The organism is Rhodococcus sp. M8 (assembly GCF_015654185.1).
GTDB lineage: Bacteria > Actinomycetota > Actinomycetes > Mycobacteriales > Mycobacteriaceae > Rhodococcus > Rhodococcus aetherivorans.
The window spans coordinates 1,952,341-2,009,243 of the sequence record NZ_CP064065.1 but is presented as its reverse complement, the minus strand read 5'-3'; the positions used below and the strand labels follow the sequence as shown (position 1 = coordinate 2,009,243).

The 56,903-nt window shown below is 69.9% G+C and carries 56 protein-coding genes and 4 tRNA genes (2 of these 60 only partly in view); 45 read left to right on the top strand and 15 right to left on the bottom strand.

Annotation, left to right across the window (positions count from 1 at the left end; genetic code table 11):
• Positions 1 to 302, top strand: the 3' portion of a protein-coding gene (locus ISO16_RS08885; RefSeq protein ID WP_006935897.1) for a phage holin family protein. It extends 82 nt beyond the left edge of the window; only the last 302 of its 384 coding nucleotides appear in the window; its start codon lies beyond the left edge, outside the window; the stop codon is at positions 300 to 302.
• A gap of 20 nt (positions 303 to 322) precedes the next feature.
• On the opposite strand, the gene ISO16_RS08880 is transcribed toward ISO16_RS08885, so the two are convergent.
• The 6 genes from ISO16_RS08880 to ISO16_RS08855 all read right to left on the bottom strand — a co-directional run bounded on the left by ISO16_RS08880 (position 323) and on the right by ISO16_RS08855 (position 4,588).
• The gene (locus tag ISO16_RS08880) at positions 323 to 1,192 is read right to left on the bottom strand and encodes a 1,4-dihydroxy-2-naphthoate polyprenyltransferase (protein WP_029545112.1); all 870 of its coding nucleotides are present in this window, start codon (positions 1,190 to 1,192) and stop codon (positions 323 to 325) included.
• Positions 1,193 to 1,277: 85 nt separating this feature from the next.
• A complete protein-coding gene (gene menE, locus ISO16_RS08875) occupies positions 1,278 to 2,420 on the bottom strand; it encodes an o-succinylbenzoate--CoA ligase (protein WP_072635818.1) in 1,143 nt (380 codons plus the stop codon).
• A complete protein-coding gene (locus tag ISO16_RS08870) occupies positions 2,417 to 2,716 on the bottom strand; it encodes a DUF3349 domain-containing protein (RefSeq protein WP_006935891.1) in 300 nt (99 codons plus the stop codon). Before ISO16_RS08870 ends, menE begins: the two co-directional genes overlap by 4 nt.
• 12 nt (positions 2,717 to 2,728) lie before the next feature.
• Positions 2,729 to 3,067, bottom strand: a complete 339-nt coding sequence (locus ISO16_RS08865; protein WP_006935887.1) for a DUF3349 domain-containing protein — start codon at positions 3,065 to 3,067, stop codon at positions 2,729 to 2,731.
• Between the two features lie 40 nt (positions 3,068 to 3,107).
• Complete coding sequence (locus ISO16_RS08860) at positions 3,108 to 3,371, bottom strand: hypothetical protein (RefSeq protein WP_006935886.1); 264 nt, start codon at positions 3,369 to 3,371, stop codon at positions 3,108 to 3,110.
• Positions 3,368 to 4,588, bottom strand: coding sequence for an inorganic phosphate transporter (locus tag ISO16_RS08855; protein ID WP_072635745.1), 1,221 nt, complete (start codon positions 4,586 to 4,588; stop codon positions 3,368 to 3,370). The genes ISO16_RS08860 and ISO16_RS08855 overlap by 4 nt, the downstream gene beginning before the upstream one ends.
• 275 nt (positions 4,589 to 4,863) lie before the next feature.
• Between ISO16_RS08855 and ISO16_RS08850 the strand changes: the two genes are divergently transcribed.
• The 5 genes from ISO16_RS08850 to ISO16_RS08830 all read left to right on the top strand — a co-directional run bounded on the left by ISO16_RS08850 (position 4,864) and on the right by ISO16_RS08830 (position 10,482).
• Positions 4,864 to 6,282 carry an ABC transporter substrate-binding protein gene (locus ISO16_RS08850; protein WP_006935884.1) on the top strand — a complete coding sequence of 473 codons (1,419 nt, stop codon included), beginning with the start codon at positions 4,864 to 4,866 and terminating at the stop codon, positions 6,280 to 6,282.
• A gap of 85 nt (positions 6,283 to 6,367) precedes the next feature.
• On the top strand, positions 6,368 to 8,653 hold the full coding sequence (locus tag ISO16_RS08845; protein WP_072635744.1) for a branched-chain amino acid ABC transporter permease: 2,286 nt from the start codon (positions 6,368 to 6,370) through the stop codon (positions 8,651 to 8,653).
• On the top strand, positions 8,646 to 9,383 hold the full coding sequence (locus ISO16_RS08840) for an ABC transporter ATP-binding protein (RefSeq protein ID WP_006935881.1): 738 nt from the start codon (positions 8,646 to 8,648) through the stop codon (positions 9,381 to 9,383). The genes ISO16_RS08845 and ISO16_RS08840 overlap by 8 nt, the downstream gene beginning before the upstream one ends.
• Positions 9,380 to 10,123 carry an ABC transporter ATP-binding protein gene (locus tag ISO16_RS08835; protein WP_072635743.1) on the top strand — a complete coding sequence of 248 codons (744 nt, stop codon included), beginning with the start codon at positions 9,380 to 9,382 and terminating at the stop codon, positions 10,121 to 10,123. Before ISO16_RS08840 ends, ISO16_RS08835 begins: the two co-directional genes overlap by 4 nt.
• A 2-nt stretch (positions 10,124 to 10,125) precedes the next feature.
• The gene (locus tag ISO16_RS08830; RefSeq protein ID WP_006935878.1) at positions 10,126 to 10,482 is read left to right on the top strand and encodes a hypothetical protein; all 357 of its coding nucleotides are present in this window, start codon (positions 10,126 to 10,128) and stop codon (positions 10,480 to 10,482) included.
• Positions 10,483 to 10,533: 51 nt separating this feature from the next.
• Here ISO16_RS08830 and ISO16_RS08825 read toward each other — a convergent pair whose 3' ends face one another.
• The 3 genes from ISO16_RS08825 to ISO16_RS08815 all read right to left on the bottom strand — a co-directional run bounded on the left by ISO16_RS08825 (position 10,534) and on the right by ISO16_RS08815 (position 12,376).
• Entirely contained in the window at positions 10,534 to 10,914 is a 381-nt protein-coding gene (locus ISO16_RS08825) for a VOC family protein (RefSeq protein ID WP_006935877.1), read from the bottom strand.
• 1 nt (position 10,915) lies between these two features.
• Positions 10,916 to 11,365 carry a hypothetical protein gene (locus tag ISO16_RS08820; RefSeq protein WP_102800518.1) on the bottom strand — a complete coding sequence of 150 codons (450 nt, stop codon included), beginning with the start codon at positions 11,363 to 11,365 and terminating at the stop codon, positions 10,916 to 10,918.
• 117 nt (positions 11,366 to 11,482) lie between these two features.
• Complete coding sequence (locus ISO16_RS08815; RefSeq protein WP_029545095.1) at positions 11,483 to 12,376, bottom strand: 1,4-dihydroxy-2-naphthoyl-CoA synthase; 894 nt, start codon at positions 12,374 to 12,376, stop codon at positions 11,483 to 11,485.
• A 71-nt stretch (positions 12,377 to 12,447) separates the two neighbouring features.
• On the opposite strand from ISO16_RS08815, the gene ISO16_RS08810 reads away from it, so the two are divergent.
• The 3 genes from ISO16_RS08810 (at position 12,448) to ISO16_RS08800 (ending at position 14,577) form a co-directional block, all read left to right on the top strand.
• On the top strand, positions 12,448 to 13,086 hold the full coding sequence (locus ISO16_RS08810; RefSeq protein WP_050035607.1) for a PaaI family thioesterase: 639 nt from the start codon (positions 12,448 to 12,450) through the stop codon (positions 13,084 to 13,086).
• Positions 13,083 to 14,066 (top strand): o-succinylbenzoate synthase, encoded by a 984-nt coding sequence (locus tag ISO16_RS08805; RefSeq protein WP_050035605.1) that lies wholly within the window; start codon positions 13,083 to 13,085, stop codon positions 14,064 to 14,066. Before ISO16_RS08810 ends, ISO16_RS08805 begins: the two co-directional genes overlap by 4 nt.
• A gap of 70 nt (positions 14,067 to 14,136) precedes the next feature.
• Positions 14,137 to 14,577, top strand: coding sequence for a DUF6918 family protein (locus ISO16_RS08800; RefSeq protein ID WP_006940846.1), 441 nt, complete (start codon positions 14,137 to 14,139; stop codon positions 14,575 to 14,577).
• Positions 14,578 to 14,626: 49 nt separating this feature from the next.
• Here ISO16_RS08800 and ISO16_RS08795 read toward each other — a convergent pair whose 3' ends face one another.
• Positions 14,627 to 15,475, bottom strand: a complete 849-nt coding sequence (locus ISO16_RS08795; protein WP_072635742.1) for a siderophore-interacting protein — start codon at positions 15,473 to 15,475, stop codon at positions 14,627 to 14,629.
• A 35-nt stretch (positions 15,476 to 15,510) separates the two neighbouring features.
• Positions 15,511 to 16,098 carry a flavin reductase family protein gene (locus ISO16_RS08790; RefSeq protein WP_072635741.1) on the bottom strand — a complete coding sequence of 196 codons (588 nt, stop codon included), beginning with the start codon at positions 16,096 to 16,098 and terminating at the stop codon, positions 15,511 to 15,513.
• Between the two features lie 128 nt (positions 16,099 to 16,226).
• Here ISO16_RS08790 and menD point away from each other — a divergent pair, with 128 nt between their 5' ends.
• The 4 genes from menD (at position 16,227) to ISO16_RS08770 (ending at position 20,200) form a co-directional block, all read left to right on the top strand.
• Complete coding sequence (menD, locus tag ISO16_RS08785) at positions 16,227 to 17,846, top strand: 2-succinyl-5-enolpyruvyl-6-hydroxy-3-cyclohexene-1-carboxylic-acid synthase (RefSeq protein ID WP_072635740.1); 1,620 nt, start codon at positions 16,227 to 16,229, stop codon at positions 17,844 to 17,846.
• 7 nt (positions 17,847 to 17,853) lie between these two features.
• Positions 17,854 to 18,267, top strand: a complete 414-nt coding sequence (locus tag ISO16_RS08780) for a DUF3592 domain-containing protein (protein ID WP_043802286.1) — start codon at positions 17,854 to 17,856, stop codon at positions 18,265 to 18,267.
• Between the two features lie 75 nt (positions 18,268 to 18,342).
• On the top strand, positions 18,343 to 19,485 hold the full coding sequence (locus tag ISO16_RS08775) for a glycosyltransferase family 4 protein (RefSeq protein ID WP_072635739.1): 1,143 nt from the start codon (positions 18,343 to 18,345) through the stop codon (positions 19,483 to 19,485).
• Between the two features lie 16 nt (positions 19,486 to 19,501).
• Positions 19,502 to 20,200 (top strand): demethylmenaquinone methyltransferase, encoded by a 699-nt coding sequence (locus ISO16_RS08770; RefSeq protein WP_006940858.1) that lies wholly within the window; start codon positions 19,502 to 19,504, stop codon positions 20,198 to 20,200.
• Between the two features lie 22 nt (positions 20,201 to 20,222).
• Here ISO16_RS08770 and ISO16_RS08765 read toward each other — a convergent pair whose 3' ends face one another.
• Positions 20,223 to 21,494, bottom strand: a complete 1,272-nt coding sequence (locus ISO16_RS08765; protein WP_050035601.1) for a geranylgeranyl reductase family protein — start codon at positions 21,492 to 21,494, stop codon at positions 20,223 to 20,225.
• A 137-nt stretch (positions 21,495 to 21,631) separates the two neighbouring features.
• Here ISO16_RS08765 and ISO16_RS08760 point away from each other — a divergent pair, with 137 nt between their 5' ends.
• Both ISO16_RS08760 and htpX read left to right on the top strand, forming a co-directional pair.
• Entirely contained in the window at positions 21,632 to 22,678 is a 1,047-nt protein-coding gene (locus ISO16_RS08760) for a polyprenyl synthetase family protein (RefSeq protein WP_072635738.1), read from the top strand.
• Between the two features lie 108 nt (positions 22,679 to 22,786).
• Positions 22,787 to 23,647, top strand: coding sequence for a zinc metalloprotease HtpX (gene htpX / locus ISO16_RS08755; RefSeq protein ID WP_006940863.1), 861 nt, complete (start codon positions 22,787 to 22,789; stop codon positions 23,645 to 23,647).
• 12 nt (positions 23,648 to 23,659) lie between these two features.
• On the opposite strand, the gene ISO16_RS08750 is transcribed toward htpX, so the two are convergent.
• A complete protein-coding gene (locus ISO16_RS08750; protein ID WP_072635817.1) occupies positions 23,660 to 24,151 on the bottom strand; it encodes a YajQ family cyclic di-GMP-binding protein in 492 nt (163 codons plus the stop codon).
• Positions 24,152 to 24,298: 147 nt separating this feature from the next.
• Here ISO16_RS08750 and ISO16_RS08745 point away from each other — a divergent pair.
• From ISO16_RS08745 to ISO16_RS08615, 27 genes are all read left to right on the top strand, one after another.
• A tRNA-Tyr gene (locus ISO16_RS08745) sits at positions 24,299 to 24,384 on the top strand.
• 258 nt (positions 24,385 to 24,642) lie between these two features.
• Positions 24,643 to 24,715, top strand: a tRNA-Thr gene (locus tag ISO16_RS08740).
• A gap of 44 nt (positions 24,716 to 24,759) precedes the next feature.
• Positions 24,760 to 24,835 (top strand) — tRNA-Met (locus tag ISO16_RS08735).
• A 58-nt stretch (positions 24,836 to 24,893) separates the two neighbouring features.
• Positions 24,894 to 25,061: a 50S ribosomal protein L33 gene (gene rpmG, locus ISO16_RS08730; protein ID WP_003937613.1), complete on the top strand. Its 168-nt coding sequence runs from the start codon at positions 24,894 to 24,896 to the stop codon at positions 25,059 to 25,061.
• Between the two features lie 87 nt (positions 25,062 to 25,148).
• A complete protein-coding gene (gene hadA / locus ISO16_RS08725; protein ID WP_006940869.1) occupies positions 25,149 to 25,724 on the top strand; it encodes a (3R)-hydroxyacyl-ACP dehydratase subunit HadA in 576 nt (191 codons plus the stop codon).
• Positions 25,711 to 26,136, top strand: a complete 426-nt coding sequence (gene hadB, locus ISO16_RS08720) for a (3R)-hydroxyacyl-ACP dehydratase subunit HadB (protein WP_006940870.1) — start codon at positions 25,711 to 25,713, stop codon at positions 26,134 to 26,136. The genes hadA and hadB overlap by 14 nt, the downstream gene beginning before the upstream one ends.
• Positions 26,137 to 26,310: 174 nt before the next feature.
• Positions 26,311 to 26,383: transfer RNA gene (locus ISO16_RS08715), tRNA-Trp, on the top strand.
• Between the two features lie 32 nt (positions 26,384 to 26,415).
• A complete protein-coding gene (secE, locus tag ISO16_RS08710; protein WP_050035600.1) occupies positions 26,416 to 26,841 on the top strand; it encodes a preprotein translocase subunit SecE in 426 nt (141 codons plus the stop codon).
• A gap of 46 nt (positions 26,842 to 26,887) precedes the next feature.
• On the top strand, positions 26,888 to 27,742 hold the full coding sequence (nusG, locus tag ISO16_RS08705; RefSeq protein ID WP_072635736.1) for a transcription termination/antitermination protein NusG: 855 nt from the start codon (positions 26,888 to 26,890) through the stop codon (positions 27,740 to 27,742).
• A 70-nt stretch (positions 27,743 to 27,812) separates the two neighbouring features.
• The gene (rplK, locus tag ISO16_RS08700) at positions 27,813 to 28,247 is read left to right on the top strand and encodes a 50S ribosomal protein L11 (protein WP_003937618.1); all 435 of its coding nucleotides are present in this window, start codon (positions 27,813 to 27,815) and stop codon (positions 28,245 to 28,247) included.
• A 127-nt stretch (positions 28,248 to 28,374) separates the two neighbouring features.
• The gene (rplA, locus tag ISO16_RS08695) at positions 28,375 to 29,088 is read left to right on the top strand and encodes a 50S ribosomal protein L1 (RefSeq protein ID WP_006940876.1); all 714 of its coding nucleotides are present in this window, start codon (positions 28,375 to 28,377) and stop codon (positions 29,086 to 29,088) included.
• A 386-nt stretch (positions 29,089 to 29,474) separates the two neighbouring features.
• Positions 29,475 to 30,008 carry a 50S ribosomal protein L10 gene (rplJ, locus tag ISO16_RS08690; protein ID WP_006940886.1) on the top strand — a complete coding sequence of 178 codons (534 nt, stop codon included), beginning with the start codon at positions 29,475 to 29,477 and terminating at the stop codon, positions 30,006 to 30,008.
• Between the two features lie 105 nt (positions 30,009 to 30,113).
• Positions 30,114 to 30,500, top strand: coding sequence for a 50S ribosomal protein L7/L12 (gene rplL / locus ISO16_RS08685; RefSeq protein ID WP_006940888.1), 387 nt, complete (start codon positions 30,114 to 30,116; stop codon positions 30,498 to 30,500).
• Between the two features lie 318 nt (positions 30,501 to 30,818).
• The gene (locus ISO16_RS08680; protein ID WP_029545069.1) at positions 30,819 to 31,916 is read left to right on the top strand and encodes an ABC transporter ATP-binding protein; all 1,098 of its coding nucleotides are present in this window, start codon (positions 30,819 to 30,821) and stop codon (positions 31,914 to 31,916) included.
• Positions 31,917 to 31,924: 8 nt separating this feature from the next.
• A complete protein-coding gene (locus ISO16_RS08675) occupies positions 31,925 to 32,725 on the top strand; it encodes an MlaE family ABC transporter permease (protein ID WP_006931311.1) in 801 nt (266 codons plus the stop codon).
• Positions 32,726 to 32,729: 4 nt separating this feature from the next.
• A complete protein-coding gene (locus ISO16_RS08670) occupies positions 32,730 to 33,590 on the top strand; it encodes an MlaE family ABC transporter permease (RefSeq protein WP_029545068.1) in 861 nt (286 codons plus the stop codon).
• Positions 33,587 to 34,954 (top strand): MCE family protein, encoded by a 1,368-nt coding sequence (locus ISO16_RS08665; protein WP_006931309.1) that lies wholly within the window; start codon positions 33,587 to 33,589, stop codon positions 34,952 to 34,954. Before ISO16_RS08670 ends, ISO16_RS08665 begins: the two co-directional genes overlap by 4 nt.
• Positions 34,951 to 36,030, top strand: a complete 1,080-nt coding sequence (locus ISO16_RS08660) for an MCE family protein (protein WP_006931307.1) — start codon at positions 34,951 to 34,953, stop codon at positions 36,028 to 36,030. Before ISO16_RS08665 ends, ISO16_RS08660 begins: the two co-directional genes overlap by 4 nt.
• On the top strand, positions 36,027 to 37,022 hold the full coding sequence (locus ISO16_RS08655) for an MCE family protein (RefSeq protein ID WP_003937627.1): 996 nt from the start codon (positions 36,027 to 36,029) through the stop codon (positions 37,020 to 37,022). Before ISO16_RS08660 ends, ISO16_RS08655 begins: the two co-directional genes overlap by 4 nt.
• Complete coding sequence (locus tag ISO16_RS08650) at positions 37,022 to 38,272, top strand: MCE family protein (protein ID WP_006931305.1); 1,251 nt, start codon at positions 37,022 to 37,024, stop codon at positions 38,270 to 38,272. The genes ISO16_RS08655 and ISO16_RS08650 overlap by 1 nt, the downstream gene beginning before the upstream one ends.
• Entirely contained in the window at positions 38,269 to 39,549 is a 1,281-nt protein-coding gene (locus ISO16_RS08645; protein ID WP_006931303.1) for an MCE family protein, read from the top strand. The genes ISO16_RS08650 and ISO16_RS08645 overlap by 4 nt, the downstream gene beginning before the upstream one ends.
• Positions 39,549 to 40,796, top strand: coding sequence for an MCE family protein (locus tag ISO16_RS08640; protein WP_029545063.1), 1,248 nt, complete (start codon positions 39,549 to 39,551; stop codon positions 40,794 to 40,796). The genes ISO16_RS08645 and ISO16_RS08640 overlap by 1 nt, the downstream gene beginning before the upstream one ends.
• A gap of 95 nt (positions 40,797 to 40,891) precedes the next feature.
• The gene (locus tag ISO16_RS08635; RefSeq protein WP_043800607.1) at positions 40,892 to 41,485 is read left to right on the top strand and encodes a hypothetical protein; all 594 of its coding nucleotides are present in this window, start codon (positions 40,892 to 40,894) and stop codon (positions 41,483 to 41,485) included.
• 20 nt (positions 41,486 to 41,505) lie between these two features.
• Complete coding sequence (locus ISO16_RS08630; RefSeq protein WP_072635735.1) at positions 41,506 to 42,438, top strand: hypothetical protein; 933 nt, start codon at positions 41,506 to 41,508, stop codon at positions 42,436 to 42,438.
• A 341-nt stretch (positions 42,439 to 42,779) separates the two neighbouring features.
• Positions 42,780 to 46,286, top strand: coding sequence for a DNA-directed RNA polymerase subunit beta (gene rpoB / locus ISO16_RS08625; protein ID WP_029545057.1), 3,507 nt, complete (start codon positions 42,780 to 42,782; stop codon positions 46,284 to 46,286).
• Positions 46,287 to 46,397: 111 nt separating this feature from the next.
• Entirely contained in the window at positions 46,398 to 50,369 is a 3,972-nt protein-coding gene (locus ISO16_RS08620) for a DNA-directed RNA polymerase subunit beta' (RefSeq protein ID WP_006931290.1), read from the top strand.
• 175 nt (positions 50,370 to 50,544) lie between these two features.
• Positions 50,545 to 51,558, top strand: coding sequence for an iron-siderophore ABC transporter substrate-binding protein (locus ISO16_RS08615; protein ID WP_230304503.1), 1,014 nt, complete (start codon positions 50,545 to 50,547; stop codon positions 51,556 to 51,558).
• Positions 51,559 to 51,582: 24 nt separating this feature from the next.
• On the opposite strand, the gene ISO16_RS08610 is transcribed toward ISO16_RS08615, so the two are convergent.
• Together ISO16_RS08610 and ISO16_RS08605 are read right to left on the bottom strand one after the other, a co-directional pair.
• Complete coding sequence (locus ISO16_RS08610; RefSeq protein WP_006931286.1) at positions 51,583 to 52,074, bottom strand: SixA phosphatase family protein; 492 nt, start codon at positions 52,072 to 52,074, stop codon at positions 51,583 to 51,585.
• 23 nt (positions 52,075 to 52,097) lie between these two features.
• Positions 52,098 to 52,898, bottom strand: a complete 801-nt coding sequence (locus tag ISO16_RS08605) for an acyl-[acyl-carrier-protein] thioesterase (RefSeq protein WP_006931283.1) — start codon at positions 52,896 to 52,898, stop codon at positions 52,098 to 52,100.
• A 155-nt stretch (positions 52,899 to 53,053) separates the two neighbouring features.
• On the opposite strand from ISO16_RS08605, the gene ISO16_RS08600 reads away from it, so the two are divergent.
• The 3 genes from ISO16_RS08600 to ISO16_RS08590 all read left to right on the top strand — a co-directional run.
• A complete protein-coding gene (locus ISO16_RS08600; RefSeq protein ID WP_072635734.1) occupies positions 53,054 to 54,748 on the top strand; it encodes an FAD-dependent oxidoreductase in 1,695 nt (564 codons plus the stop codon).
• Positions 54,749 to 55,008: 260 nt separating this feature from the next.
• Positions 55,009 to 56,538, top strand: a complete 1,530-nt coding sequence (locus ISO16_RS08595; RefSeq protein ID WP_072635733.1) for a DHA2 family efflux MFS transporter permease subunit — start codon at positions 55,009 to 55,011, stop codon at positions 56,536 to 56,538.
• Between the two features lie 101 nt (positions 56,539 to 56,639).
• Positions 56,640 to 56,903 carry the 5' portion of a QcrA and Rieske domain-containing protein gene (locus tag ISO16_RS08590; protein ID WP_006931276.1) on the top strand. It continues 225 nt past the right edge of the window, so only the first 264 of its 489 coding nucleotides appear in the window; its start codon is at positions 56,640 to 56,642; its stop codon lies off the right edge, out of view.

Below are 56,903 nucleotides of genomic sequence, written 5' to 3'. Positions count from 1 at the left end.
CCGGCTCCGGTACCGGCGCCGCCAACGAGATCATCTCCCTGCTGGTGATCGCCCTCGTCTTCACCGTCGTCAACGCCTTCGTCAAGCCGCTCGTGCAGCTGCTGTCGCTGCCTCTGCTGATCCTGACGCTGGGGCTGTTCACCCTCGTCGTGAACGCCCTGATGCTCCTGCTCACCGCGTGGCTGAGCGAGTTCACCGACTACGGCCTGACCGTCGAGGGCTTCTGGACCGCGTTCTGGGGCGCGCTGATCATCTCGATCGTCAACTGGGTGCTCGGCGTGCTGGTGCCCGACCGGGACTGAGGTTCCGGGCGCGGGACGCCTCAGGCCAGGAACAGGGCGGCTGCGGTCGCAACGGCCCACACCAGCATCGCCAGGCCCGAATCCCGCAGCGCGGGGATCAGACTCAACCCCAGGCTGCCGGACCGCACGGGTGCGTGGGCGCGCACCGCGAACGGCAGCGCCAGCAGGCCCGCCAGCGCCCACGGCGTGCGCGCCACCAGTGCCAGCGACGCCGCGAACGGCACGGCCAGCAGCATCAGATGCAGCGTCCGGGTCCGCGGGTCGCCCAGCCGCACCGCGAGCGTGCGCTTGCCCGAGACGGTGTCGGTGGGGATGTCGCGCAGGTTGTTCGCCACCAGCACCGCGCTCGAGAACGAGCCCACCGCCACCGCACACGCCAGCCCGACCCAGTCGGCCCGGCCGGCCTGCACGAACTGCGTGCCCAGCACGGCGACGAGCCCGAAGAACACGAACACGGCGATCTCGCCGAACCCGCTGTAGCCGTAGGGGTTGCGGCCACCCGTGTAGTACCAGGCGCCGGCGATGCACACCGCGCCCACCAGGAGCAGCCACCACGCGCTCGTGATCGCCAGGGCGATCCCGGCCACCGCGCCCACTCCGAAACACGCGAACGCGGCCCGCTTGACCGACGCCGGCGACGCCGCCCCGGATCCCACCAGCCGCAGCGGCCCGACGCGGTCGTCGTCGGTCCCGCGGATGCCGTCGGAGTAGTCGTTGGCGAGGTTGACCCCGATGATCAGCGCCAGGGCGACCACCAACGCCAGGAGAGCCTTCCCCCACACCACGCCGTCGAGCGCGGCCGCCGCCCCCGTGCCGGCGACGACGGGCGCGATCGCGTTGGGAAGGGTGCGCGGACGGGCGCCTTCGAGCCATTGACCAGCGGTTGCCATGCGTCGATCCTGCCATCGAGCGAATGTGCCATGCCGTCGGCCCGAGGAGATGAGCGATACATTCGCTCGCCCGAACCCGGTCGGCCTACGAGAACCGAGCGACCAGTGCCCGCCGGTCCACCTTGCCGGGGCCGCGTAACGGCAGGGCCGGCACGACGTGCAGCGCCCGCGGCGCCGCCGTGACGTCCAGCGACGCGCTGGTCCAGGCTCGCAGGTCGTCGAGGGTGGGGGAAGCGCCGCCCTCCGGGACGACGACGGCCGCTACCCGTTGACCGAGCCGGGGGTCGGGCAGCCCGATCACGGCGCATTCGCGTACCGCGGGGTGCTCGAGCAGGACGGCCTCGACGACCTGCGGCACGACGGTGAGGCCGCCCGTCGAGATGGCCTCGTCCAGGCGCCCCAGGATGCGGAGGACGCCGTCGGCGAGCTCGCCCGCGTCGTCGGTGCGGAACCAGCCGGGTTCGGCGAACGCCGGATGATCGGGCAGACCGCGATAGCCGCGCGCGAGTGTGGCCCCGCCGAGCCACACCCGCGACTGCGCGTCGACCCGGACCGTGGTCCCGGCCAGTGGGACCCCGTCGTACACGCACCCGCCGCACGTCTCGCTCATCCCGTAGGTGCGGACGACGGTGATCCCGGCGTCCTGCGCACGGCGCAGGATCGGGGCGGGCGTGGCGGCCCCGCCCAGCAGGACCGCGTCCAGGTCGGCGAGGGCCGCGACGGCACCCGGGTGGTCCAGGGCCTTGATCAGCTGCGTGGGCACCAGCGACGTGTAGCGCCGCCCACCGGGCATGGCGGCGACCGCCGCCGGCAGCCGAGCCGGATCGAAGCCGCCGGCGACGTCGATCACGACGGGCCCGGCTCCCGCGAGCAGGCCCCGCAGCAGCACCTGCATCCCGGCGATGTGGTGGGCCGGCAGCGCCAGCAGCCACGAGCCGGGTCCGCCGAGGCGCTCGTGGGTGGCGTCACCGCTGGCCCGCAGCGCCCCGGCGGTCAGCTGGGCGCCCTTCGGGGTGCCCGTGGTGCCCGAGGTGGCGACGACCAGGCCGATGCCGTCGTCGACGGGTTCGCCCGGGCGCAGCGCTTCGGTCAGTCTCCGGATTTCCCGGTCGTCGGCGACCGGCACGGGGAGCAGGGCCGGTCCGTCGCCGTCGAGCATGCGCCGTAGTGCGGGCAGCACCTCCCGCACGGCGTCGCCGGGGGGGACGGGCAGCACCTCGAGATTCATGTGGCGGGGCCGGTGAGCGGCCACCCTCCGGTCTCGAGGTGCCGGCGCACCCGATCGATGTCCTGTTCGAGCGGCATCTCGTTGGTGATCTTCGTGATCAGCACGGCGATGTCCGTCTTCGAGATGGGCAGGTCCCCGTCGTCGACGAGGGTGTGCGCCACCTGGTCGACCTCGTCCTCCGACAACCGCCGGCTGAGCAGCGCGAACAGGGGCACGTAGTCCTGTTCCGGCACGCCCTCCGGGTAGCCGGCCCGCAGCCACTCGATGATCGAGGTGAGGAACGGCGGAAGCGTCACGGGGGCACCTCCTCAGTCCGTCCCGTCGTCGCCGGTCACCACGGTCCCGTCCTCGGCGACCACCGGCCAGCCTCCCGCGGCGAGGCGCCCGGCGACCCGTTCGAGGTCCTCCTCCGCCGGTTCCTCGTTCAGCACCCCGGCGATGATCTGCTCGAGCGTGTCGTAGTCGACACAGCGCTCCGGGTGCTCGTGCGCCGTGGCGATCGACATCTCGCACACCTCGGCGATCTCCTCGTCCGTCAGGCGCCGCCGCAGCACGGCAAGCAGCGCGAAGTGATCCTTGGCCGGGATGCCTTCCGGATAACCGGCGCGCAGCCAGTCGAGGACCGAACGGAGCGAGTACTTGGGCAATGCGGTTCTTTCGTGGGTCGGACGGCGGGACGGTGGTGGCTCAGAAGACGTCGATGCCGAAGGTGCTCGACAGGAAGTCCGAAGCCAGCAACAGTATCCCCGCGACGATTGCGATCAGCACGACGGCGAAGCAGACGACGGCGCCGGCGATGCCGAGCGGGTTCGGCCGGGCCTGCTCTCCGGCGCGCCCCGCGACGAGCGATCGCATGCCGAGCGCGAAGACGGCCGGCAGGCCCGCTCCGAAGAAGAGGCCGACGAGGACGACCTGCCACAGCGAGCTCAGGGTGTTCGTCAACAGGTTCACGGGCGTCCCTCCGTGGGAGTGGTCGGTGCGGCCGGCACGTCCTCGGGGGCCGGCGCCGGGGTCGGGGCCGGGGCCGGGGCCGGAGCCAGCTTGCCGTCCCATTCCGCGGTGACGTTGGAGGCGTCGATCGGCTGCCGGCGTGACCGCAGGTACATCAGCAGCGACAGCGCGCACAGCACCGCGAACACCACGATCACGCCCGACAGGCCGCCGATCAGGTGGGCCAGACCCCAGCACACCGCGCCGACGAGCGCCGCGGACGGCAGCGTGATCAGCCAGGCGACGGCCATGCGGCCGGCGACACCCCAGCGCACGTTCGCGGAGCGGGTGCCGAGTCCGGACCCCAGGATCGAACCGGTCGCCACGTGGGTGGTCGACAGGGGCAGACCGAAGTGGCTCGAGGTGAGGATGATCGCGGCCGACGACGACTCCGCCGCCATGCCCTGCGGCGGTGCGATCTCCACCAGTCCCTTGCCGAGGGTGCGGATGATGCGCCAGCCACCGAGGTAGGTGCCCAGGGCGATCGCGACGGCGCAGGAGAGCTTCACCCAGAACGGCATCTCCGCGTCGGCGGTGAGGCTGCCGTGCGCGACGAGCGCCAGGAAGATCACGCCCATCGTCTTCTGCGCGTCGTTGGTGCCGTGCGCCAGCGACACCAGGGAGGCGGAACCGATCTGGCCGATGCGGAAGCCGTGACCGCGGGTCTCGTCGGGCACCGTGCGGGTGATGCGGTGCACCGACCAGGTGCCGACCGTGGCGACGAGTGCCGCCACCACCGGCGCCAGCAGCGCCGGGATGATCACCTTGCCGATCACTCCGTCCCACACCACGCCGTCGATCCCGAGGGAGGCGAGGGCGGCGCCGATGAGGCCGCCGAACAGTGCGTGCGACGAGCTCGACGGCAGGCCGAACAGCCACGTCGCCAGGTTCCACAGGATGCCGCCGACGAGACCGGCGAACACGATGAGCAGCAGTGCCTCGCCGCCGGTGCTGCCCAGGTTGACCACCCCCTTGGCGACCGTCGCGGCGACCTCGACGGACAGGAACGCGCCGACGAGGTTGAGCGAGGCGGAGAGGGCGACCGCCACCTTCGGTTTCAGGGCACCGGTGGCGATCGATGTCGCCATCGCGTTCCCGGTGTCGTGGAAGCCGTTGGTGAAGTCGAATGCGAGGGCAGTGACTACCACCACCAGGAGGACGACAAGCTCTGCGGTCACATCTGCCGATTGTGAGGTAGCCGGTGGGTAAAAGTACAGCGACGGCGAGGTGAACGCGGACACCCCGGCTCCTTCCGGTGGTGGCAGCCCGCGTGCGCCGGTTCCCCGCTGTGTGGAGTTTCACTCGGCGCGGAGCGTGTGACCGGCTTCACGGCAGGTCTCACTGAACGGGAATCTCTCGTCCCGCCCTTCCCGGCCCTGGCTAGCTTTCGCCGCAGTACACCGCCCCGGAGCTTCCGCCGGACGGAGCCCCGCGACGAAGGAGACACCCGACCTTGAACAAGCACACACTCGCCAGGACCGTGCTGGCGCTGACGGCGTCCGCGGCGCTGCTCTCGGCCTGTGCCGGCGAACGCGGCGCCGACCCGTCGGGCGGGGCCGGCGCGACCGGGACCGGGGCCGCCGCGGCCGATACCGTCGCGGTGGACAAATTCGGCACCCTGGACTCACCGTGCGGGGAGGGGGACGCCGCGGGCGCCACCGACCAGGGCGTGACCGACACCGAGATCCGCATCGGCTACGGCGACGACCGCGGCTACGCCAAGAGCCCGGGCCTGAACAAGGAGATGTCGGACGCCGTCTCCGCGATGATCGACTGGTGCAACGCCCAGGGCGGCATCAATGGGCGCACGATCGTCGGCACCGACTACGACGCAGCGATGACCCAGGCCAACTCCGTCATGCAGGACGCGTGCCGCTCCGAGTTCATGATGGTCGGTCACGGCTTCGCGATGGACCAGACCGCCGAGCAGACCCGCGTGGCCTGCAACCTCGCCGCGGTGCCCGGCTTCACGGTGTCGCCGGAGGCGGCCAACGGCCCCATGACCTATCAGGGGGTGCCGTTCCCGGTGGACTACGCCAACGGCTCGGCATGGTTCCAGATGGCGCAGCTGCGGCCGGACCTGAAGGACAAGTTCGACCTGGTCGGCAGCACGATGCCGACCATCATCACGTCGCTGACCAAGGTGCGCTCGATCGCCGAGGCCGCCGGGTTCGAGCTGAAGAACTGCGGCGTCACCATCAACTACGACGGCGAGGCCAGCTACGTCCCGTTCGCCGAGAAGTTCAAGGAGTGCGGCGTCGAGGGCCTGTGGACCTCCCGGTCGCCCGTGCCGAACGAGCTGAACTTCTTCAAGGCGCTCGACCAGGTGGGCATCGATCCCGTCCTGATGGGTGAGGCGACCTGGTACGGCCAGACCGTCGAGGAGGCGAACGCCGGCGGTCTGCTCGACAACCTGCACGCGGGCATGACCTTCCAGATGCTCGAGAACGCGGACAAGGTGCCGGCGGTGCAGCAGTACCTCGACCTCGTCGGGGAGAAGGGCGGCAAGACCGCGCTGCTCGGCATGCAGGCCACCTCGTCGTTCCTGCTGTGGGCGACCGCGGCGAAGGAGTGCGGCTCCGACCTGACCCGGCAGTGCATGATCGACGAGCTGTCGCAGATCCACGAGTGGGACGGCGGCGGACTGCACGCCGTGACCGACCCGGGTGCCAACATGCCGGCCAGCTGCGGTCTGACGGTCACGCTGACGGGCGAGACGTACACGCAGGCGTTCCCGCAGACCGCCGCCGAGTTCGAGTGCAACGACGCGTACCTCGTCAAGACCGCCCCGGAGACGTGGGGCACCGAACTCGGACCCGACCGGATCGCCACCAAGTTCATGAACCCGAACGTGATCAAGCCGCAGGACTGACCGGCCTGCACCGACCGGCGGGGCGGTGCCCGCACGGCACTGCCCCGCCTCCCCACGACCGGTTCTCTACCGACAGGGCTTCACCATGGACACATTCGTGACGTTCACGATCCTGGGCCTCGTGCTCGGGTCCGTGTACGCGATCGCGGCCTCCGGGCTCGTTCTGACCTACAACACCTCCGGAATCTTCAACTTCGCGCACGGCGCCCAGGCCATGCTCGGTGCGTTCCTCTACTGGCAGCTCACGGCCGGCTGGGGACTGCCCGTCCCGCTGGCCCTGCTCGTGGTGCTGTTCCTCGCGGGGCCGCTCATGGGCCTGGCGCTGTACGTCGTGATCATGCGGGGCCTGCGGGACACCGCCGAGGTCACCAAGATCGTCGTGACCGTCTCGGTCATGCTGGGGATGCTGTTCCTGTCCCAATGGTTCTGGCATCCCGAGAAGCCCCGCTCGCTCGGCATGTTCTTCGGCGACGACGCCGGGATCAGCGTGCTCGGCGCGTTCGTCCGCGTCCACGAGATCCTGTGCGTGGTCGCGGCCATCGGGATCGCGGTCGGGCTGCGCATGCTCTTCCAGCGCACCCGGATGGGCGCCACCATGCGCGGCGTCGTCGACGACCCCGACCTGCTGCGGCTCAACGGCCACAACCCCGAACGGATCGCCGCGTTCTCGTGGGCGCTCGGCTCCACCCTCGCCGTCCTCGCCGGGGTGCTGATCACCCCGATCAGTGGCGGCAGCCTCGAGGCGAACATGCTCACCCTGCTCGTCATCGACGCGTTCGCGGCCGCGATGTTCGGCCGGCTCAGCTCGATCCCGCGCACGTTCGTCGGCGCCCTCGTGCTCGGCCTCGCCGGCGCCTACCTGATCGGCTACGCACCCTCGTCCTGGGCCTGGACGTCGAACCTGCGGGTCTCGCTGCCGATGGTGGCGCTGTTCGTGGTGCTGATCGTCCTGCCCCAGGACCGGCTGCGCGGCGCGGCGATGCGTACCCGCGAGCGCTACCACGTGCCGAGCGTGCGCAAGGCCGTCGTGTGGGCGGTTGCGCTCGTCGCCGTCGTCTCTCTCGTCCGCCTGCTCATGGTGGAATCCGCGATCACCACGTTCACGCTGGGCATGACCTTCGCGATCGTCGCGCTGTCGCTGACCCTGCTCACCGGGTACGCGGGCGAGATGAACCTCGCACCCCTGTCGTTCGGGGCCATCGCCACGATCGTCGTGTTCCACTTCGGGATCACCGGCACCGGTCTCGACCAGCGTCTGACCGTGTGGGGGGTGCTGCTGGCCGTGGCCGTCACCGCGCTCGTCGGCGGGCTCGTCGCGCTTCCGGCCCTGCGGCTGCGCGGTCTCTACCTCGCGCTCGCCACCATGGCGTTCGGCGTCTTCGTTTCCAACATGGTGCTGCGCGACACCACCGAGCACGAACTGTTCGGCGTGAAGTTCTCGATCTTCACCGGGGGCTCACTCGTGATCCCGCCGCTGCGGATCGGGCCGCTGGACCTGCAGGACGAGACGACGTTCCTCATGACCGCGACGGTCCTGTTCGCGCTGCTCGGTGTCGGCGTCGTCGCCCTGCGCAACGGCGGCTACGGACGTCGCCTGGCGGCGATGAAGGACAGCCCCGCCGCGTCGGCCATGCTCGGACAGAACCTGGTGACCCTGAAGCTGAGCGTCTTCATGCTCTCGGCCGCCATCGCCGGTCTCGGCGGCGTCCTCATGTCCAGTGCCACCGGCGCGGTCGCGGGCGAGAACTTCAGCATCATCGTGGGCCTCACCCTGCTCATGCTCACCGTGGTGGCCGGCATCGGCTACGTCAGCGGGGCCTTGTTCGGCGGCCTCATGGCCGGCGTCGGGTTCGCGGTCATCATGGTCTCGTTCAACAACCTCGCGAAGACGCAGCCCGAGCTCGAGGGCCTGTACCTGCTGCTCGGCAACATCGCCGCGGTCAGCCCCGCGCTCATCGGCATCGGCGTGGGTCACAACCCGTCGGGCAGCGTGCACCAGATGGTGGAGGGCTACCGCCGTCTGCTGTCCGCCCGGCCGGTCCTCTACGGCGGCGGCGCCGTGATCGCGGTGCTCTACGTCCTGGCCCTGACGGGCGTCCTGGGCAACTGGTGGTTCGCGGCGCTGACCATCACGATCGTGTTCCTGCTCCCGGTGATCGGCGAATGGCTGATGCCCGGCGCGGTCCTGGACCCCGACGAGCTGGCCCGCCGGCGAACCACCCCGCCGGAACTCGTCGGCATCGACGAGCCGTACACCGCCGAGGGCCGCTACCGCCTCGACCGCGAACTGGGGCTGCCCGCGGCACGGCCCACCCATCCGGCGGCCGAACCGCCCGCGACCGTCGCGAAGGAGCTGAGCGCGCATGTCTGACACCCTGCTCGAGACCCGGGGCGTCACCGTCCGGTTCGGTGGTCACACCGCCGTCGACGACGTGAGCATCGCCGTCACCGCGGGCGCCGTGACCGGCCTGATCGGGCCCAACGGCGCCGGCAAGACCACCCTGTTCAACACCGTCACCGGGCTGCAGAAACCGACCTCCGGGCAGGTGTTCCTCGACGGTGTCGACGTCACCCGCGCGGCGCCCTACAAGCGTGCCCGGCGTGGGCTGGCCCGCACCTTCCAGCGGCTCGAGCTGTTCCTGTCGCTGTCGGTCCGCGACAACCTCCGAGTCGCGGGCGACATGCACCGCACCGCGACCCGCGCCCGCCACGACATCGACGCCGAGACCGACCGGCTGCTCGAGCTGACCGGGCTCACGGACGTCGCCGACCGGGACGTCTCCGACATTCCCACCGGCCGCGCCCGCGTCGTCGAGGTCGCGCGGGCGCTGATGACCCGGCCGCGCGTGCTGTTGCTCGACGAACCCGCGTCCGGGCAGACGGAGCGGGAGACCGACGATTTCGCGGACCTGCTGTGCCGGCTCGCGGGCGACGGTCTCGGGATCTGCCTCGTCGAGCACGACCTGCCGCTCGTGATGCGGGTGTGCTCGCGCATCCACGTCCTCGACTACGGCGCCCTCATCGCCTCGGGCAGCCCCGAGCAGATCCGCAACGACCCAGCGGTGATCGCCGCGTACATCGGAACCGAGGAGGTCGCATGAACGCACCGGTCACCGATCTCGTCGACGTCCCCGGCGACGAACCGGCCCCGCTGCTCGAACTGGTCGACGTGCGGGCGAGCTACGGACCCATCGAGGTGCTGCACGGGGTGAACCTGACTCTGCAGCCGGGCTCGGTGGTCGCCCTGCTCGGGCCCAACGGCGGCGGCAAGACCACGACGCTGCGGGTGTGCTCGGGCGTGCTGCCCGTCGAGCACGGCGAGCTGCGCGTTGCCGGCCGCGTCGTCAACGGTGTCGATGCCGCGGCGCTCGCCCGGCTCGGCGTCTGCACCATTCCGGAGGGGCGGGGCATCTTCCCCAACCTCACCGTCCGGGAGAACCTGTGGGTCGCCACCGGAACCGGCGTGTCGCTGAAGGATCTCGAGGCCGTCGCCTACGAGCGCTTCCCGATCCTCGGGAAGCGACGGGGTCAGCTCGCAGGCTCGATGTCGGGCGGCGAGCAGCAGATGCTCGCCCTGTCCCGGGCCCTCGGCACCGACCCCACGGTGCTGTTGCTCGACGAACTGTCCATGGGGCTCGCCCCCCGGATCGTCACCGAGATGTACGACATCGTCGGCCGGCTCGTCGACGACGGGCTGTCGATCCTCGTCGCCGAGCAGTTCGCGCGGGCGGTGCTGCCCATCGCGACGTCGGCCGCGCTGATGCTGCAGGGCCGCGTCGTGCGGGTCGGGGACCCCGCAGACATCGAACACGAACTCTCGACCAGCTACCTAGGAGGATGACCATGACCGCACTCACCGAGGAGCGGCGCGCCAAGTTCCGGCAGGACGCGGCAGACCTGAAGCTCGACACCGGAGCGGCGAAGGGCGACGGTCCCGCGCGCATCGGCGGGCTCGTGCTGATGATCGGCGGTGCCGTCGCGGCGTTCGTCGTCTACTTCGCCTCGCTCACCCAGGCGGACCTGCGCAACATCGCGTCGTACCAGATCCTCGCCACGGCGTTGCTGATCGTCGCGATCCTCGGCGCCGCGCTGTTTCTGGCGGGCGCGATCGCGCGGGTGCTGCGGCTGTGGCTGCTGCGCCAGCTCTACGAGTCGCAGGCGCACACCGAGCAGATCGCGGCCGCGCTGACGGGCCGCTGACGCGGCCGGTGCGTCCTTTGGGCTGTCCCAGCAGCCCGAAGGACGCACCGGTCAGCGGGTGTCGCGGCGCAGCGGATGGTCCGGCGGGATCTGCACCAGCACGATGGGGATGCCGTCGGGATCGGCGATCCACAGCTCGTGCAGGCCCCACGGCTCCTGCCGGGCGCCCCGCACGATCGGGACGCCCCTCGTCACCAGCTCGGCCTCGACGTCGTAGACGTCGCGCACCTGCAGCCACAGCGCACCCTCGAAGTGCTGGGGCCGCCCGGTGTTGCCGTGCGCGGCCACCTCGATCAGCGACTGCCCGGCGAAGAACACCGTCCCGCCGGGATATTCGCGGTAGATCGCCAGGCCCAGGACGTCACCGTAGAACCGCAGGGCGGCGTCGTAGTCGCCCGGCCGCAGGATCGTCCGGCTGCCGAGGATCTCCATCTCAGCCCTCCTCGGCCGGGCGCGCCTCGTGCCCCCGTCGCCCGTGGGTGCGGCGCTGCTCCTTCATCTCGGCCTCGAACAGATGCCGGCGACCGCGGACCAGTTCGTCGCGCACCTGTCGCTCGAGCTCACGGAACTCCGTCCAGTACCCGTCGTCGAAGTCCTCCACGATCTGGAACGTCCACCGCCCTTCGAGGACGTTGCGTCCGACGATCTCCGTCTGCACCCGGTCGGCGAGTTCGCGGTGACCGGCCTCGGCGAGCTTGTCCACAGCGTCGCCGAGCAGCAGGTCGGCGCGGCCCATCAGCTGGTGGAAGGCGTACAGGTTCCCGCGGGCCTGCTCCACCGTTTCGAGCGCTTCGGAGAGTTTGCCGGCCGCCGCCACCGTCTCGTCGGACACGCCGTCGGGCCGGATGTGGTCGGGAAGTGGTTGCTCGCGATCCGTCATGATCAGGAGTGTGCCCGATTCGGGCCGTTTCAATCGGGAGGTTGTGGCGCCGAGGGGGAGGTTGTCGCGGGAGCTACTCGCGCGATGTCGCGACAACCTCCTCCTCGCCGCGAGAAGGCCCTAGTAGTACCAGGGGTAGGGCGACCAGTCCGGGTCCCGCTTCTGCAGGAACGCGTCGCGGCCCTCGACCGCCTCGTCGGTCATGTACGCGAGCCGCGTCGCCTCGCCCGCGAACAGCTGCTGGCCGACGAGCCCGTCGTCGGCGAGGTTGAAGGCGTACTTGAGCATCCGCTGGGCCTGCGGCGACTTGCCGTTGATCTTCGCGGCCCACTCCAGCGCGACGTTCTCGAGCTCGGCGTGGTCGACGACGCGGTTGACCGCACCCATGTGGTGCATCTCCTCGGCGGTGTAGGTGTCGCCGAGGAAGAAGATCTCGCGGGCGAACTTCTGGCCCACCATCTTCGCCAGGTAGGCGCTGCCGTAGCCGCCGTCGAAGCTGCCCACGTCGGCGTCGGTCTGCTTGAACCGGGCGTGCTCGCGGGAGGCGAGGGTCAGATCGCACGTGACGTGCAGGCTGTGCCCGCCGCCGGCGGCCCAGCCGTTGACGAGGGCGATCACGACCTTCGGCATGAACCGGATCAGCCGCTGCACCTCGAGGATGTGCAGCCGGCCCGCGCGGGCCCTGTCCACCGTGTCGGCGGTTTCGCCGCTCGCGTACTGGTAGCCGCTGCGCCCACGAATCCGCTGGTCGCCGCCCGAGCAGAAGGCCCAGCCGCCGTCCTTCGGACTGGGGCCGTTGCCGGTGAGGAGCACCGCGCCGACGTCGGACGTCATGCGGGCGTGGTCCAGCGCGCGGTACAACTCGTCGACGGTGTGCGGCCGGAACGCGTTGCGCACCTCCGGCCGGTCGAACGCCACGCGGACGGTGCCCTGCGTGACGTGCCGGTGGTAGGTGATGTCGGTGAGGTTCTCGAACCCGGGTACGGGCCGCCACAGCTCAGGATTGAAAGTCACCCGTCGACCATAGAACTCCGGTCGCGGCCCTCTGCGCCGACGCGACGGTCGCCGGGCGATACCGTGCAGCTATGAGCGAGCAGACAGACCGTACGGTCGACGCGGACTACGAGCACCACGGCGGGTTTCCGGTGTACACGCCGGTGAAGGCGGGACCGAACTACGGTCGCTTCGTCGAGGCGCTGCGGCGGCTGCAGGATCTCGCCGTCTCCACCCACATCCCCGACGACGTCGTCGACCGGGCCATCGAGCAGGCCGAGGCCCTCGGGGACCTGCTCGAGCCGCACGTCGTGCCCGAGGGCAGGTCGCCGGCCGGCTTCAACATCGACCTGCCCGGTCGCGGCAGCCTGCTGATGCCGCCGTGGATGATCGAGAAGTTCGACGCGGAGTCGGTCCGCTCGCGCGGCACGTTCCGGCTCTACCACCGCGGCGGCAACAGCGCGGCGCACGGTGGCACCCTGCCACTGCTGTTCGACGACCTGTTCGGCATGGTGGTCCACGCGGCCGGCCATCCCATCGCCCGCACCGGCTACCTGCATGTGAACTACCGCAAGATCACCCCGCTCGAGACCGAGCTCGTCGTGGAGGGGCGGGTCGACCGGGTCGAGGGGCGCAAGCTCTTCTGCTCGGCCGAGCTGCACGACCTCGACGGCACGCTGCTCGCCGACTGCGAGGCCCTGATGATCCAGCTGCTGCCCGGCCAGCCGTGACTGCCGCGGCCCTGCCTGCCGTCGACGAGATCCTCGCCGCGGCCGTCGTGGTGTCGCTGCCCATGCGGGTGCGGTTCCGCGGCATCACCGAACGTGAACTCGTGCTCGTGCGCGGTCCCGCCGGGTGGGGAGAATTCGGGCCGTTCCCCGAGTACGCCGACGACGAGGCGGCGCACTGGCTGCGTTCGGCCCTCGAATCCGCGTGGCTCGGGCACCCGGCGCCGCGCCGGGACACCGTGCCCGTCAACGCCACCGTCCCGGCCGTCGGCCCCGGCGACGTGCCGGCCGTCCTCGCCCGGTTCCCGGGGGCCCGCACCGCCAAGGTCAAGGTCGCCGAACCCGGGCAGGACCTGGCGCAGGACGTCGCGCGGGTGCGGGCGGTGCGCGAACTCGTCCCGCACGTGCGGATCGACGCGAACGGCGGGTGGAGCGCGGACGAGGCCGTCGCTGCGCTGACGGCGCTCGTCGCCGACGGCCCGCTCGAGTACGCCGAGCAGCCCTGCGCGACGGTGCCGGAACTGGTCGAGGTGCGCCGCCGGATGCCCGACGTGCCGGTGGCGGCGGACGAGAGCATCCGGCGCGCCGAGGATCCCTTGCGGGTGGTGCGGGCCGGCGGCGCCGACGTGGCGGTGGTCAAGGTGGCCCCGCTCGGCGGGGTGCGACGGCTGCTGGCGCTGGCCGACGAGTTGGCCGGCCACGGCGTGCCGGTGGTGGTGTCGAGCGCGCTCGACTCGGCCGTGGGCATGGGTGCCGGACTGGCCGCGGCGGCCGCGCTGCCCGAGTTGCCGTACGCGTGCGGACTGGGCACGGGCGGGTTCTTCACCGTCGACGTGGCGGCGCCGCGGACGATGGCCGGCGGGGCGCTCCCGGTGGGGGAGGTGACGCCGGATCCGGCGCTCCTCGAGGCCGTGCGGGCCGACCCGGAACGGGTGCGCTGGTGGTTCGACCGGGTCCGGCGCTGCCGCGCCGCGCTCGACTAGGTGCGGCTCGGGTCGTCGTATATCGTTCCGGGCGTTCGTACTCACGAGTCACATTACGGAGGCAGTGGAAGTGGTTGCAGCTCTGGATGATGCCCTGCTCGGCGCCGACAAGGTCCCGGCGGTTGTCGCCGATGTCGAGGCGCTGATCGACGCCGAGGTGTCGGACAAGAAGGGCGCGTCGGGTCTCGCGCTCAAGGCCGGCTACGCGGCGGTGACGAAGCTCGGCCCGTCGATCGTGCCCAGCGCCGTCGAGGGGCTGCTGCCGGAGTTCGTCGCCAAGATCCAGCCGTTCTGGCAGGACTACGCGGGCAACGGTGCGTTCGCCGACTACCTCACCGCCCGCGGTGAGACGGTGGCGGACGCGCTGCTCGGTGTGACGGACGCGCGCATCGAGGCCTCGTCGCGCACGGCGATCAAGAAGGTCTACGAGAAGCTGCGCCCGTCGGCGCAGAAGCACGTCGTCGAGGCCCTGCCGCGCGTGGGCGCGCTGGTGCAGAAGCACGCCGGCTGAGACACCCGGTGTCTTTCCGGACCGGTCGCGGTCCGGAAAGACACCACCCTCAATAACTGGCGGCGCCGAACTTCCAGTAGCCGGTGAAGGTCACGGCGGACTTCGCGAGGCCCCGCTCCCGCACCAGGTGCCGGCGCAGCGACGTCACGAGTCCCGATTCGCCCGCCAGGAACGCGTATCCCGGCCCGTCGGGCAGCGCGCCGGCCCGCACGGCCTCGAGCACGTGCGGCCCGGGCGGCGCGTGCCGCCCGGGCCGCACCACCGTGTGCAGCCGGACGCCCGGACCGGGGACGATCTCCTGGGCGGCGACGTCGCCGGCATCGTCCACCTCCACGAACACCTCGGTGGGCGCCGCGTGGTGCCGCCCGGCGGACGACGCGAGGATCCCCGCGATCGCGGGCAGCGCGCTCTCGTCGGCGACGAGGATCTGCCAGCGCGCCTCGGTGGGGCGGTGGTACATGATGCCCTCGTCCAGCAGCGCCAGTTCGGCGCCCGGCTGCGCGGTGCGCGCCCACTGCGATGCCGGTCCCGTGTCGCCGTGGGTGGCGAAGTCGATGTCCAGTTCGGCCGTGTCGCCGTACCGGCCCGCGCCCGCCTCCCGGTAGCGACGGATCGTGTAGTTGCGCAGGATCGGCTGGACGGCCTCGGGCATGGCTCGCATCTCGGGCCACCACTGCGGGCCCGCCGTGGCCGGCAGTTTCAGCGACCGTTGGCCGGGGGCCGGGAAGAACAGCCGGAACCACTGGTCGAACCCCATGGGTGCGATCCGCCCGACGTTCGCGCCGCCCACGGTCACCCGCACGAAGCTCGGCCCGATTCGTTCGGTGGCGAGCACCCGGCCGGTGACGATCTCGCGGCTCGCCGGGGCGATGCGGGTGGTCTTGGTGCGCACGGCCATACGAACCTCCGTTGGAATTAGCGGAGGCTAACCTATCATTCGGGTCGGTCGAGGTGTCGCACCGCGGGGGTGAGGCCCCATTCGTTGCGACCCAGCCGGCTCGCCGGCGCCAGGGCCACGAAGTCCGGCATCCCGTCCTCGGCCAGCACGTCGGTCCGGACCGACACGGCCACCACGTCGCCCATCACCACGAAGCAGTCCCCGACTTCGATCACCCGGTGCAGGGTGCACTCGATCGCCGCCGGCGCTTCCGCGACCCGGGGCGGATGGACCCGTTCGCTGCGCTCGGGCCGCAAGCCCACCGCCGCGAACTCGTCCACGTCGTGCGCGAAGCCCGCCGACGTCGCGTTGACCCGTTCCATCAGCGGCACGGTTGCGACGTTGATCACGAACTCGCCGGTCTCCTCGATGTTGCGGAGGCTGTCCTTGCGCCCGACCGAGGTGAACTGCACCACCGGCGGCGTGACCGCGGCGACGGTGAAGAAGCTGTACGGCGCGACGTTGGGCACTCCGTCCGCCGACACGGTGGACACCCATGCGATCGGCCGCGGCACGATCGTGGCGGTCATCAGTCGGTAGAAGCGGCCGGTGCCCAGCTCGGTGGGATCGAAGACGGTGCGCATCGCCCCATTCTTGCTGTGACCCTCGTCCCGCACCGCCCGGGGCATCGGGGGCGTGCCGCCCGGGGCATCGGGGGCGTACCGCCCGGGGCATCGGGGGCGTACCGCCCGGCCGCACTACTCTGGGTGCCGTGAACCCGTCCACCGCCCAGGCGACCGCCGTCGTCGACGAACTCGCCCGAGGCGGCGTCCGCGACGTCGTGCTGTGCCCCGGCTCGCGCAACGCGCCGCTGGCCTTCGCGCTGCAGGCCGCCGACAATGCGGGCCGGCTGCGGCTGCACATGCGCATCGACGAACGCACCGCCGGCTTCCTCGCGATCGGGCTGTCCGTCGCCTCCGGCCGGCCGGTGCCCGTCGTGATGACCTCCGGCACCGCCGTCGCCAACCTCGCGCCGGCCGTGCTCGAAGCCAACTACGCTCGGGTGCCGCTCGTGGTGCTCAGCGCCAACCGCCCCTACGAGCTCCTCGGCACCGGCGCCAACCAGACCGTCGAACAGCTCGGCATGTTCGGCACCCAGGTCCGCGCCACCATCAGCCTCGGCCTGGCCGAAGGGATCGAGCAGAACAGCGAGTGGCGCTCCGCGGTCAGCCGCGTCCTCGCCGCCGCCCGCGGCACCCGCTCCGGCAACGCCGGGCCCGTCCACTTCGACATCCCGCTGCGAGAGCCGCTCGTCCCGGACGTCCACCCCCAGGGCCCGGTCCCCGAGGGCCGCCCCGACGGCAGCGCCTGGACCACCACCGTGCACGCCACCCTCGACGTGCCGATGGAGCTCGACATCACCGCCGACACCGTGGTGATCTCCGGCCACGGCTCCGCCTACCGGCCCGAGCTGTCGGAACTGCCCACCGTGGCCGAACCCACCGCGCCGCTCCACGGTGTCCCCCTGCACCCGATGGCGCTGCCGCAGCTGAAGCCGCGGCAGGCGATCATCACCGGCCGGCCAACCCTGCACCGGCCGGTGTCCAAGCTGCTCGCCGACCCGTCGGTGGCCGTATACGCGCTCACCACCGGCCCCCGCTGGCCCGACGTGTCCGGCAACGTCCTCGCCACCGGCACGCGCGCCGTCGTCACCGGCAGTCCCGACCCGGCCTGGCTGGACCGCTGCCGGAACCTGTCCGCCCACACCGACAAGGCGGTGCGCGCCCAGCTCGACGCCCACCCGAAGCCGACCGGACTGCACGTCGCGGCGGCGGTCACCGACGCGCTGCGCGACGGGGACCAGCTGCTGCTCGGCGCCTCCAACCCGGTGCGCGACGCGGCGCTGGTGAGCTACCCCCGCGACGGGGTGAAGGTGCTCTCCAACCGCGGCGTCGCCGGCATCGACGGCACCGTGTCGACCGCCGTCGGCGCCGCCCTGGCCTACCCGCAGGGCCGCACCGTCGCCCTGATGGGCGACCTGACGTTCCTGCACGACGCGTCCGGCCTGCTGATCGGCACCGCCGAACCGCGCCCGCAGAACCTGACCGTCGTCGTCGCCAACGACGACGGCGGTGGCATCTTCGAGCTGCTCGAGCAGGGCGACCCGCAGTACGCCGGCGTGTTCGAGCGCGTGTTCGGCACTCCGCACGGCATGGATCTCGCCGCGCTGTGCGCCGCCTACCGGGTGCCGCACGAGCGGGTGGACCTGTCCGCGCTGACGGCCGCGCTGGCCGACCGGACCGCGCCCACCGGCGGCATCCGGGTGCTCGAGGTGATCACCGACCGCTCCGGCCTGCGGGAACTGCACGCGGCCGTGCGTGCCCAGCTGTGACGGACGCATGAGCGGGATCGACAAGGCACGTCGTGCGGTACTCGCCGTCGCCGTCGGCATCTCGGTGCTCACCGCGATCCTAGTGCTCGGCGCGTGGCGCAACGATCACCTCATCGGCTCCGACATGGGCACCGCCACTGCCGAGGTGCTCTCCGCGGGCTCGCTGCGCTCGGCGATCAGCTTCGTCACCCCCGACGGCGTCACCCACAACCCCGAACTCGGCGTGCTGTACCCCACGGGTCTGACCGCGGGCCAGCGGATCGCCGTCGAATACTCCCGCGCCGACCCGGACCTCGTGCGGGTCACCGGCCGTGACGTGCGCGTCGCACTCGTACCCGCGGCCTCGGTGATCGTGGTGACCTGGCTGATCGCGACCCCCGTGCTGACCTACCTCCGCCGGCGCAGCGCCGCCGCGGCCTAGAAGATTCGCCGGAACTTCGCCCGGCGGACACCTCGGCCACTTCCCACCGACCGGCCGCGCCGCGATGCTGGACCGGTGCGAGTAGCCATCGTCGCGGAATCCTTCCTCCCGAACGTCAACGGCGTCACCAACTCGGTGTTGCGCGTGCTCGAGCACCTCGACCGCCACGGCCACGAGGCCCTGGTCGTCGCTCCCGACACCGTCGCCGGACAGCCCCCGGCCCCCACCCAGCACGACGGGATCCCGGTGCACCGCGTGCCGGCGGTGCACGTCCCGAGGGTCAGCTCCCTGCCCGTGGGCCTGCCGCAGCCGGCGCTCACCGGCCTCCTGCGCGGCTTCGCCCCCGACGTCGTGCACCTGGCGTCGCCGTTCCTGCTCGGCGCCGGCGGCCTCGGCGCCGCTCGCCGGCTCGACCTGCCCACCGTCGCGGTCTACCAGACCGACGTCGCCGGATTCGCGTCCAGCTACGGGCTCGGGCTCGCGGCCCGCGCCGCCTGGCAGTGGACGCGCCGAATCCACCGCGCGTGCGACCGCACCCTCGCACCCTCGACGGCGGCCGCCGCGGACCTCGCCGCACACGGCGTCCCGCGGGTACACCGCTGGGCGCGGGGCGTCGACACCGCGCGTTTCACCCCGGCCCGGCGCAGCGCCGCCCTGCGCCGGACATGGTCGCCCGACGGCCGGCTCGTGGTGGGCTTCGTGGGGCGGCTCGCCCCGGAGAAGCACGTCGAACGACTCGCGGGCCTGGCAGCCGACCCCCGCTACCGGCTCGTCGTCGTCGGCGACGGCCCCGAGCGCGCCCGTCTCGAACCGCTCCTGCCCGGGGTGGTGTTCACCGGTCACCTCGGCGGCGACGCGCTGGCCGACGCCTACGCGAGCCTCGACGTGTTCGTCCACCCGGGCGAGCACGAGACGTTCTGCCAGGCCGTGCAGGAGGCGCTCGCCAGCGGCGTCCCGGTGATCGCACCCGACGCGGGCGGCCCGCGCGATCTCGTCGCCCACTGCCGCAACGGATACCGGCTGCCGGTCGACGGGTTCGCCGAGCTGCTGCCGGGCGCGGTGGGCGCGCTCGCCGATCCGATGCTGCGGGACCGGTTCGGCGCGGCCGCGCGACGCAGCGTCCTCGGCCGCACCTGGCCCGCGGTGTGCCACGAACTGCTCGGGCACTACGAACAGGTCTGCTCGGTCCGGCCGGGCACGCTGCGGCGCAGCGCGTAGCGGTAACGTTTCGACCGTGGCAACTACTCACGGGTCGCGGGCCTCGCTCGCGAAGGATCCGCGCGAGGTCGCGTCGATGTTCGACGGCGTCGCCCAGCGATACGACATCACCAACACCGTGCTGTCCTTCGGGCAGGACCGCAGCTGGCGGCGCGCCACCCGGGCGGCACTGGACCTGCAGCCGGGGGAGCGGGTCCTCGACCTCGCCGCCGGCACCGGGGTGTCGACGGTGGAGCTCGGCCGGTCCGGCGCCTGGGTGGTGGCCACCGACTTCTCCAAGGGCATGCTGCAGGCGGGCGCGTTCCGGCAGGTGCCGATGGTCGCGGGCGACGCGATGCGCCTGCCCTTCGCCGACGCGGTGTTCGACGCCGCCACGATCTCGTTCGGCCTGCGCAATGTCTCCGACTTCGACGCCGGCCTGCGGGAGATCGCGCGGGTGACCAAGCCCGGAGGCCGCCTCGTGGTGTGCGAGTTCGCCACGCCCGTCTCGGCCCCGCTGCGCGTGCTCTATCTCGAGTACCTGATGCGGGCACTGCCGCGGGTCGCGCGGACCGTCAGCAGCAACCCCGACGCCTACGTCTACCTCGCCGAGTCGATCCGCGCGTGGCCCACGCAGGCCGAGCTCGCCGAGCGGATCCAGACCGCCGGCTGGCGGTCGGTGCAATGGCGCAACCTCACCGGCGGGATCGTGGCCCTGCACCGGGCGGTGCGCTGACCGCACCGTTCGGCCGGCGGGGTCAGGCGAAGAGCGGCCGGCGGTCCCACCGCAGCGACGCGCCGCCCCCGGCCCGCCACGCGCGCGCGACGAGATCCTCGTCGCGCTCGGTGACCAGGTTGCCCATGACCCGGACGGCCACCGTCATCAGCGCCGTCGAGCCCATCCCGACGGGCCCGGTGGCCGGCAGGAACCGCGGCAGCGTCAGCAGGCCGGCCAGCCGCCGGGCCGCGGAGAACGCCCGGCCATAGCGTTCGCGCAGCAGAGCCGGCCACAGCTGCGTGAGGTCGTCCGCGCCGAGGACGCCGGCGACGAGCCGCCCACCCTCGAGGCCGTAATCGATGCCCTCGCCGTTGAGCGGGTTCACGCACGCCGCGGCATCACCGATCAGGGCCCAGTTCCGGCCCGCCACCCCGGACACCGCACCGCCCATCGGCAGCAGCGCCGACGCCACGCGGGTGGTCTCGCCGAGGCCCCACTCGCCGCGGCGCCGCGACGCGTACAGCTCGATCAGCGGCCGCAGCGATCCGGCGGCCGGTCGCTTCGCGGTCGCGAGGGTGCCCACGCCGATGTTGACCTCGCCGGTACCCAGTGGGAACACCCAGCCGTAGCCCGGGTGCAGCGCGCCTGCGTCGTCGCGTAACTCCAGGTGCGACGTGATCCACGGGTCGTCGCTGCGGGGGGAGGTGGCGTAGGCGCGGGCCGCGACCCCGTACGCCGTGTCGCGGTGCCACTGCCGGCCGAGCAGCTTGCCCAGCGGGGACCGGACCCCGTCCGCCACGACGAGCCGCTCGCACGCGACGGTGCGCCGACCGCCCGCGGTCGCGAAGGTCACACCGGTCACCCGCGACTCGTCGCGCTCGACGGCGACGGCCTTGGCGCCCTCGGCCATACCGGCGCCCGACTCGACGGCGGCCCGGCGGATCCGGTCGTCGAGTTCGGTGCGCGGCACGGCGCTGCCCTGCGCCGGGAAGGAACCCGACGGCCACGGCAGCTCGAGGCTGCGGCCGAAACCCTCGAGCCGCAGGCCGCGGTTGACGGTGCGCGTGCGCACCCAGTCGCCGAGGCCGAGCCGGTCGAGCTCGGCCACCGCCCGCGGCGTCAGGCCGTCGCCGCACGTCTTGTCCCGGGGGAAGGTCGCGGCGTCGACGAGCAGCACGTCGCGCCCGGCGCGGGCCGCCCAGGCGGCGGCTGCCGACCCTGCGGGACCTGCGCCGACGACGAGCACGTCGGTACGGTCGGGGATCTCGGAAAGGTTGTGCCGCGGTTCGGACGCAGCGTGTTCTGCCACCACGGCTCCATCTTTCCAGGCACGGCTTCGGTGCCTCGGGGAGGTAGCCGCCCGGCGGAGCGGCTAGGTTCACTACCGTGGAGCCGATTCGACAGCGGACAGCAACAGCCGGGTCGACAGAACAGGATGGGTATCTCATCGTGAGCACTGAAGGGGCGGCGCAGTCCGCCGGTCCGTCCGGCGCGACGTCGGACACGGTGGTGGCCGGGGTGGACCTCGGCGATCCGGTCCTGGCGGCCGCCGTCCGGGACGGCCTCGCCCGGGTCGAGGAACTGCTGATCTCGGAGCTGTCCGACGGCGAGGACTTCCTGACCGAGGTCGCGCTGCATCTCGCCAAGGCCGGCGGCAAGCGGTTCCGTCCGCTGTTCACGCTCCTCACCGCCCAGCTCGGGCCGGAGCCCGACGATGCGGCGGTCGTCACGGCGGCGACCGCGGTCGAACTGGTGCACCTGGCCACGCTGTACCACGACGACGTGATGGACGAGGCCACCATGCGCCGGGGGGCGCCCAGCGCCAACGCGCGGTGGAGCAACAGCGTCGCCATCCTCGCCGGGGACTTCCTGTTCGCCCACGCGTCGCGGCTGGTGTCGACCCTCGGCCCCGACGCCGTGCGGACCATCGCCGAGACGTTCGCCGAACTCGTGACCGGGCAGATGCGAGAGACCATCGGCACCGGGAAGGAACGCGACCCGGTCGAGCACTACCTCAAGGTGGTGTGGGAGAAGACCGGCTCGCTGATCGCGACGAGCGGGCGGTTCGGCGGGACGTTCTCCGGCGCGGATGCGAAACAGATCGCACAACTGGAACGGCTCGGCGACGCCGTCGGCACCGCGTTCCAGATCGCCGACGACATCATCGACATCTCGTCGGCCTCGGTGGAGTCCGGCAAGACTCCGGGAACGGACCTGCGTGAGGGGGTCCACACCCTTCCGGTGCTCTACGCCTTCCGCGAGTCCGGACCCGAGGCCGACCGGCTGCGGGAACTGCTGGCCGGGCCGGTGGAGGACGAGGCCGCCGTCGACGAGGCCCTGATGCTGCTGGCACGGTCGCCGGGGATGGCCGCCGCGAAGCGGACGCTGGGCGAGTACGCGGACAAGGCCCGCGCGGAGCTGGCGTCGCTGCCGCCGGGACCGGCGAACGAGGCCCTGCGACGGCTCGTCGACTACACGATTGCGCGCGTGGGGTAGACCCGGAAGCCGGGACGGCCGTTGCGGGGAGTGACGGTGGGGAACCCGCTCCCCGCCCTGTTTCGTTGAACATTCGAGCAAGATCGACGAATCGGGAAGAGGCGTGACGTGCACGGGTATGCGAACCGGCTGAAGACGGCGGGGCTCCTCATCGGGATGTCCGCCCTCATCGTGTTCATCGGCGCCCTGTTCCGGAACCCGACGATCCTGATCGGCTCGATCGTTCTCGCTGTCGGGATGAACGCCTACGCGTACTTCAACAGCGACAAGCTGGCGCTGCGTGCGATGCACGCCCAACCGATCACCGAGGTGGAGGCGCCGGTGGTGTACCGGATCGTGCGCGAGCTCGCGACCACGGCCCATCAGCCGATGCCCCGGCTCTACATCAGCCCGACCAATGCGCCCAACGCGTTCGCGACGGGCCGCGATCCCCGCCACGCGGCGGTGTGCTGCACCACCGGAATCCTGCAGATCCTGAACGAGCGGGAGCTGCGCGCCGTGCTCGGGCACGAGCTGTCGCATGTCTACAACCGGGACATCCTGATCTCGTCGGTGGCCGGGGCGATGGCGGCGGTGATCTCGGGGCTGGCGAATCTCGCACTGTTCGCGAACATGTTCGGCAACCGCGACCAGGGCACCAATCCGCTGGCTCTGCTGCTGGTGTCGCTGCTCGGGCCCATCGCGGCGACGGTCGTCCGGCTCGCCGTGTCGCGCTCGCGCGAGTATCAGGCGGATCAGTCCGGCGCCGAACTCACCGGCGATCCGCTGGCGCTGGCGTCGGCGCTGCGCAAGCTCGAGCGGGGCACCCAGGCGGCGCCGCTGCCGCCCGAACCCCGGATCGCCGCGCAGTCGCACATGATGATCGCCAACCCGTTCCGGGCGGGGGAGCGGGTGAGCCGGTTGTTCTCGACCCACCCGCCCATGGCCGAGCGCATCGACCGGCTCGAGCGCATGGCCCGCGGCGGGTAGCGCCCCGGGGGCCTACCGGTAGTTGACGAACTGCAGCGCGATGTCGAGGTCGGCGTTCTTGAGCAGTGCGATCACGGCCTGCAGGTCGTCGCGCTTCTTGCTGCTCACGCGCAGCTCCTCGCCCTGGATCTGCGCCTTGACACCCTTCGGGCCCTCGTCGCGGATCAGCTTGGAGATCTTCTTGGCGTTCTCGGCGCTGATGCCCTGCACCAGGGATCCGCTGATCTTGTAGACCTTGCCGGACTGGGTGGGCTCGCCGGCGTCGAATGACTTGAGGGAGAGATTGCGGCGGATCAGCTTCTCCTTGAACACCTCGAGGGCGGCATTGACGCGCTCCTCCGTGTCGGCGGTCAGGGTGACGGACTCCTCGCCGCTCCACTCGATGCTCGCCCCGGTGTTGCGGAAGTCGAAGCGGGTGCCGAGTTCCTTGGCGGCTTGGTTCAGCGCGTTGTCCACCTCCTGCCGGTCGACCTTGCTCACCACATCGAACGACGAATCAGCCACGAGCACTCCACTTCGGATCGGTTCTGTACGGGTTGCCGCCCCGACGCTATCGGGTGGCGCAGTGCCGCTGTCCACCCGGTTTGCACAACAGGGGGGTGTGCGTTGTATTGTTTCAAACGCGCCAGGGACACGGTCCCGATCGCGCCCGGCAGGTTGCCCGAGCGGCCAATGGGAGCGGACTGTAAATCCGTCGGCTTACGCCTACGTAGGTTCGAATCCTACACCTGCCACCAGAACGGCCCCGATCCGAACGGATCGGGGCCGTTCTGCATTGCAGCCGTTCGGGTACCGGGACGTCGTCCGTGCCGGGTCCCGCCGGCGCTCGAAGGCAGGGCCCGTGCCGGGGCGGGGCTGGGGAGCACCTCGCCGGATGCGCGCGGAAGCCGCCGGAAAGCCGATTTATGGCCCCTGAGCTGCTGATTTTGTTCCTGCAGAGGAGTGTGTGTAATCTTTTGGAGGCCGCAGCGAGCAGAGATGCTCACGGTGGTCGCGCCCCCTTAGCTCAGTCGGCAGAGCGTTTCCATGGTAAGGAAAAGGTCGACGGTTCGATTCCGTCAGGGGGCTCGCTGGATTGTGGTGCCGCCGTTGTTCGCGACACTCGACACCGAGGCGGTGTAGCTCAGTTGGTAGAGCAAACGACTCATAATCGTTGCGTCGCCGGTTCAAGTCCGGTCACCGCTACCAAAGTTGAATGAACCACCCTGATCGTCGTTGATCAGATTGACGCGAAAGAAGGCATCCCGTGGCCTCCTCAACCGACGTTCGGCCGAAGATCACCCTGGCCTGCGAGGTGTGCAAGCACCGCAACTACATCACGAAGAAGAACCGTCGCAACGACCCCGACCGGTTGGAGCTGAAGAAGTTCTGCCCCAACTGCGGCACTCATCGCGCCCACCGCGAGTCGAAGTAGTCGTACAGGGTCGACGTCGACGCGTGAGCTCTCCGCAAACTCGCCCACGCCGGCCGGCGTCCGGGCGAATTTGCGGGAGTTTTGCGTATGACGGGCATATCCGTGAGTGAAGAATCGGTCGTGGACGGCACCGAACAGGCCGGGATCCAGTTCGATGCAGCGGCACATGCGGCCTCGATGGTCGGCCATCACTATCGTGTCGAGGACTTCTACGAGGTCGGGCGCGAGAAGGTCCGCGAGTACGCGCGTGCCGTGCTGGACAACAATCCGGCGCACCACGACGAGGAAGCGGCCAAGGGCCTCGGCTACGACGGCCTCGTCGCTCCGCTGACCTTCGTCTCCATCGTCGGCATGATCGCCCAGCGCAAGCTGTTCGACGAGGTCGTCACCGGATACGACCTCAGCCAGATCATGCAGACGGACCAGCGGCTGGTGTTCCACCGGCCCATCCAGGTGGGCGATCGACTGTTCTGCGACGTGTACCTCGACGACTTCCGTCAGGCCGCCGGCAGCGACATCATCACCACCAAGAACATCATCACGGATCAGCACGACAACGTCGTGATGACCACGTGGACCACCCTGGTGGGCCGCACCGGTGGCGAGGTGGACGAGAACATCGCCCACGCAGTCAAGGATGTGATGATGCATGTCGCTCCGTAGGTTCGAGGACGTCTCGGTCGGGGAAGAGCTGCCCGCGCGGGTGGTCACGCTCACCCGCGGTAACCTCGTGAACTACGCGGGTGTGTCGGGTGATCCCAACCCGATCCACTGGAGCGACGAGGTCGCCAAGCTCGCCGGCTTGCGCGATGTGGTCGGCCACGGCATGCTCTCCATGGGCATCGCGGCCGGCTTCGTCACCGACTGGCTCGGTGACCCAGGAGCGGTGACCGAGTACAACGTTCGGTTCACCAGTCCGGTCTACGTCGAGGCCCATCGGGCCGCCGAGGTGGAGTTCTCCGGCAAGGTCAAGTCGGTGGACGCGGACAGCAAGACAGCAGTGGTCGCGATCGTGGCAAAGTCCGAAGGGCGTAAGATCTTCGGGCGGGCCACGGCAACGGTCCGTCTGGCCTGACCGGCCGGGCGGATTGGGTTTGTCCCGGGGCTATGAAGTACACTAAGACTTCTGGGATCGCATAGCGCAGCGCGCTGCTCTCGAGGACCTCCACGGTCCGCGGGGTGGCGCGCATGTCATGTGGTCGCAGATGGGTCGATCGAGACGCCGGTTCCCGGCGGAGGCATCGACCAAAGGGGCGTAGCTCAATTGGCAGAGCAGCGGTCTCCAAAACCGCAGGTTGCAGGTTCAAGTCCTGTCGCCCCTGCCCCCGGACGGCCAGCGACCGAGAGGAACGATGTGAGCGAGGAGCGCGGTAAGCGCGACGGCGGTACTGCAGGGACTTCCAACCCTGTCGACGCCGGATCGGCGACCGACGCGACCCCCGACGCTTCCTCCGCGTCCGCTGCTCCCACCGGCAAGAGGTCCCAGCAGCGTTCGGCCGCTCCTGCGTCGACCGCGGTGGCTGCCACCCGGCGGCCCGATTCGAAGGCGCCAGCCAAGTCCGCCTCCCGCTCCGGTGCCCAGGGCACGGAGAACATCTTCAAGCGCCTGCGGCGCTTCTTCCGTGAGGTCCTCGCCGAGCTCCGCAAGGTGATCTGGCCGAATCGCAAGCAGCTGGTCACGTACACGACCGTCGTCGTGGTCTTCGTGGCGGTCATGACCGCGCTCATCTTTGGATTGGATCTGGCGTTCGTGAAGGGCGTCAGCTGGTTGTTCGGTTAGCGCGTCAGCGTGCCGGCGAATGTGATCGACGAGAGGAAAGTGCCCGGTGAGCACCCCCGAGAACGACTCCTACGAGCCCTCGGCCGAAGAGCGCGTTTCGGACGAGGTCTTTGTTGACGACTCCGTGACCGCGGACGCGGCCGACGAGTCGGCAGAGGCGGGCATCGAAACCGACGAGACGTCCGGCGACGAGCCCGAAGCGCCCGTGGAGGCACAGGCCGAAGAGGCACAGGCCGACGAGGTGGCCGAAGAGGCACAGGCCGAAGAGGCACCGGCCGAGGAGGTCGATCCGGCGGAGGCCCTCGAGAAGCAGCTGCGGCTCGAGCCCGGCGATTGGTACGTCGTGCACTCCTACGCCGGCTACGAGAACAAGGTCAAGGCCAACCTCGAGACCCGCGTGCAGAACCTGGACCTGAGCGAGTACATCTTCCAGGTCGAGGTGCCCACCGAAGAGGTCACCGAGATCAAGAACGGCCAGCGCAAGCAGGTCAACCGCAAGGTCCTGCCGGGCTACATCCTGGTGCGCATGGAGCTGAACGACGAGTCGTGGGGCGCGGTGCGCAACACCCCCGGCGTCACCGGGTTCGTGGGTGCCACCTCGCGCCCGTCGCCGCTGACGATCAAAGAGGTCGTGAAGTTCCTGCTGCCGCAGCAGGCGAAGAAGAAGCCCGCCGCAGCCGCCGCCACGACCGCCGAGGGCGCCGCGACCGCCGTCAAGCCCGCCATCGAGGTGGACTTCGAGGTCGGCGAGTCCGTCACCGTGATGGACGGACCGTTCGCGACGCTGCCGGCTTCGATCAGCGAGGTCAACGCCGAGCAGCAGAAGCTCAAGGTCCTGGTGTCGATCTTCGGTCGTGAGACCCCGGTGGAGCTGTCCTTCAACCAGGTGTCGAAGATCTGAGGGTCCGACCCACTCAAGCTTGCGATAGCAGTACGCAAGAACCACACCGAGCAAGAAACTAGGAATAGAGATGCCCCCGAAGAAGAAGAAGATTGCCGGGCTCATCAAGCTCCAGATCCAGGCAGGTCAGGCCAACCCGGCTCCGCCGGTCGGCCCCGCACTGGGTCAGCACGGCGTCAACATCATGGAGTTCTGCAAGGCGTACAACGCCGCGACCGAGTCGCAGCGCGGCAACGTCGTGCCGGTCGAGATCACGGTCTACGAGGACCGCTCGTTCGACTTCAAGCTCAAGACCCCGCCGGCCGCCAAGCTGCTGCTGAAGGCCGCGGGCGTGCAGAAGGGCTCCGGCGAGCCGCACAAGACCAAGGTCGCCAAGGTCACCATGGACCAGGTGCGCGAGATCGCCAAGACCAAGCAGGAAGACCTGAACGCCAACGACGTCGAGGCTGCCGCGAAGATCATCGCCGGCACCGCGCGTTCGATGGGCATCACGGTCGAGGGCTGAGCGCCGCGACGCGTTGTGACACCGCAGGGCTGACGAAGCCCCGGAGCAGGAACCCGTGGGAGGGCCGGCCAGGCTCGACAACCACGACCGAACCATTCACCTTCCGGTGACAAGTTAGGACAGAACAATGGCAAAGCGCAGCAAGGCGTACCTCGCCGCCGCTGAGAAGATCGACGCCTCGACGCTCTACAGCCCCCTCGCGGCCGCTCGGCTCGCGAAGGAGACCTCGTCGAAGAACTACGACGCCACCGTCGAGGTCGCCATGCGCCTCGGTGTGGACCCCCGCAAGGCGGACCAGATGGTCCGCGGCACGGTCAACCTGCCGCACGGCACCGGTAAGACCGCCCGCGTCATCGTGTTCGCGGTCGGCGAGAAGGCCGCCGAGGCCGAGGCCGCGGGTGCGGACGCCGTCGGCGCGGAGGACCTGATCGAGCGGATCCAGGGCGGTTGGCTGGACTTCGACGCCGCGATCGCGACCCCGGACCAGATGGCCAAGGTCGGCCGCATCGCGCGTGTCCTCGGTCCGCGCGGCCTGATGCCGAACCCGAAGACGGGTACGGTCACCCCGGCTGTCGCCAAGGCTGTTGCCGACATCAAGGGCGGCAAGATCAACTTCCGCGTCGACAAGAACTCGAACCTGCACTTCGTGATCGGCAAGGCGTCGTTCGACGACGCGAAGCTGGTGGAGAACTACGGTGCCGCCCTGGACGAGGTCCTGCGCGCGAAGCCGTCCACCGCGAAGGGGCGTTACGTCAAGAAGGTGACGATCGCGACCACCACCGGACCGGGCATCCCGGTGGACCCGTCGCGCACTCGCAACCTCCTGGAGGACGCCGAGTAGGAGGCTGGTCTCCAGTCTTCGCGGTCAGCGCACGAAACGGCCGGCACGAAACGGCCGGCACGGAACTGCTCCGTGCCGGCCGTTTTGCGTCCGCACATCCGGTCGGGTACGCTTGCCTGCGGAGTTCGGCGCGTGCCGATCTTCACCCCGATCATGTTCTACCCAAGACCGTTGGTCACCGGATCCGCTCGCGGACTCGGTTGAAGGTCCGGGATTGCCCGGCGGCCCACGCAGGAGGACGAGGTAGGGGAGATACGACATCGGTTGCGATGCCGTCTTTCTCTCTGTACGCCCCGTGTGCCCTGCACCGGGGCGTTTTGCATTTTGCGGATTTCGAGTGGAACTTCCCGAGCGGGAAAACGACTGTTACTGAGAGGAGGCGAAGTATGGCAAAGCCTGAGAAGGTTTCTGCGGTTGCGGAGATCACCGAGCAGTTCAAGGACTCGACGGCCGCCGTGATCACGGAGTTCCGTGGTCTGTCGGTGACCAGTCTGACGCAGCTGCGACGCGCTCTCGGAGAGGGTGCCACCTACTCCGTCGCCAAGAACACCCTGGTCAAGCGCGCCGCCGCAGAGGCGGGCGTCGAGGGCCTTGACGACCTGTTCGTCGGACCGACCGCCATTGCGTTCATCAAGGGCGAGCCGGTCGACGCTGCGAAGGCCCTGAAGACCTTCGCGAAGGACAACAAGGCGCTCGTCATCAAGGGCGGCTACATGGACGGCGCTGCGCTGTCCGTGGATCAGGTCAACCAGATCGCGGACCTCGAGTCCCGCGAGGTGCTGTTGGCCAAGCTCGCCGGCGCGATGAAGGGCAACTTGGCAAAGGCCGCCGGCCTGTTCAACGCTCCTGCCTCGCAGGTGGCCCGTCTCGCGGCCGCTCTGCAGGAGAAGATGGCGGACCAGGAGTCTGCCGCAAGCTGATCCGCACCATCGCGAATCACTGACCCACCCACCCCGCGCGCCCCGGCGCGCATCCCATCCGGTCGCGGATCAGCGACATGGGATCCACAAGGAAGGACCGCCACCATGGCGAAGCTCACCACCGAAGAGCTGCTCGACGCGTTCAAGGAACTGACCCTCCTCGAGCTCTCGGAGTTCGTGAAGGCCTTCGAGGAGACCTTCGAGGTCACCGCTGCCGCTCCGGTCGCCGTCGCCGCTGCCGGTGCCCCGGCCGCCGCCGCCGAGGCCGAGTCCGAGCAGGACGAGTTCGACGTCATCCTCGAGGGTGCCGGCGACAAGAAGATCCAGGTCATCAAGGTCGTCCGTGAGATCGTCTCGGGCCTCGGCCTGAAGGAGGCCAAGGACCTCGTCGAGGGTGCTCCGAAGCCGATCCTGGAGAAGGTCGCCAAGGATGCCGCCGAGGCTGCCAAGGCGAAGCTCGAAGAGGCCGGCGCCAAGGTCGCCGTCAAGTAAGACGAACCCGGCTGCCCGACCGCACCGCGGTCGAGCGCTTCGGCAAGGCCGCTGCCCACGGACTCACGTCCGTGGGCAGCGGCCTTTTCGCGCATTCGTGACCGGTTTGCCGAGCGCGCGGAAACCATCCGCGCTAAGTTGGCGTCGGTGCCGCACGGGGACGGCATAAGCGCAGGTCATCCCCCCGATCGAAGGGGGTTATGCCCGAGTTGACCTGTGTTCTTACTCGCTAGTAGGATCCCGTGTCACAGGTAACACTTCGATGCGCTACAGTGACGCAATCCACAGTGGGGAACAGCATCGAGCCGTGCGGAGGTAATGGTGGGAGTCGAAGTAGCTGTCGAGGGGTTGACGAAGTCCTTCGGGTCTCAGCGGATCTGGCAGGACGTGACGTTGACGCTGCCGGCGGGTGAGGTGTCGGCGCTGCTGGGCCCGTCGGGTACGGGCAAGTCGGTGTTCCTCAAGTCGCTGATCGGTCTGCTGCGCCCGGAGCGGGGCTCGATCGTCATTGACGGCACCGACATCCTGCAGTGCTCTTCGAAGGAGCTCTACGAGATCCGCAAGCTGTTCGGGGTGCTGTTCCAGGACGGTGCGCTGTTCGGGTCGATGAACCTCTACGACAACGTGGCGTTCCCGCTGCGCGAGCACACCAAGAAGTCCGAGTCCGAGATCCGCAAGATCGTGATGGAGAAGCTCGAGCTCGTCGGTCTGCTCGGCGCCGAGGACAAGCTGCCGGGCGAGATCTCCGGTGGCATGCGCAAGCGGGCCGGGCTGGCGCGGGCGCTGGTGCTCGATCCGCAGATCATCCTGGTCGACGAGCCGGACTCGGGGCTGGATCCGGTGCGCACCACCTACATCAGCCAGACCCTGATCGACATCAACGCCGAGATCGACGCGACGATCCTGATCGTCTCGCACAACATCAACCTGGCGCGGACGGTGCCGGACAACATCGGGATGCTGTTCCGCCGGGAGCTGGTGATGTTCGGTCCGCGCGAGGTGCTGCTCACCAGCGACGAGCCGGTGGTCAAGCAGTTCCTCAACGGCACGATGATCGGGCCGATCGGGATGTCGGAGGAGAAGGACGAGGCGACGATGGCGCAGGAGCAGGCCCTCGTCGACGCCGGGCACCACGCCGGTGGGGTGGAGGACGTCGAGGGCATCGTGCCGCAGATGAAGGCCACCCCGGGGATGCCCGAGCGGCAGGCCGTCGCCCGCCGGCAGGAGCGGGTGCGGCACATCCTGCACACCCTGCCCGAGGCCGCCCAGCAGGCCATCCTCGAGTCCTTCGAGGAGACCGGCGGGACGCACGCCGCGCCGGCCTACCCCGAGCATTCCTTCCGCGACGACGACACGCAGGTCATCCCGGCGTACCCCGGTCACGGGTACGACGAGTCCGCCCGCCACAGAAGCTAGGAGCACACATGGGGGTCGGATCGGGCACCAGCTCGTTCGTGCGTCCGATACACGGTGCACTCACCCAGGCCGGAAACATCGTCGAGTTGTTCGTCGACGTCGTGCGGAACACCTTCCGCCGGCCGTTCCAGTTCCGCGAGTTCATCGAGCAGGCGTGGTTCATCGCGAGCGTCACGATCCTGCCCACCGCCCTCGTGGCAATCCCGTTCGGCGCTGTGGTCTCGCTGCAGACCGGGTCGCTGATCAAGCAGCTCGGCGCGGAGTCGTTCACCGGCGCCGCCAGCGTGCTGGCCGTGATCCAGCAGGGCAGTCCCATCGTGACCGCGCTGCTGATCGCCGGCGCGGCCGGCTCCGCGGTCACCGCCGATCTCGGATCGCGCACCATCCGCGAGGAGATCGATGCCATGGAGGTGCTCGGCATCAACCCCGTGCAACGCCTGGTGGTCCCGCGCGTGCTCGCGATGGTTCTCATCGCGCTGCTGCTCAACGGACTCGTCTCCGTCGTCGGCATCGCCGGCGGCTACTTCTTCAACGTGATCCTGCAGGGCGGTACCCCGGGCGCCTACCTGGCGTCCTTCTCGGCCCTCGCCCAGTTGCCCGACCTCTACGTGGCCGAGATCAAGGCGGCGATCTTCGGTGTCATCGCCGGCGTCGTCGCGGCCTACAAGGGCCTGCACCCCGGTGCCGGACCGAAGGGGGTCGGCGAGGCCGTCAACCAGACCGTCGTCATCACCTTCCTTCTGTTGTTCTTCGCGAACCTGATCCTGACGATGGTGTACCTGCAGATCGTTCCGGCGAAGGGATCCTGACTCGATGACAATCGCAAAGGGCCGCGGAGACGTCATCTGGCTCCGCGGGCGCAGAATCGTGCGCGCTCCTCTCGACATGCTGGATCGGGCAGGCGACCAGATGTCGTTCTACGCGCGGGCCATCGCGTGGACCCCGCGCACCCTCGTCCACTACCGCAAGGAGGTGCTGCGGCTGCTCGCCGAGGTCACCTTCGGCAGCGGCGCGCTCGCCGTCATCGGCGGCACCATCGGTGTCATCGCCATGATGTCCGGTTTCACCGGCGTCGTCGTGGGTCTGCAGGGCTACGCCGCCCTCGAGCAGCTCGGCTCCTCGGTGCTCACCGGCTTCCTGTCGGCGTACGTCAACACGCGTGAACTCGCCCCGATCGTCGCGGCCCTGGCGCTGTCGGCGACGGTGGGCTGTGGCTTCACCGCCCAGCTCGGTGCGATGCGGATCAGCGAGGAGATCGACGCGCTCGAGGTGATGGCGGTGCCGTCGGTGCCGTTCCTCGTCACCTCCCGGATGATCGCCGGTTTCGTCGCCGTCATCCCGCTGTACATCATCGGCCTGCTCGCCGCGTACCTCGCGACACGCGTGATCAGCACCCTGTTCAACGGGCAGTCGTCGGGTTCGTACGACCACTACTTCAATCTGTTCCTGCCGCCCGAGGACGTGCTGTACTCCTTCGGGAAGGTCCTCGTCTTCGCCTTCTTCCTGATCCTCATCCACTGCTACTACGGCTTCAACGCCAGCGGGGGACCCGCGGGCGTCGGCGTGGCCGTCGGCCGTGCGGTGCGCACCGCGATCGTCACGATCGCCGTGCTCGACTTCTTCCTCAGCCTCGCCATCTGGGGCACCACCACGACCGTGAGGGTGGCCGGATGAACCCGACTCCCTCGACCCTCAAGCGGAGGGTTCTCGGCCTGCTGTTCTTCGTCGTGCTGGGTCTGTTCCTGTTCGTCACCATCGCGATGTACAACAAGACGTTCAAGAAGGTCGTCGAGGTGGACCTCGTGACCGACGAGGTCGGCAACGCGCTGCCGATGAACGCGGACGTGAAGGTGCGCGGACTGATCGTCGGCGAGGTCCGCGGCACGTCGGCCGAGAGCGGGACGGTGACCGCACATCTCGCGCTCGAACCGGACAAGGCCGGCCTGATCCCCGCGAACGCGACCGCACAGCTGCTGCCGAAGACGTTGTTCGGGGAGCGTTACGTCTCGCTGATCCTCCCGGACCGGCCGGCGCGCCCGATCCAGGCGGGGGACACCCTGATGCAGGACACGAGCGCCGAGACCGTCGAACTCGGCGAGGTGCTCGACGGGCTGCTGCCCCTGCTCGAGGCCATCCCACCGCAGGATCTCGCGAACACCCTCGGCGCCCTGGCCCAGGGCCTGAGCGGCCGCGGCGAGACCCTCGGGCAGACCGTGGACCGGCTCGAGCAGGTGTTCCGCGAGGTGAACGTGGAGCTCCCGGCCGTGCAGGAGGACCTGCGCGGGCTCGCGGACTTCTCCCAGACCTACTCCGACGCCGCGCCCGATCTGATCAGCGCCCTCGACAACCTGCGCACCACCGGCAACACCGTGGTGGAACAGGAGAACCAGCTCGAGACTCTGCTGGTCACGGCGACGGGGGCGTCGTCGGCGACCGCCGGGCTGCTCGAGCAGAACGCCGGCTCGATCATCAGCATCGCCGCCGACTCCAAGCAGGCCCTGCAGTTGCTGGCCCGGTACTCGCCGTCGTACCCGTGCATGCTGAAGGGCTTCGCCGACGCGGCACCCGCGGCTGCGGGGGTGCTCGCGGCCGACGATCCGTTCCCCGGCGTGCGGGCGAGCGTCCAGTTCGTCAATCCGAAGGGCCGGTACCTGCCGAACCAGGACGAGCCGCGCCTGCTCGACGTCCGCGGCCCCACCTGCTACGACAACGTCACGGCCCCGGGCCGGTTCTTCCCGCAGTACCCCGGCGGTTCGATCAACGACGGCTCCTACCAGGTGCCGTCCCGCAACCCGGGCCCGGAGACCATGTCGTACTTCCCGGCCCCCGAGGGGTCCGGGGTGCCGGACGACGTCGGTGAGCTGATCGGGACGACCCCGGCGACGACGCAGGTCTCGTACACCGGGTCGCGGGCCGAGCAGGACGCCCTCGGCGTCGTGTACGCGGAGGCGACGGGCATCGCGCCCGAGGACGTGCCGACCTGGACGACGCGCCTGGGCGCGCCCGCACTGCGTGGAACGGAGGTGAGCTTCCGATGAGAGGCCTGGCAGCACCGCTGATCAAGCTGATCGTCTTCGCCGTGGTCACGATCCTCGCCACCGGAATGCTCGCGGCGACCATCGCGAGCCTCGGCGGCGGCGGAGGCACGAAATTCCACGCGATCTTCACGGACGTGACGTCGCTCAACGAGGGCGACGACATCCGAATCGCCGGCGTCCGCGTCGGCCAGGTCGAGAAGATCGAGATCGTCGACCGGCGCGAGGCGCGCGTGACGTTCTCGATGTCCGACCGGGACTGGCTGCCCGCCGCGACGACCGCGACGATCCGCTACCGGACGCTCGTCGGCCAGCGCTACATCGCCCTCGACCAGGGCGAGGGCATGCAGGGGATGAAGCTGACCGGCGGCGACACCATCCCGCTGGAGCGCACCAAGCCGGCCGTGAACCTGACCACCCTGTTCAACGGGTTCCGGCCCCTGTTCCAGACCCTGAGCGCCGAGGACGTCAACACGCTGTCGTCGCAGATAGTCCAGGTGTTCCAGGGCGAGGCCGGAACCATCGACGACCTGGTGCGCACGACGGCGAGCCTGACCAACACGATCGCCGACAAGGACCGGGTCATCGGTGCGGTCATCGACAACCTGAACTCGGTGCTCACCAACATCAACGAGCGGGACGATCAGCTCGACTCGTTGCTCGTCAACACGCAGGCGCTGGTCAGCGGGCTGGCCGCCGACCGCGACACGGTGGGTGCGGCCGTGCAGTCGCTGGCCGGGCTGACGGACGCGACGGCCGATCTGCTCGAGCCGACCCGGCCGGCCATCGCCGGCTCCGTCACAGCGGTGCAGCAGCTCGGGGCGAACCTGAACAGCAACCGCGACGCGGTCGACGAGGTCCTCGCCACCCTTCCGGTCAAGCTCGAGAAGCTGGGCCGGGTCGCGAGCTACGGGTCGTGGTTCCAGTTCTACCTGTGCGGCATCGACGTGATCGCCGGCCCGGGTTCGGTTCCGTACCTGAACCTGCCGACCGGCCTGCCCACGGTGAACCAGCCGATCTACACCAACGCCGCCAAGCGGTGCACGCAGGACGGGATGCAGGAGTTGCAGGGACGATGAGCAGACGTCGCAGTCCGGCCGTGTCCGGCGCCCTCGGGATTCTCGTGGTCCTGCTGGCCACCCTGTCGGCGTTCTTCCTGGATTCGCTGCCGATCATCGGGGCCGGCGCCACCTACCGCGCGGAGTTCACCGAGGCGGCCGGCCTCAAGCCCACCAACGAGGTGCGCATCGCCGGAGTCAAGGTCGGTCAGGTCACCGACATCGAGCTCGACGGGGACCGGGTGCTCGTGTCGTTCAAGGTCAAGGACGCCTGGCTCGGCAACGACACCTCGGCCTCGATCCAGATCAAGACGATCCTCGGCCAGAAGTACCTCGCCCTCGAGCCGCGGGGCACCGAGGTGCTCGACCCGGATGATCGGATCCCGTTGTCGCGCACCGTAGCCCCGTACGACGTGATCGAGGCGTTCTCGTCCGCGGCCACCACCCTGGGCGAGATCGACTCGGAACAGCTGGCCACGAGCTTCGACACGCTCTCGGAGGCGTTCTCGCAGACACCGGACGACATCCGGGCCTCGCTCGACGGAGTCACCCGGCTCTCGCAGACCGTTGCGAGCCGGGACCAGGAGCTCAAACGGCTGCTCGAGGCGACCGGCCGGACCTCGCAGATCCTCGCCGACCGCAACGCGGAGTTCAACCGGCTGATCAGCGACGGCGCCCTGCTGATCGCAGAACTCAACAACCGGCAGCAGGCCATCTCGCAGCTGCTGACGGGCACGCAGCGGCTGTCTGCCGAGCTGACCGGTCTGGTCCGCGACAACGAGGCGACGATCGGCCCGGCGCTCGACCAGCTCCGGGGAGTGGTGCAGATCCTGCAGGACCGCAACGACGATCTGGACCGCGCGATGAAGCTGTACGAGCCGTTCGTCCGGCTGTACTCGAATGTCGTCGGCAACGGCCGCTGGTTCGACCAGGTCGTCGTGAACCTCATTCCGCCCGGATTGCCGGAGATCCCCGGATACCGCGATCCGGTTCGCACGTTGGGAGAGAACTGATGTCGCATGCCGAGTCCGGTGGCGGCTCACGGCGCGGCCCGATGGTGCTGCTGATCGCCGCGATCACCGCGGCCGTGGTACTGATCGCCGGTGTGCTGTGGTGGGTCTTCAACCGCATGGGAACCACCGAGATCACGGCCTACTTCGACAAGGCCGTCGGGGTGTACGAGGGGTCCGGTGTCCGGGTCCTCGGCGTCGAGGTCGGCAAGGTCACCGCGGTCGTCCCCGAAGGGGACCAGGTGCGGGTGGACATGCGGGTCGACCGCGGCGTCGACATCCCCGCCGACGCCAAGGCCGTGCAGATCACCCCGTCGGTCGTCGCGGACCGCTACGTGCAGCTCGCCCCGGTGTACACCGGCGGCGAGACGATGGCCGACGGCGCCGTCATCCCGCGGGAACGGACCGCCACCCCGGTGGAGGTGGATCAGCTGTACGCCAGCGTCGACGAGCTGTCGCGGGCGCTCGGTCCCGAGGGTGCCAACAAGGACGGCGCCCTGACGCGCTTCGTGGAGACCGGCGCCGAGAATCTCGAAGGCAACGGTGCCGCGCTCGGCCAGACCATCGAGCAGCTCTCCGCCGCGTCGCGCACGCTCAACGAGTCGCGCGGCGACCTGTTCGGCACCATCGAGAACCTGCAGATCTTCGTGTCCGCGCTGGCGGCTAACGATCAGCAGGTGCGCGAGTTCAACGCGCAGTTGTCGGACCTGTCGGGCTATCTGGCCGGCGAGCGGGAGAATCTCGGGCTCGCGCTGAACCAGCTGTCGGAGTCGCTCGGGGTGGTCGCGCAGTTCGTCAACGACAATCAGGCGGCGTTGAAGGACAACGTGGACGCTCTGGTCCCGGTGACGAACAACCTTGCCGCCAACCGGGATTCACTGGTGAACTCGCTGACCCTGCTGCCCCTGGCGGTGAGCAACCTCGTCAACTCCTACGACGCGGAGTCCGGGTCGCTCGCCTCCCGCCTGGTGGTGACCGATCTGCAGGATCCGGCGGGCGTGATGTGCAAGCTCATCGACCTCGGTCGGCTCGTGCCGGGTGACCCGAGGTTCGAGCAGCTCGGCCGGCAGATGCAGCCGCTGATCGATCAGTGTTCCGGCCTCGCCGAGCAGATCACCAACGACGTCCGGACGCCGGATCTGATCCTGCCGTTCGGCGTCCTGAGCGGCGAGAACATCCAGCGCCGGGTGGTTCCCGGCACGGTGCCCGGTGTCGAGTCACCGCGCCTGGACCTGGAGAGGGGCGGACAGTGAGACGCTCGGCGATTCTCGGTGCCGGGGCCTGCGTGACGGCCCTGGCGGTGTCGGGGTGCGGCGGGGCCGCGAGCCTCCCCCTGCCCGGTGGTGCGGACGTCGGGTCCGACCCGATCCACGTGACCGTGCAGTTCGACGACGTGCTCGACCTCGTGCCGCAGTCCACCGTCAAGGTGGACGGCGTGCCCGTCGGCCGGGTGGAGACGGTCTCCGTCGGTCCCGACGGGTGGACCGCCGACGTCGGGATCGTGGTCGACTCGGCAGTGGAGCTGCCGGCCAACGCGTATGCCGCGGTGGAACAGACCAGTCTGCTGGGCGAGAAGTTCGTCCAGCTCAGTCCGCCGCCGAGCGACCCGTCGCGCGAACTGCTCGCCGACGGCGACGTCATTCCGCTGGACCGGACCCGGCACGCCACGGAACTCGAGCCCGTGCTCGGCGCCCTCTCGCTGCTGCTCAACGGCGGCGGCGTCGGCCAGCTGCAGCCGGTGGTCGAGGAGCTGTCCACCGCGTTCGAGGGCCGGGAAGGCACCACGAAGAGCCTTCTGCAACAGGCGGATCGGCTCATCGACGGTCTCAACCAGCAGCGCGACGACATCACCCGCGCCCTCGACGGCCTCGATGTGCTCACCGTCCGGGTCGCGGAACAGAACGACCGCATCGCGGCGATCCTCGACGACCTGCCGGTGGCCACCGCGGTGCTCGAACAGCAGCGGCCCCAGCTGACCGAACTGCTCGGTCAGCTCGACCGCCTGGGGACGGTGGGCACCGACGTGCTCGACCAGTCCAAGGAGGACCTCATCGCCGACCTGCTGGCCCTGCGCCCCACCCTGCAGCAGCTCGCCGCTTCCGGCGACGATCTGGTGAAGGCGCTGCCGTTCATCCCGACGGTGCCGTTCCCCGACGGGGTCGAGAAGATCGCCCTCGGTGGCTCGGTCAACCTGTTCCTCGCCGTGGACCTGCAGATCGGGGACGCGCTGGCCTCGCTCGGCGTCGGTCAGGGCGAGCCGGTCTACCGGCAGCCGAAGTTCGGCGAGCCCAAGCCCGTCGTGGATCCGTCGAACCCGTACTACAACGGCAACGGGCCGAGGCCGGGCTGGCCGACGGTCTCGCTGCTGCCGGTGCTGCCGGCGCCGAAGCTGCCCGTGGGACTCGAACTGCCGCCGGGGGTGACGCTGCCCGGTCAGCCGGCCGCGGCGGCGGACACCGGCGACGACCCGGCGCCGGCCAATCCGCTGGAGGGCCTGTTGAACCAGCTCGGAGTCGGGGGAGGGCGATGATGAGATCGCGAATGCTGCGGATACAGCTGGTCGCGTTCGTGGTGATCGCGCTGCTCGGGGTGGTGTTCGTCGGCGCGCGGTACGTCCGCCTCGACAACCTGCTCGGGTTCGGGCAGTACACCGTCCACGCACGGTTCGCCGATTCGGGCGGCATCTTCACCAACGCCGAGGTCACCTACCGGGGCGTGCCGGTGGGGCGGGTCGGCGAGCTCGGCCTGACCGAGGACGGCATCGACGTCACGCTGCTCCTCGACAACGGCGGGCCGCAGATCCCCGCGTCCACCCGTGCCGTGGTGGCGAACCGGTCGGCGATCGGCGAGCAGTACGTCGATCTGCAACCGGATACCGACGAGGGCCCCTACCTCGAAGCGGGATCGGTCATCGGCCAGGACGCCACCGACGTGCCCGTGCCCGTGCAGGACCTGCTGGTGAGCACGAACGCGCTCGTCCGGTCGGTGCCGGTGGACTCGCTGCGCACGGTGGTGACCGAGCTGGGGGCGGCGTTCGACGGCCGCGGTGGCCAGCTGCAGACCCTCGTGGACTCCCTGGCCCAGCTCAGCGACGCCGGGGTGCAGTACCTGCCGCAGACGGTGTCGCTGATCCGCGACAGCCAAACGGTGCTCGACACCCAGTCGGTGCAGGCGTCGGCGATCCGGCAGTTCAGCGCGGATCTGGACCTGGTGACCGCGCAGCTGCGCGACAGCGACCCGGACGTCCGTCGCCTCCTCGAGACCGGGACGGCGGCGAGCGAGGAGCTCACGCAGCTGGTCGCGGATTCGGGCCCCGGCCTGACGGCGAACCTGACGAACCTGGCGCTGCTCGGCGACAAGCTCGGCCCGCAGGCCGTCGCGTTGCAGCCGCTGCTCGCGTTCCTGCCGGCCGTGGCGGCCAGCGCCGGGACGGTGGCGCCCGGCGACGGCACGGTCCGGCAGGGCATCCTGCTCGAGACGAACAACCCGCCGTCGTGCACCCTCGGGTACGAGGGCACTCAGGCGATCCTCGACGAGATGCAGCGCCGGGATCCCAACTTCGACGACACCCAACAGGACTTTCCGTTCAACACGGAGGCGTCCTGTGAGGCCCCGCAGGGCAGCGTCACCGGCGTGCGGAGCGCGAACCGGATCGTGTTCGCCGACCCGGCGACGATCCAGCCGTGGGACTTCACGCCGAAGCAGGATCCGGACAAGCTCAATCTGAATCCGATCGCGACGCAGCTCGCGCCGTTGCTCGGAGTCACCCCGAAGTAGGTAAGTAGGTTGGTGCAGTGACCGCAGACACGACGTCCCGTCCCCCGCAGACGGCGGGGGCGGGCGGCGACAAGATACGCAGGATCGTCCTGGCAGTGGTGAGCGTGCTGGCGGTGATCGCCCTCGTGGCGGCCGCCTGGTTCGGCTTCGGATGGGGGCGGGCCCTGCTCGCCGACCGCCCGACGGCCGATGCGCGGGACGCCGCCCTGTCCGGGGCGATGCAGGCCGCGATCAACCTCAACAGCGTCGACGCCGCCGACGTCGACCGGTCGATCGAGAACATGCGTTCGTCGATCACCGGTGAGGCCCTGAACAGCGACCTGGCCGCGACGGAGCAGCAGATCCGTCAGCAGGTGGCACAGACGGGCACGGGAATGTCGGCGAACGTGCTGTTCGGCTCCCTGACGGCGCTGGACACGGACGCGAACACGGCGAACGCCCTGATCGTCCTGGCGGTGAAGACCACCTGGCCCGACAACTTCGTCGAGAACAAGGTCACCGTGAACGTGGCGATGCGCAAGGACGGCGACATCTGGAAGGCGGAGACGATCCAGCCGCTGGACTCGGTGCAGCTCGGCGGCGGGCCCGTGGAAGGAGCGCAGCAACCCGCGCCGCCGGCCGATCCCGCGCCCGCCCCGGGCGCTCCTGCGCCTGCACCGGCCGATCCCGGATCCGCCGGAGGCGAGTGAGCCATGAAGGAGAGTGTGTAGTGCCCCCGCAGCGTCGCAAGCCCAATCCGATGGGTCCCCCGAGGGGCCGGCGGCCCAAGATCGCGGGAACGGGCCGGACCCCGGCCCCGGGCGGTGCCGCCCGCCCCGCGACTCCCGAGCCCGCGACGACCGAGCCCGCGACGACCGAGCCCGCGACGACCGAGCCCGCGACGACCGAGTCCGCGACCACCGGGCCCGCGACCACCGGGCCCGCGGTGACCGGGCCCGCGGTGACCGGGCCCGCGACGACCGGGTCCGAGCCGTCCGCGACCACCGCGCCACAGGCGCCCACACCGGCCCCGGTGGAGCCGGCCGGGAAAGCCCCCACGGCTTCCGGGTCCGAGACGGCCCGCAAGAGCGCTCCCGGCCTGCGCACGCCGGCACCGGTCGAGGACGCCGGAGCGGAGCGGGAGCCGGGGGAGCAGCCCGGCGGCACCGTCGCGCGCGGCAGCTGGCGCCCGGTGGCGATCCTCGGCGGTGCCGCGGTCGCACTCGGTGCGTTCGCCGCGGTCGCTGCCGCCCGTCCCGGTGCGACGGTGAGCAACGAGGCGTGGGTCGACAGCGCCGCGACGGCGGAGGTCACCGCTGCCGCCGGCCATGCGATCGAGACGATGCACGGCTACAACCACGAGACGATCGACCAGGACTTCGCCGAGATCCGCGAGGTCCTCACCCCGCCGATGCGGGAGGAGTTCGACCTGACCGCGGAGGTCACCAAGCAGGCCGCGGTGCAGACGCACACCGCGACGGAGGTGCGGATCGACCACATCGGTGCGTCGATGCTCGACGACGACCGCGCCGAGGTCGCGGCGTTCATCAGCGTCAGCGCGACGGGCGACGCGGTCGCCCAGGGCAGTGCGTCGGCGCCGCTGCTGGTGCGGATGGAGAGGATCGACGGCAAGTGGCTGGTCTCCGAGATCCGGGACCGGTGACGGACGTTCCGACGGGACAATCGGCCTGGTTGCTCTTGACGCGGGCGGCGTGAGCGGTCACTCTATCGGTACGCACGCACGAATACGCGTCCTGGGCGCCCGGGGTCGGGCGCTTCTTTTCGTGCCGTCGCTCGACATCTGCGACTTTTGGGTGTAAGTTCGGACTTTGCGCTGGCTGCCTCCTGTCCATCCTTCGACCGCATCGCCGGGAGCGTTGCCCTTCGGGGCTCGTTCCGCCGACTTCGTGGTGGGGTTGTCGTTCGGGTTGCGACCAGCGATAACGCCCCACATGAAGAAGCAGGTACAGCGGCGGTCGCACCGGTTGGAGCGGCCCGCGTGAGGTGCTGGAAGGACGCATCTTGGCAGTCTCTAGCCAGACCAAGGCAGTTGCCGGAATCCCCGGAGCCCCGAAGAGGGTGTCGTTCGCGAAGATTCGCGAACCTCTCGAAGTCCCTGGGCTCCTCGATCTACAGACAGATTCCTTCGAATGGCTGATCGGCTCGGAGCGCTGGCGCGCGCTCGCTGCCGAGCGCGGTGACGGCCCCGTCGTCGGTGGCCTCGAGGAGATCCTGGCGGAGCTCTCTCCGATCGAGGACTTCTCCGGGTCGATGTCCCTGTCCTTCTCCGATCCGCGCTTCGACGAGGTCAAGGCCTCGGTCGAGGAGTGCAAGGACAAGGACATGACGTACGCGGCGCCGCTGTTCGTCACTGCCGAGTTCATCAACAACAACACCGGCGAGATCAAGAGCCAGACGGTCTTCATGGGTGACTTCCCGATGATGACCGACAAGGGCACGTTCATCATCAACGGCACCGAGCGTGTCGTCGTCTCGCAGCTGGTGCGCTCCCCGGGCGTGTACTTCGACCGCGCGGTCGACAAGAGCACCGAGAAGGACCTGCACAGCGTCAAGGTGATCCCGGGCCGCGGCGCGTGGCTCGAGTTCGACGTCGACAAGCGCGACACCGTCGGCGTGCGGATCGACCGCAAGCGCCGCCAGCCGGTCACCGTGCTGCTCAAGGCCCTCGGTTGGACCAACGAGCAGATCGTCGAGCGCTTCGGCTTCTCCGAGATCATGATGTCCACCCTCGAGAAGGACAACACGGCCGGCACCGACGAGGCGCTGCTCGACATTTACCGCAAGCTGCGCCCGGGCGAGCCGCCCACCAAGGAGAGCGCGCAGACCCTGCTGGAGAACCTCTTCTTCAAGGACAAGCGCTACGACCTGGCGCGCGTGGGACGTTACAAGATCAACAAGAAGCTGGGCCTGAACGCCGGCCAGCCGATCGAGGCGTCGACCCTCACCGAGGAAGACATCGTCGCCACGATCGAGTACCTGGTGCGCCTGCACGCGAGCGAGACCACCATGACGGCGCCCGGCGGCGTCGAGGTTCCCGTCGAGGTCGACGACATCGACCACTTCGGCAACCGTCGCCTGCGCACCGTCGGCGAGCTCATCCAGAACCAGATCCGCGTCGGCCTGTCCCGCATGGAGCGCGTCGTCCGCGAGCGGATGACCACCCAGGACGTCGAGGCCATCACGCCGCAGACGCTGATCAACATCCGTCCCGTCGTGGCCGCGATCAAGGAGTTCTTCGGAACCTCCCAGCTGTCGCAGTTCATGGACCAGAACAACCCGCTGTCGGGCCTGACCCACAAGCGCCGCCTCTCGGCGCTCGGCCCCGGTGGTCTGTCCCGTGAGCGGGCCGGCCTCGAGGTCCGCGACGTCCACCACTCGCACTACGGCCGCATGTGCCCGATCGAGACGCCGGAAGGCCCGAACATCGGCCTGATCGGCTCCCTCTCGGTGTACGCGCGGGTCAACCCGTTCGGTTTCATCGAGACCCCGTACCGCAAGGTCGAGGGCGGCATCGTCACCGACCAGGTCGACTACCTGACCGCCGACGAGGAGGACCGCCACGTCGTGGCGCAGGCCAACTCGCCGGTCGACGCCGACGGCCGCTTCACCGAGGAGCGCGTCCTCGTCCGCAAGAAGGGCGGCGAGGTCGAGTTCGTCGCGGCGACCGAGGTCGACTACATGGACGTCTCGCCGCGGCAGATGGTGTCGGTGGCCACGGCCATGATCCCGTTCCTCGAGCACGACGACGCCAACCGTGCCCTCATGGGTGCGAACATGCAGCGTCAGGCCGTGCCGCTGGTGCGCAACGAGGCCCCGGTCGTCGGTACCGGCATGGAGCTGCGTGCCGCCGTCGATGCCGGCGACGTCGTCGTCACCGAGAAGTCGGGCGTGATCGAGGAGGTCTCGGCCGACTTCATCACCGTGATGGCCGACGACGGCACCCGTCGCACCTACCGGCTGCGCAAGTTCGACCGCTCGAACCAGGGCACCTGCTCGAACCAGCGGCCGATCGTGGACGAGGGCCAGCGCGTCGAGTCCGGCCAGGTCCTCGCCGACGGCCCCTGCACCGAGAACGGTGAGATGGCGCTCGGCAAGAACCTGCTCGTGGCGATCATGCCGTGGGAAGGCCACAACTACGAGGACGCGATCATCCTGTCGCAGCGCCTCGTGGAGGAGGACGTGCTCACCTCGATCCACATCGAGGAGCACGAGATCGACGCCCGCGACACCAAGCTCGGTGCCGAGGAGATCACCCGCGACATCCCCAACGTCTCCGACGAGGTCCTCGCGGACCTCGACGAGCGCGGCATCGTGCGCATCGGTGCCGAGGTGCGCGACGGCGACATCCTCGTCGGCAAGGTCACCCCGAAGGGCGAGACCGAGCTGACCCCCGAGGAGCGGCTGCTGCGCGCGATCTTCGGCGAGAAGGCCCGCGAGGTGCGCGACACGTCGCTGAAGGTGCCGCACGGCGAGACCGGCAAGGTCATCGGCGTCCGCGTGTTCTCGCGCGAGGACGACGACGATCTGCCCCCGGGTGTCAACGAGCTGGTCCGCGTGTACGTGGCGCAGAAGCGCAAGATCCAGGACGGCGACAAGCTCGCCGGCCGGCACGGCAACAAGGGCGTCATCGGCAAGATCCTCCCGCAGGAGGACATGCCGTTCCTGCCCGACGGCACCCCGGTCGACATCATCCTCAACACCCACGGTGTTCCGCGTCGTATGAACATCGGCCAGATCCTCGAGACGCATCTCGGCTGGATCGGCAAGGCCGGCTGGAACGTCCAGGTGGCCGGGGACGGCGAGCGTCCGGAGTGGGCGAAGAACCTGTCCGACGACATGCTCGCCGCCGAGCCGAACACCAACATCGCCACCCCGGTGTTCGACGGTGCCCGCGAGGACGAGCTGACGGGCCTGCTGGGCTCCACGCTGCCGAACCGCGACGGCGAGGTCATGGTCGGCCCCGACGGCAAGGCGACGCTGTTCGACGGTCGCTCCGGCGAGCCGTTCCCGTACCCGGTGTCGGTCGGCTACATGTACATCATCAAGCTGCACCACCTGGTCGACGACAAGATCCACGCGCGTTCGACCGGCCCGTACTCGATGATCACCCAGCAGCCGCTCGGTGGTAAGGCGCAGTTCGGTGGCCAGCGCTTCGGTGAGATGGAGTGCTGGGCCATGCAGGCCTACGGTGCGGCGTACACGCTGCAGGAGCTGCTCACCATCAAGTCGGACGACGTGGTGGGCCGCGTGAAGGTCTACGAGGCCATCGTGAAGGGCGAGAACATCCCGGAGCCGGGCATCCCCGAGTCCTTCAAGGTGCTCCTCAAGGAGCTCCAGTCGCTGTGCCTGAACGTGGAGGTGCTGTCCAGCGACGGCGCGGCCATCGCGATGGCCGACGGCGACGACGAGGACCTCGAGCGGGCGGCGGCCAACCTGGGCATCAACCTTTCCCGCAACGAGTCGGCCACGGTCGACGACCTCGCGAACTAGGAGCCGACCCGATGAGATACGCCCCGCTCAGCCGGCGCGTATCTCATCGGGCCCCGGCAGCGATAGCGACAACTAGCAGCAACAAAACCCGTAAAGGGGAAAGGAAGTTACGTGCTCGACGTCAACTTCTTCGATGAACTCCGCATCGGCCTGGCCACTGCGGAGGACATCCGCAACTGGTCGTACGGCGAGGTCAAGAAGCCGGAGACCATCAACTACCGCACGCTCAAGCCCGAGAAGGACGGCCTCTTCTGCGAGAAGATCTTCGGCCCCACCCGGGACTGGGAGTGCTACTGCGGCAAGTACAAGCGTGTCCGCTTCAAGGGCATCATCTGTGAGCGCTGCGGCGTCGAGGTCACTCGCGCCAAGGTGCGTCGTGAGCGCATGGGCCACATCGAGCTCGCCGCGCCGGTCACGCACATCTGGTACTTCAAGGGTGTGCCGAGCCGCCTCGGCTACCTGCTCGACCTGGCGCCGAAGGATCTCGAGAAGATCATCTACTTCGCCGCGTACGTCATCACGGCGGTGGACGACGAGCTGCGCCACAACGAGCTCTCGACCCTCGAGGCCGAGATGGAGGTCGAGAAGAAGTCCGTCGCCGATCAGCGCGACGCCGACCTCGAGGCCCGCGCGCAGAAGCTCGAGGCCGACCTGGCCGAGCTCGAGGCGGAGGGTGCCAAGTCCGACGTCCGCCGCAAGGTCAAGGACGGCGGCGAGCGCGAGATGCGTCAGCTGCGCGACCGCGCCCAGCGTGAGCTGGACCGGCTCGAGGAGATCTGGAACACCTTCACCAAGCTCAAGCCGAAGGACCTGATCGTCGACGAGCTGCTCTACCGCGAGCTGCAGGACCGCTACGGCGAGTACTTCACCGGCGCGATGGGTGCCGAGTCGATCCAGAAGCTCATCGAGAACTTCGACATCGACGCCGAGGCCGAGTCGCTGCGCGAGACCATCCGCAGCGGCAAGGGCCAGAAGAAGCTGCGCGCCCTGAAGCGACTGAAGGTCGTCGCGGCGTTCCAGCAGTCCGGTAACTCGCCCATGGGCATGGTTCTCGATGCGGTGCCGGTGATCCCGCCGGAGCTGCGTCCGATGGTGCAGCTCGACGGTGGCCGCTTCGCGACCTCCGACCTGAACGACCTGTACCGCCGCGTCATCAACCGCAACAACCGCCTCAAGCGACTGATCGACCTCGGCGCCCCCGAGATCATCGTCAACAACGAGAAGCGGATGCTGCAGGAGTCCGTGGACGCGTTGTTCGACAACGGCCGTCGTGGCCGGCCGGTCACCGGCCCGGGCAACCGTCCGCTGAAGTCGCTGTCCGACCTCCTCAAGGGCAAGCAGGGCCGGTTCCGTCAGAACCTGCTCGGCAAGCGCGTCGACTACTCCGGCCGTTCGGTCATCGTCGTCGGCCCGCAGCTCAAGCTGCACCAGTGCGGTCTGCCGAAGCTGATGGCGCTCGAGCTGTTCAAGCCGTTCGTGATGAAGCGCCTGGTCGACCTGAACCACGCGCAGAACATCAAGTCCGCGAAGCGCATGGTCGAGCGGCAGCGCCCGCAGGTGTGGGACGTCCTCGAAGAGGTCATCAACGAGCACCCCGTGCTGCTCAACCGTGCTCCCACGCTGCACCGCCTCGGTATCCAGGCGTTCGAGCCGCAGCTCGTCGAGGGCAAGGCCATCCAGCTGCACCCGCTCGTGTGTGAGGCGTTCAACGCCGACTTCGACGGTGACCAGATGGCCGTGCACCTGCCGCTGTCCGCGGAGGCGCAGGCCGAGGCCCGCGTGCTGATGCTGTCGTCGAACAACATCCTGTCGCCGGCGTCGGGTCGTCCGCTCGCCATGCCGCGTCTGGACATGGTGACCGGTCTGTTCCACCTGACCCGCCTGGTCGAGGACGCGCCGGGCGCGTACCGGCCGGCCACCGACGACGAGCCGGAGCAGGGCGTGTACTCGTCCCCGGCCGAGGCCATCATGGCCGTCGACCGCGGCGTGCTCTCGGTGCAGGCCCCGATCAAGGTGCGCCTGACGCGGCAGCGCCCGCCGAAGGACGTCGAGGCCGAGCTGTTCCCCGACGGCTGGAACTACGGTGACGGCTGGACCGTGCAGACCACGCTCGGTCGCGTGCTGTTCAACGAGCTGCTGCCGGTGAACTACGGCTTCGTCAACGACGTCATGCCGAAGAAGCGTCAGGCCGCGATCATCAACGATCTGGCCGAGCGTTACCCGATGATCGTCGTCGCGCAGACCGTCGACAAGCTCAAGGACGCCGGCTTCTACTGGGCCACTCGTTCGGGTGTCACCGTGTCGATGGCCGACGTGCTGGTGCCGCCGGAGAAGAAGGAGATCCTCGAGCGCTACGAAGCGTCCGCGGATCAGCTCGAGCGCAAGTTCGCTCGTGGTGCCCTCTCGAAGGAGGAGCGGCGCGACTCGCTCGTCAAGCTGTGGCAGGAGGCGACCGAAGAGGTCGGTCAGGCCATGGAGGCGCACTACCCGGACGACAACCCGATCCCGACGATCGTGAAGTCCGGCGCCGCGGGCAACATGACCCAGATCCGCTCGCTCGCGGGCATGAAGGGTCTGGTGACGAACCCGAAGGGTGAGTTCATCCCGCGCCCGATCAAGTCCTCGTTCCGTGAGGGCCTGACCGTGCTCGAGTACTTCATCAACACCCACGGTGCCCGTAAGGGTCTGGCCGACACCGCGCTCCGTACCGCCGACTCGGGTTACCTGACCCGTCGTCTGGTCGACGTGTCGCAGGACGTCATCGTCCGCGAGACCGACTGCGGCACCCCGCGCGGTATCGAGATGGTCATCGCCGAGCCCGAGCGCGACGGCGCGGGCAACGAGACCGGCCGCCTGGTGCGCGACGCCCACATCGAGACCAGCACGTACGCCCGTACGCTGGCCACCGATGCGGTCGACGCGGACGGCAACGTCGTCGTCACCCGGGGCAGCGACCTCGGCGACCCGGCGATCGAGGCCCTGCTGGCCGCCGGCATCCGGAAGGTCAAGGTCCGCTCCGTGCTGACCTGCGACACCGGCACCGGCGTGTGCGCCACCTGCTACGGCCGCTCGATGGCGACCGGCAAGCTCGTCGACATCGGCGAGGCCGTCGGTATCGTCGCCGCGCAGTCGATCGGTGAGCCCGGTACGCAGCTGACGATGCGTACGTTCCACCAGGGTGGCGTCGGTGAGGACATCACCGGCGGTCTGCCGCGAGTGCAGGAGCTGTTCGAGGCCCGCGTCCCGAAGGGCAAGGCGCCCATCGCCGACGTCTCCGGCCGCGTGCGCCTCGAGGACGACGACCGCTTCTACAAGATCACCATCGTCCCGGACGACGGCGGCGAGGAGGTCGTGTACGACAAGCTGTCGAAGCGTCAGCGTCTGCACGTGATCCGCAAGGCGAACGGCACCGAGGGCATCCTCGCCGACGGCGACCACGTGGAGGTCGGTCAGCAGCTCCTCGAGGGTGCTGCCGATCCGCACGAGGTGCTGCGTGTCATGGGTCCGCGTCAGGTGCAGGTCCACCTCGTGAACGAGGTTCAGGAGGTGTACCGCAGCCAGGGTGTGTCGATCCACGACAAGCACATCGAGGTCATCGTGCGCCAGATGCTGCGTCGCGTCACGATCATCGACTCGGGTTCGACGGAGTTCCTGCCCGGTTCGCTGGTCGAGCGCAGCGAGTTCGAGGCCTCCAACCGGCGGGTCGTCGCCGAGGGCGGCGAGCCGGCTGCCGGTCGTCCCGTGCTCATGGGTATCACCAAGGCGTCGCTGGCCACCGATTCGTGGCTGTCGGCGGCGTCGTTCCAGGAGACCACTCGCGTGCTGACCGACGCGGCGATCAACTGCCGCTCGGACAAGCTGATCGGTCTGAAGGAGAACGTGATCATCGGCAAGCTGATCCCGGCCGGCACCGGCATCAACCGGTACCGGAACATCCAGGTGCAGCCGACCGAGGAGGCCCGCGCGGCCGCGTACGCGATCCCGTCGTACGAGGATCAGTACTACTCGCCGGAGGGCTTCGGCCAGAACACCGGCGCTGCGGTTCCGCTCGACGATTACGGTTACTCCAGCGACTACCGGTAGATCCGTCGCCGCGGCCGGGAAACCGGCTGCGGCCCGGCTCTCTGCCGTGGCCACGAAGGTCCCGCCCTCTTCTCTTCGGGGGCGGGGCCTTCCTGGTTTCCGGGGTGGGCGTCACGGCCGCGCCGGTCGTCGGCTAGTTTGGGTAGGCACTCCTAACAACCCGAAGGGAACGCCTGTGCCGTCGACCCGAATCCCGAGGCTGCTCGCCGCAGCCGGACTCGCTCTCACGTTCGTCCTGACCGCGTGCTCGTCGGGGAGCGACGAGGCCGGCGAGTCGTCGTCCGCGGCCGGAGGCGCGTTCCCGGTCACGATCGAACACGCCCTCGGCAGCACGACGCTCGACGGCGAACCCGAGCGGGTGGTCACGTGGGGCTTCGGCAGCACCGACGCCGCGCTCGCGCTCGGCGTCGTGCCCGTTGCCATCCCGGCCCAGTCCTACGGCGGCGACGCGCAGGGGGTGCTGCCGTGGATCGGGGACCGGCTCGCCGAGCTGGGCGCCGAGACACCGGCCGTCCTGCCGAACGACGGCACGGACGTGCCGGTGGAGCAGATCGCGGCGGCGCGGCCGGACGTCATTCTCGCCAACTACTCCGGGCTCACCCGGGAGCAGTACGAGACGCTGAGCCGGATCGCGCCGACCGTCGCGTACCCGGACGAGCCGTGGGCCACCCCGTGGCGCGACGTCGTCGCCACCGTCGGGCAGGCGCTCGGCAGATCCGGCGAGGCGGACCGGCTGATCGCCGACACCGAGGCCACCATCGCGGAGAAGGCGGCAGCCTATCCGCAGCTGCGGGGCAGGACCGTCGCCGCGGTCTGGGACACCGGCGACACCTTCTACGTCTACAAGCCGGCCGACTCGCGCGTGGAGTTCCTCACCGACCTCGGTCTGGTGAGCGCACCCAGCGTGGCCGAGCTGAGCACCGACGAGTCCAGCTTCTACTTCACCCTCAGCTTCGAGGAGGCCGGCAAGCTCACCAGCGACATCCTGCTCTCCTACGCCGACGACACCGCGGCCCAGGAGCGCACGCTCGCCCAGCCGTGGGCGCGGACCATGGGGCAGGTGACCGACGGTCGGGTCGCGAAGGTCAACGGCACCGAGCTCATCGCCGCTGTGTCGCCGCCGACCGTGCTGTCGCTGACGTGGGGCATCGACGCCTATCTCGAGGCGCTCGCCGCCGCGGCCGAATAGGGCGATTCCCGGTCGGCGTCCCGGTCAGCGCGGGATGTGGAAGTCGACCAGGGCCGCACCACGCGGGCCCAGGTCGTGCCACGGCCCCCGCACCGCCAGCACCGCCACCGCGGAGGTCGGGAACTTCTCGATGATCTGACGGGCGGCATCCGAGTCGTGGTCGTCCGAGAGCAGCAGCGTCGTCGCGGACAGGACGGGCTCGTGGCCCACCACGAGCAGGGTCGACACGTCGTCCGGGACCTGGCGGATCGCGTCGACGATCTTCCCCGGCGTGGCCTCGTAGAGGTCGTCGAGGATCTCCGTGGGGACCTCGACGGCGGCCTCCGCCAGGGTCTTGCGGGCGCGCGTCGCGCTCGAGCACAGCACGGCGTCGATCGGGGGCTGGTGGGCCCGCAGCCAGCGTCCGGCGAGGCCGGCCTCGCGTCGTCCCCGTGGGGCGAGGGGGCGCTCGTGATCGGCGACGCCGTCCGGGTACGCGGACTTCCCGTGCCGCAACAGGATCAGGGTGCGGGTCATGGGTTCACCCTAGGTGGTCAGGGTCACCGGCGGCCGACGCGTGCCACCGCGCGCACCTCGTCGCCGACCGTGAACCACAGGGTCAGCGCGTCGGTCTCGTGACGGGCGCGCAGGACCAGCGCGTCGCCGGCGACGACCGGCCGAAGGTGCTCGATCACCGCACGGTACGGCGCGGTCTGCAGCTCCGGCCGGCCGGCCAGGTGCTCCTCGATGCCGTGCCAGTAGGCGGCGTTGTTGACGTGGTCGAACGGGTCGATGTCGGTGGCCCGTAGCGGGAAGGCCGTGCCGGCGTCGGCGTCGTCGGACGGCGTGGGCGGCAGCCATGCCCGCCATCGCAGCCGGGTGTCCTCCGCATGGCGGGCCATGTGCTCCCAGAGCCGGTCGCTGATCCGGGCCGGCATCCCGTTGGTGGGCCCGATGTTGATCCAGAACGCCGAGGTGTCGATCAGGGCGTCGCCGGTGCCGTCGAGCCGCACGCGGACGTTGGCCCATCGCGTGGACAAGGCGTCGCACCACCGGCGCAGTTCGAGTTGTTCGCGGAAGCGGGCCGGCCGGTGCACGTCGACGACGGTGCGGCGCACGATCCACAGCGGGTCGGTGGCGGTGGCGTCGACGGCGTCGAGGTTGTCGGTGCCGATGTCCTGCAGGTAGCGGGCCACGCCGTCGAGACGGAGCCGTTCCCGGTTGTCGACGTCGCCGGTGCGCACCGTGCGCGTGGACCGGAACGCGTCGTCGGGCGGGGGAGCGGCCCCGAGGGGCTGCGCCAGCGCGTCCTCCGCCGCGGACTTCTCCGGTGCCGGTTTCGCGGCCGTGTCCGAACCCATTCGTCCCCCTGCTCGTCGTCGGCCCCTGCCGATTCTGACAGCTGCGGGGCAGGGCTGCAGCGAATCTTGCGAGGGGCGAGACATCGAGGCTACAGTGGAGTTAACTGTTACCGGATGTCACATGAAATCCGGTCCCGGCTCTTCGAGGACACGACATGGCCTATGTGATCACCCAGACGTGCTGCAACGACGCGAGCTGCGTCGCCGTGTGCCCGGTGAACTGCATCCATCCCACGCCCGAGGAGCGGGAGTTCGCGCAGACCGAGATGCTGCACATCGACCCGCAGGCCTGCATCGACTGCGGCGCGTGCGCGGACGCATGCCCGGTCGAGGCGATCTTCCCGGAGGACCGGCTCACCGAGGCTCAGGCCCGGTTCAAGGACATCAACGCCGACTACTACACGGCGCACCCGATGCCCGAGAACTGGATCCCGCTGACACCCGTCCCGGCCCCGCCGCGGGGGCAGGGCACCCTGCGCGTGGCGGTCGTCGGTGCCGGTCCGGCGGCCTGTTACGCCGCGCAGGAACTGCTCGAGCGCTCGAACGTCGAGGTGGACATGTTCGACCGGCTCCCCACCCCCTGGGGACTCGTCCGCAGCGGTGTCGCACCCGACCACCCCGGTACCAAGGCCGTCACCGAGTCGTTCGAATGGTCGTTCCGCCGCGACGCGTTCGCCCTGCACCTCGACGTCGAGGTCGGCCGCGACATCGACCACGCCGAGCTGCTCGCCCATCACCACGCCGTCGTCTACGCGACCGGGGCGTCCGCCGACCGCAACCTCGGCATCGCCGGCGAGGACCTTCCCGGCAGCCACGCCGCCACCGAGTTCGTCGCCTGGTACAACGGCCACCCCGACTACGCCGACCGGGTCTTCGACCTGTCCGGCGAACGCGCGGTCGTGGTCGGCAACGGCAACGTCGCCCTCGACGTCGCTCGCATCCTCACCATGGACGTCGACGAGCTGGCCCGCACCGACATCGCCGATCACGCCCTCGAGGCGCTGCGCCGGAGCAACATCCGCGAGGTCGTCCTGCTGGGCCGCCGGGGTCCGGCCCAGGCGGCCTACAGCAACCCCGAGTTCCTCGCCCTCGGCGATCTGAACGGCGTCGACGTCGTCGTCGACGAGACCGAGCTCGAGCTCGATCCCGCCAGCGCGGCGCTCGCCGCCGCCGACCCGGCGGTCGCGATGCGCATGCGGCTCGCGCGCGAGTACGCGCGCCGCGAGCCCCGGCCGGGGAACAAGCGCATCGTGTTCCGCTATCTCGTGTCGCCCACCGAGATCGAGGGCACCGAACGGGTCACCGGACTGCGCGCGGTACGCAACGACCTGATCGCCGGCGACGACGGTGCGCTCGTCGCCCGGCCCGCCGGGCAGGCCCTGCACCTCGACGCGCAGCTGGTGCTGCGCTCGATCGGCTACCGCGGGGTCCCCCTCCCGGGAGTGCCGTTCGACGAGCGACGGGGAATCGTCCCCAACGAGGGCGGGCGGGTCACCGCCGCCGGACCCGGCGTGTACGTCACCGGGTGGATCAAGCGCGGTCCGAGCGGCGTGATCGGAACCAACAAGGCGTGCGCCAAGGAGACGGTCGCGGCCCTGCTCGCCGACTTCGACGCCGGCCGGCTCGCGCGTCCGGCCGGTGGCCGGCGGGAACTCGATCGCCTGCTCGGGCAGCGGCGGCCCACCCGGGTGGGCCTGAGCGGATGGCACGAGATCGACGGGGCCGAGCGGGCGGCCGGCCGCGCCGCCGGCCGGGCGCGCGTCAAGCTGACCGACCGCGCCCGCCTCACGGAGACCGCGGCCGGGCGCCCGCGGCCGGGGCGAAGCCTGCTGCGTCTGGTGCGCCGATAATCGGTTGGGGCTCCGCCTGCGTCGGGACTAGTATCTTTCGGCGGTGCCCGGCACCGCCCGCGGCGACGTCCGCCGGGGGAGCGCAGGCCGGGATGTCGATCCGCCGCGCTGTCGGGGCGCGCGCTGGTCGCCGGGCACGTCGAGGGTGACACGCGGCTCGCGCCGAGATCGTCGTCGCCGCCCGGTACGACGTGGTGCCCGGCCCCCTCGATCCCATCCTGGCAGGTCTGCCTGCCATCGCGCCTCGAGAGGACCGACCCATGACAGCCCCCCATGCGGGCCCGGCCGCCGCGCCGGCGAGCGACAAGCTCGACGCGGCAGTTCTGAAGATCGCGTCGGTGGTGGTGCTCGGCGCCATCATGTCGATCCTCGACGTGACGGTCGTCTCCGTCGCCGTGCCGACGTTCATGGAGGACTTCGACTCCAGCTACGCGACCGTCGCGTGGACGATGACCGCCTACACGCTGGCGCTGGCCAGCGTGATTCCGCTCACGGGCTGGGCCGCGGACCGGTTCGGCACCAAACGGCTGTACCTCGCCGCCCTCGTCCTGTTCGTCGCCGGGTCCGTGCTGTGCAGCATGGCGTGGGACATCACGTCGCTCATCGGGTTCCGCGTGGTGCAGGGCCTGGGCGGCGGCATGCTCATGCCGCTGGGCATGACGATCATGACCCACGCCGCGGGACCGCACCGGGTCGGCCGCGTGATGGCGGTGCTCGGCATCCCGATGCTGCTGGGCCCGATCGGGGGCCCGATCCTCGGCGGCTGGCTGATCGACACCGCCAGCTGGCACTGGATCTTCCTGATCAACCTGCCCATCGGCGTCGTGGCCCTCGTCGCCTCCGTGCTGATCCTGCCGAAGGACCGCCCCAGCCGGTCCGAGTCCTTCGACTTCGTCGGCATGGCGCTCCTGTCGCCGGGTCTGGCGCTGTTCCTGTTCGGCGTCTCGTCCATCCCGGAGGTCGGCACCGTCGCCGCGACGCGGGTCCTCGTGCCGGGCGCGATCGGCGCCGCGCTGATCGTCGCGTTCGTGTTCCACGCCCTGCGTGCCCGGAACCCGCTCATCGACCTGTACCTGTTCCGCAACCGCCAACTGACGTTCGCGGTGCTCACCATGTCGGTGTTCGCGATCGCGTTCTTCGGCGCAGGACTGCTGTTCCCCAGCTACTTCCTCCAGGTGCGGGGCGAGTCGACCCTGGCGGCGGGCATCCTGCTCGCGCCGCAGGGCCTCGGCGCCATGCTCACCATGCCGGTCGCCGGCCGGCTCGTCGACCGGATCGGACCCGGGAAGATCGTGCTCGTCGGCCTGACCCTCGTCACGCTCGGCATGGCCGTCTTCACGCAGGTGGGCACGGACACGTCGTACGTGCTGCTGCTCGGTGCGCTGTTCGTCATGGGCATGGGCATGGGTGCCACGATGATGCCGACGATGACGGCCGCGCTGCAGACGCTGACCCATCAGAGCGTGGCCCGCGGGTCGACGCTGATGAACATCGTCCAGCAGGCCGCCGGCTCCGTGGGCACCGCGACCATGTCGGTGATCCTGAGCAGCCGCCTGGCGACCCCGGCGGGGGTGCCCGAGGGCGGCGGGCAGATGGACCCGGCAGCTCTGGAACAGCTGCCCGCACCGATGCAGGAGTCGATCCTCACCTCGCTCGCGGACGCGTTCGCGACCACGTTCCTCGTCGCGACCGTCCTCATGGCCCTCGCGGTGATCCCGGCGCTGTTCCTGCCGCGTACGCGCGTCAAGCATCCGGCCGGGGAGGGACTGCAGCCGGTGGCCGTCCACTAGCCGGCCGTCCGAGGGGGCCGTGACGTACGTCGCGGCCCCCTCTCCGTGTCTGCGGCTAACCTCGTTCCGGCAGCACGACGGCGACCCGAACGGACGACCCAATGAGCATCGAACCCACCCACCGAGGCCCCGCCGCGACGGACGAGGCACCCGGACAGCCGCGTCTGTGCCGGCGCGCCCTCTTCGGCGGTGCCGGTGCGGTCGCGGCCGCCGCAGTCCTGTCCGCGTGCGGTGCCGAGGCCGACCAGGGTGGCGCCGACGGCACCTCCGCCGCACCGACCACGCCGCCTGAGCCCGGTCCGGACGCCGCGGTCGTGGCTGCCGCGGCCGACATCCCGGTGGGCAGCGGCGTCCTGTTCGCCGAC

Coding starts and splice junctions, on each gene's coding strand:
- ISO16_RS08840 (WP_006935881.1), top strand. CDS start 8,646: ATGTCTGACACCCTGCTCGAGACCCGGGGCGTCACCGTCCGGTTCGGT.
- ISO16_RS08595 (WP_072635733.1), top strand. CDS start 55,009: ATGACAGCCCCCCATGCGGGCCCGGCCGCCGCGCCGGCGAGCGACAAG.
- ISO16_RS08835 (WP_072635743.1), top strand. CDS start 9,380: ATGAACGCACCGGTCACCGATCTCGTCGACGTCCCCGGCGACGAACCG.
- hadB (WP_006940870.1), top strand. CDS start 25,711: ATGTCGCTCCGTAGGTTCGAGGACGTCTCGGTCGGGGAAGAGCTGCCC.
- ISO16_RS08795 (WP_072635742.1), bottom strand. CDS start 15,475: ATGGCCGTGCGCACCAAGACCACCCGCATCGCCCCGGCGAGCCGCGAG.
- rplA (WP_006940876.1), top strand. CDS start 28,375: ATGGCAAAGCGCAGCAAGGCGTACCTCGCCGCCGCTGAGAAGATCGAC.
- ISO16_RS08880 (WP_029545112.1), bottom strand. CDS start 1,192: ATGGCAACCGCTGGTCAATGGCTCGAAGGCGCCCGTCCGCGCACCCTT.
- ISO16_RS08680 (WP_029545069.1), top strand. CDS start 30,819: ATGGTGGGAGTCGAAGTAGCTGTCGAGGGGTTGACGAAGTCCTTCGGG.
- ISO16_RS08665 (WP_006931309.1), top strand. CDS start 33,587: ATGAACCCGACTCCCTCGACCCTCAAGCGGAGGGTTCTCGGCCTGCTG.
- ISO16_RS08780 (WP_043802286.1), top strand. CDS start 17,854: ATGAGCGGGATCGACAAGGCACGTCGTGCGGTACTCGCCGTCGCCGTC.
- ISO16_RS08675 (WP_006931311.1), top strand. CDS start 31,925: ATGGGGGTCGGATCGGGCACCAGCTCGTTCGTGCGTCCGATACACGGT.
- ISO16_RS08610 (WP_006931286.1), bottom strand. CDS start 52,074: ATGACCCGCACCCTGATCCTGTTGCGGCACGGGAAGTCCGCGTACCCG.
- ISO16_RS08605 (WP_006931283.1), bottom strand. CDS start 52,898: ATGGGTTCGGACACGGCCGCGAAACCGGCACCGGAGAAGTCCGCGGCG.
- menE (WP_072635818.1), bottom strand. CDS start 2,420: ATGAATCTCGAGGTGCTGCCCGTCCCCCCCGGCGACGCCGTGCGGGAG.
- rplK (WP_003937618.1), top strand. CDS start 27,813: ATGCCCCCGAAGAAGAAGAAGATTGCCGGGCTCATCAAGCTCCAGATC.
- rplJ (WP_006940886.1), top strand. CDS start 29,475: ATGGCAAAGCCTGAGAAGGTTTCTGCGGTTGCGGAGATCACCGAGCAG.
- ISO16_RS08790 (WP_072635741.1), bottom strand. CDS start 16,098: ATGCGCACCGTCTTCGATCCCACCGAGCTGGGCACCGGCCGCTTCTAC.
- ISO16_RS08670 (WP_029545068.1), top strand. CDS start 32,730: ATGACAATCGCAAAGGGCCGCGGAGACGTCATCTGGCTCCGCGGGCGC.
- ISO16_RS08655 (WP_003937627.1), top strand. CDS start 36,027: ATGAGCAGACGTCGCAGTCCGGCCGTGTCCGGCGCCCTCGGGATTCTC.
- ISO16_RS08825 (WP_006935877.1), bottom strand. CDS start 10,914: ATGGAGATCCTCGGCAGCCGGACGATCCTGCGGCCGGGCGACTACGAC.
- ISO16_RS08830 (WP_006935878.1), top strand. CDS start 10,126: ATGACCGCACTCACCGAGGAGCGGCGCGCCAAGTTCCGGCAGGACGCG.
- ISO16_RS08600 (WP_072635734.1), top strand. CDS start 53,054: ATGGCCTATGTGATCACCCAGACGTGCTGCAACGACGCGAGCTGCGTC.
- ISO16_RS08810 (WP_050035607.1), top strand. CDS start 12,448: ATGAGCGAGCAGACAGACCGTACGGTCGACGCGGACTACGAGCACCAC.
- rplL (WP_006940888.1), top strand. CDS start 30,114: ATGGCGAAGCTCACCACCGAAGAGCTGCTCGACGCGTTCAAGGAACTG.
- ISO16_RS08650 (WP_006931305.1), top strand. CDS start 37,022: ATGTCGCATGCCGAGTCCGGTGGCGGCTCACGGCGCGGCCCGATGGTG.
- ISO16_RS08845 (WP_072635744.1), top strand. CDS start 6,368: ATGGACACATTCGTGACGTTCACGATCCTGGGCCTCGTGCTCGGGTCC.
- hadA (WP_006940869.1), top strand. CDS start 25,149: ATGACGGGCATATCCGTGAGTGAAGAATCGGTCGTGGACGGCACCGAA.
- ISO16_RS08660 (WP_006931307.1), top strand. CDS start 34,951: ATGAGAGGCCTGGCAGCACCGCTGATCAAGCTGATCGTCTTCGCCGTG.
- ISO16_RS08640 (WP_029545063.1), top strand. CDS start 39,549: ATGAGATCGCGAATGCTGCGGATACAGCTGGTCGCGTTCGTGGTGATC.